This window comes from Streptomyces humidus, assembly GCF_014649655.1.
In the GTDB taxonomy this organism is placed as follows: Bacteria; Actinomycetota; Actinomycetes; order Streptomycetales; family Streptomycetaceae; genus Streptomyces; species Streptomyces humidus.
Genome location: NZ_BMTL01000010.1, coordinates 171,831 through 228,799, shown reverse-complemented (window position 1 = coordinate 228,799; position 56,969 = coordinate 171,831). Strand labels below are relative to the sequence as shown.

51 protein-coding genes, 1 tRNA gene and 1 riboswitch (2 of these 53 cut by a window edge) are annotated in these 56,969 nt (G+C 72.3%); of the genes, 16 read left to right on the top strand and 36 right to left on the bottom strand.

Annotated features, from left to right (window positions below):
* The 3 genes in view from IE239_RS14480 to IE239_RS14470 are tightly spaced (at most 7 nt apart) and all read right to left on the bottom strand, a layout consistent with a single transcriptional unit that may run on beyond the window.
* Positions 1-468, bottom strand: partial view of a dipeptidase gene (locus IE239_RS14480; RefSeq protein ID WP_190149687.1) — the start only. Its footprint begins 720 nt before the window's first position; only the first 468 of its 1,188 coding nucleotides appear in the window; the start codon lies at positions 466-468; the stop codon falls past the left edge of the window.
* Positions 469-475: 7 nt separating this feature from the next.
* A complete protein-coding gene (gene purE, locus IE239_RS14475; protein WP_190149686.1) occupies positions 476-997 on the bottom strand; it encodes a 5-(carboxyamino)imidazole ribonucleotide mutase in 522 nt (173 codons plus the stop codon).
* Positions 994-2,154: a 5-(carboxyamino)imidazole ribonucleotide synthase gene (locus IE239_RS14470; protein WP_190149685.1), complete on the bottom strand. Its 1,161-nt coding sequence runs from the start codon at positions 2,152-2,154 to the stop codon at positions 994-996. The genes purE and IE239_RS14470 overlap by 4 nt, the downstream gene beginning before the upstream one ends.
* A gap of 199 nt (positions 2,155-2,353) precedes the next feature.
* Here IE239_RS14470 and IE239_RS14465 point away from each other — a divergent pair, with 199 nt between their 5' ends.
* Positions 2,354-2,869 (top strand): GtrA family protein, encoded by a 516-nt coding sequence (locus IE239_RS14465; RefSeq protein WP_190149684.1) that lies wholly within the window; start codon positions 2,354-2,356, stop codon positions 2,867-2,869.
* 26 nt (positions 2,870-2,895) lie between these two features.
* On the opposite strand, the gene IE239_RS14460 is transcribed toward IE239_RS14465, so the two are convergent.
* Entirely contained in the window at positions 2,896-4,170 is a 1,275-nt protein-coding gene (locus IE239_RS14460; protein ID WP_190149683.1) for a sensor histidine kinase, read from the bottom strand.
* Between the two features lie 159 nt (positions 4,171-4,329).
* Positions 4,330-5,007: a response regulator transcription factor gene (locus IE239_RS14455; RefSeq protein ID WP_069768534.1), complete on the bottom strand. Its 678-nt coding sequence runs from the start codon at positions 5,005-5,007 to the stop codon at positions 4,330-4,332.
* 522 nt (positions 5,008-5,529) lie between these two features.
* On the opposite strand from IE239_RS14455, the gene IE239_RS14450 reads away from it, so the two are divergent.
* A complete protein-coding gene (locus IE239_RS14450; RefSeq protein ID WP_190149682.1) occupies positions 5,530-7,026 on the top strand; it encodes an oligopeptide:H+ symporter in 1,497 nt (498 codons plus the stop codon).
* A 67-nt stretch (positions 7,027-7,093) separates the two neighbouring features.
* Here IE239_RS14450 and IE239_RS14445 read toward each other — a convergent pair whose 3' ends face one another.
* The 6 genes from IE239_RS14445 to IE239_RS14420 form a co-directional block, all read right to left on the bottom strand.
* The gene (locus tag IE239_RS14445; protein ID WP_190149740.1) at positions 7,094-8,341 is read right to left on the bottom strand and encodes a hypothetical protein; all 1,248 of its coding nucleotides are present in this window, start codon (positions 8,339-8,341) and stop codon (positions 7,094-7,096) included.
* Between the two features lie 68 nt (positions 8,342-8,409).
* Positions 8,410-9,720: a hypothetical protein gene (locus tag IE239_RS14440; RefSeq protein ID WP_373308098.1), complete on the bottom strand. Its 1,311-nt coding sequence runs from the start codon at positions 9,718-9,720 to the stop codon at positions 8,410-8,412.
* Positions 9,717-10,574: a COG1361 family protein gene (locus tag IE239_RS14435; protein WP_190149681.1), complete on the bottom strand. Its 858-nt coding sequence runs from the start codon at positions 10,572-10,574 to the stop codon at positions 9,717-9,719. The genes IE239_RS14440 and IE239_RS14435 overlap by 4 nt, the downstream gene beginning before the upstream one ends.
* Before the next feature lie 28 nt (positions 10,575-10,602).
* Positions 10,603-11,340 (bottom strand): LPXTG cell wall anchor domain-containing protein, encoded by a 738-nt coding sequence (locus IE239_RS14430; RefSeq protein ID WP_190149680.1) that lies wholly within the window; start codon positions 11,338-11,340, stop codon positions 10,603-10,605.
* A gap of 694 nt (positions 11,341-12,034) precedes the next feature.
* Complete coding sequence (locus tag IE239_RS14425; RefSeq protein WP_190149679.1) at positions 12,035-12,595, bottom strand: ATP-binding protein; 561 nt, start codon at positions 12,593-12,595, stop codon at positions 12,035-12,037.
* A 203-nt stretch (positions 12,596-12,798) separates the two neighbouring features.
* A complete protein-coding gene (locus tag IE239_RS14420) occupies positions 12,799-13,206 on the bottom strand; it encodes an STAS domain-containing protein (RefSeq protein ID WP_190149678.1) in 408 nt (135 codons plus the stop codon).
* 240 nt (positions 13,207-13,446) lie between these two features.
* On the opposite strand from IE239_RS14420, the gene IE239_RS14415 reads away from it, so the two are divergent.
* Complete coding sequence (locus IE239_RS14415; RefSeq protein ID WP_190149677.1) at positions 13,447-14,382, top strand: RNA polymerase sigma factor SigF; 936 nt, start codon at positions 13,447-13,449, stop codon at positions 14,380-14,382.
* 321 nt (positions 14,383-14,703) lie between these two features.
* Here the strand turns inward: IE239_RS14415 and hutI are convergent, their stop codons facing one another.
* The 4 genes from hutI to hutU all read right to left on the bottom strand — a co-directional run bounded on the left by hutI (position 14,704) and on the right by hutU (position 20,343).
* Complete coding sequence (hutI, locus tag IE239_RS14410; RefSeq protein WP_190149676.1) at positions 14,704-15,912, bottom strand: imidazolonepropionase; 1,209 nt, start codon at positions 15,910-15,912, stop codon at positions 14,704-14,706.
* A gap of 35 nt (positions 15,913-15,947) precedes the next feature.
* A complete protein-coding gene (locus tag IE239_RS14405) occupies positions 15,948-17,294 on the bottom strand; it encodes a formimidoylglutamate deiminase (RefSeq protein ID WP_190149675.1) in 1,347 nt (448 codons plus the stop codon).
* Positions 17,291-18,526, bottom strand: coding sequence for an allantoate amidohydrolase (locus IE239_RS14400; RefSeq protein WP_190149739.1), 1,236 nt, complete (start codon positions 18,524-18,526; stop codon positions 17,291-17,293). Before IE239_RS14400 ends, IE239_RS14405 begins: the two co-directional genes overlap by 4 nt.
* Before the next feature lie 152 nt (positions 18,527-18,678).
* Entirely contained in the window at positions 18,679-20,343 is a 1,665-nt protein-coding gene (gene hutU / locus IE239_RS14395; RefSeq protein ID WP_190149674.1) for a urocanate hydratase, read from the bottom strand.
* Between the two features lie 429 nt (positions 20,344-20,772).
* Between hutU and IE239_RS14390 the strand changes: the two genes are divergently transcribed.
* From IE239_RS14390 to IE239_RS14375, 4 genes are read left to right on the top strand one after another with little or no spacing between them, the layout of a single operon-like run.
* Positions 20,773-21,216 carry a hypothetical protein gene (locus IE239_RS14390; protein ID WP_190149673.1) on the top strand — a complete coding sequence of 148 codons (444 nt, stop codon included), beginning with the start codon at positions 20,773-20,775 and terminating at the stop codon, positions 21,214-21,216.
* Complete coding sequence (locus IE239_RS14385; protein WP_190149672.1) at positions 21,213-22,121, top strand: transcriptional regulator; 909 nt, start codon at positions 21,213-21,215, stop codon at positions 22,119-22,121. The genes IE239_RS14390 and IE239_RS14385 overlap by 4 nt, the downstream gene beginning before the upstream one ends.
* Before the next feature lie 34 nt (positions 22,122-22,155).
* The gene (locus tag IE239_RS14380) at positions 22,156-22,683 is read left to right on the top strand and encodes a roadblock/LC7 domain-containing protein (protein WP_190149671.1); all 528 of its coding nucleotides are present in this window, start codon (positions 22,156-22,158) and stop codon (positions 22,681-22,683) included.
* A 22-nt stretch (positions 22,684-22,705) separates the two neighbouring features.
* Positions 22,706-23,080 carry a roadblock/LC7 domain-containing protein gene (locus IE239_RS14375; RefSeq protein WP_190149670.1) on the top strand — a complete coding sequence of 125 codons (375 nt, stop codon included), beginning with the start codon at positions 22,706-22,708 and terminating at the stop codon, positions 23,078-23,080.
* A 121-nt stretch (positions 23,081-23,201) separates the two neighbouring features.
* On the opposite strand, the gene IE239_RS14370 is transcribed toward IE239_RS14375, so the two are convergent.
* The 4 genes from IE239_RS14370 to IE239_RS14355 form a co-directional block, all read right to left on the bottom strand.
* Positions 23,202-23,786, bottom strand: a complete 585-nt coding sequence (locus IE239_RS14370; RefSeq protein ID WP_190149669.1) for a hypothetical protein — start codon at positions 23,784-23,786, stop codon at positions 23,202-23,204.
* A 95-nt stretch (positions 23,787-23,881) separates the two neighbouring features.
* On the bottom strand, positions 23,882-24,763 hold the full coding sequence (locus IE239_RS14365; protein WP_190149668.1) for a MurR/RpiR family transcriptional regulator: 882 nt from the start codon (positions 24,761-24,763) through the stop codon (positions 23,882-23,884).
* Between the two features lie 533 nt (positions 24,764-25,296).
* Positions 25,297-28,266: an aminotransferase gene (locus IE239_RS14360; RefSeq protein ID WP_190149667.1), complete on the bottom strand. Its 2,970-nt coding sequence runs from the start codon at positions 28,264-28,266 to the stop codon at positions 25,297-25,299.
* A 51-nt stretch (positions 28,267-28,317) separates the two neighbouring features.
* Complete coding sequence (locus IE239_RS14355; RefSeq protein WP_190149666.1) at positions 28,318-28,758, bottom strand: Lrp/AsnC family transcriptional regulator; 441 nt, start codon at positions 28,756-28,758, stop codon at positions 28,318-28,320.
* Positions 28,759-29,175: 417 nt separating this feature from the next.
* Here IE239_RS14355 and IE239_RS14350 point away from each other — a divergent pair, with 417 nt between their 5' ends.
* Positions 29,176-29,607: a hypothetical protein gene (locus tag IE239_RS14350; RefSeq protein ID WP_190149738.1), complete on the top strand. Its 432-nt coding sequence runs from the start codon at positions 29,176-29,178 to the stop codon at positions 29,605-29,607.
* A gap of 482 nt (positions 29,608-30,089) precedes the next feature.
* Here the strand turns inward: IE239_RS14350 and IE239_RS14345 are convergent, their stop codons facing one another.
* Positions 30,090-31,478 (bottom strand): cystathionine beta-synthase, encoded by a 1,389-nt coding sequence (locus tag IE239_RS14345; RefSeq protein WP_190149665.1) that lies wholly within the window; start codon positions 31,476-31,478, stop codon positions 30,090-30,092.
* A gap of 174 nt (positions 31,479-31,652) precedes the next feature.
* Between IE239_RS14345 and IE239_RS14340 the strand changes: the two genes are divergently transcribed.
* The 3 genes from IE239_RS14340 (at position 31,653) to IE239_RS14330 (ending at position 35,213) form a co-directional block, all read left to right on the top strand.
* Positions 31,653-32,699, top strand: coding sequence for an SGNH/GDSL hydrolase family protein (locus IE239_RS14340; RefSeq protein WP_190149664.1), 1,047 nt, complete (start codon positions 31,653-31,655; stop codon positions 32,697-32,699).
* A gap of 196 nt (positions 32,700-32,895) precedes the next feature.
* The gene (locus tag IE239_RS14335; protein WP_190149663.1) at positions 32,896-34,116 is read left to right on the top strand and encodes an acetyl-CoA C-acetyltransferase; all 1,221 of its coding nucleotides are present in this window, start codon (positions 32,896-32,898) and stop codon (positions 34,114-34,116) included.
* 296 nt (positions 34,117-34,412) lie between these two features.
* Complete coding sequence (locus IE239_RS14330; RefSeq protein ID WP_190149662.1) at positions 34,413-35,213, top strand: hypothetical protein; 801 nt, start codon at positions 34,413-34,415, stop codon at positions 35,211-35,213.
* A gap of 3 nt (positions 35,214-35,216) precedes the next feature.
* On the opposite strand, the gene IE239_RS14325 is transcribed toward IE239_RS14330, so the two are convergent.
* The gene (locus tag IE239_RS14325; RefSeq protein WP_229878089.1) at positions 35,217-35,528 is read right to left on the bottom strand and encodes a hypothetical protein; all 312 of its coding nucleotides are present in this window, start codon (positions 35,526-35,528) and stop codon (positions 35,217-35,219) included.
* Positions 35,529-35,632: 104 nt separating this feature from the next.
* On the opposite strand from IE239_RS14325, the gene IE239_RS14320 reads away from it, so the two are divergent.
* On the top strand, positions 35,633-35,860 hold the full coding sequence (locus IE239_RS14320; protein ID WP_109005477.1) for a DUF4287 domain-containing protein: 228 nt from the start codon (positions 35,633-35,635) through the stop codon (positions 35,858-35,860).
* 94 nt (positions 35,861-35,954) lie between these two features.
* Here the strand turns inward: IE239_RS14320 and IE239_RS14315 are convergent, their stop codons facing one another.
* The 3 genes from IE239_RS14315 to IE239_RS14305 all read right to left on the bottom strand — a co-directional run bounded on the left by IE239_RS14315 (position 35,955) and on the right by IE239_RS14305 (position 38,831).
* Positions 35,955-36,848: a Bax inhibitor-1/YccA family protein gene (locus IE239_RS14315; RefSeq protein WP_190149661.1), complete on the bottom strand. Its 894-nt coding sequence runs from the start codon at positions 36,846-36,848 to the stop codon at positions 35,955-35,957.
* A 211-nt stretch (positions 36,849-37,059) separates the two neighbouring features.
* Positions 37,060-38,235: a 4-hydroxybenzoate 3-monooxygenase gene (locus tag IE239_RS14310; protein WP_190149660.1), complete on the bottom strand. Its 1,176-nt coding sequence runs from the start codon at positions 38,233-38,235 to the stop codon at positions 37,060-37,062.
* Between the two features lie 512 nt (positions 38,236-38,747).
* Positions 38,748-38,831 (bottom strand) — tRNA-Leu (locus IE239_RS14305).
* Positions 38,832-39,247: 416 nt separating this feature from the next.
* Here IE239_RS14305 and IE239_RS14300 point away from each other — a divergent pair.
* Together IE239_RS14300 and IE239_RS14295 are read left to right on the top strand one after the other, a co-directional pair.
* On the top strand, positions 39,248-40,018 hold the full coding sequence (locus IE239_RS14300; protein ID WP_190149659.1) for an ABC transporter ATP-binding protein: 771 nt from the start codon (positions 39,248-39,250) through the stop codon (positions 40,016-40,018).
* Between the two features lie 54 nt (positions 40,019-40,072).
* Positions 40,073-42,601 carry an ABC transporter permease gene (locus tag IE239_RS14295; protein WP_190149658.1) on the top strand — a complete coding sequence of 843 codons (2,529 nt, stop codon included), beginning with the start codon at positions 40,073-40,075 and terminating at the stop codon, positions 42,599-42,601.
* 73 nt (positions 42,602-42,674) lie between these two features.
* Here the strand turns inward: IE239_RS14295 and IE239_RS14290 are convergent, their stop codons facing one another.
* Entirely contained in the window at positions 42,675-43,964 is a 1,290-nt protein-coding gene (locus IE239_RS14290; RefSeq protein ID WP_190149657.1) for a class I SAM-dependent methyltransferase, read from the bottom strand.
* 260 nt (positions 43,965-44,224) lie between these two features.
* Positions 44,225-45,619 carry an NAD(P)/FAD-dependent oxidoreductase gene (locus tag IE239_RS14285; protein ID WP_190149656.1) on the bottom strand — a complete coding sequence of 465 codons (1,395 nt, stop codon included), beginning with the start codon at positions 45,617-45,619 and terminating at the stop codon, positions 44,225-44,227.
* Positions 45,620-46,170: 551 nt separating this feature from the next.
* Here IE239_RS14285 and IE239_RS14280 point away from each other — a divergent pair.
* A complete protein-coding gene (locus tag IE239_RS14280) occupies positions 46,171-46,443 on the top strand; it encodes a type II toxin-antitoxin system Phd/YefM family antitoxin (RefSeq protein WP_190149655.1) in 273 nt (90 codons plus the stop codon).
* Positions 46,440-46,709, top strand: a complete 270-nt coding sequence (locus tag IE239_RS14275; RefSeq protein ID WP_190149654.1) for a type II toxin-antitoxin system RelE family toxin — start codon at positions 46,440-46,442, stop codon at positions 46,707-46,709. Before IE239_RS14280 ends, IE239_RS14275 begins: the two co-directional genes overlap by 4 nt.
* Before the next feature lie 4 nt (positions 46,710-46,713).
* Here IE239_RS14275 and IE239_RS14270 read toward each other — a convergent pair whose 3' ends face one another.
* The 10 genes from IE239_RS14270 to IE239_RS14225 form a co-directional block, all read right to left on the bottom strand.
* Positions 46,714-47,655, bottom strand: coding sequence for a Ppx/GppA phosphatase family protein (locus tag IE239_RS14270; RefSeq protein ID WP_190149653.1), 942 nt, complete (start codon positions 47,653-47,655; stop codon positions 46,714-46,716).
* A complete protein-coding gene (locus IE239_RS14265; protein ID WP_229878088.1) occupies positions 47,652-48,242 on the bottom strand; it encodes a DUF501 domain-containing protein in 591 nt (196 codons plus the stop codon). Before IE239_RS14265 ends, IE239_RS14270 begins: the two co-directional genes overlap by 4 nt.
* A gap of 21 nt (positions 48,243-48,263) precedes the next feature.
* Positions 48,264-48,734, bottom strand: a complete 471-nt coding sequence (locus IE239_RS14260) for an FtsB family cell division protein (RefSeq protein WP_190149652.1) — start codon at positions 48,732-48,734, stop codon at positions 48,264-48,266.
* A gap of 204 nt (positions 48,735-48,938) precedes the next feature.
* Positions 48,939-50,234, bottom strand: a complete 1,296-nt coding sequence (gene eno, locus IE239_RS14255; protein ID WP_190149651.1) for a phosphopyruvate hydratase — start codon at positions 50,232-50,234, stop codon at positions 48,939-48,941.
* A gap of 406 nt (positions 50,235-50,640) precedes the next feature.
* Complete coding sequence (locus IE239_RS14250; protein WP_190149650.1) at positions 50,641-51,351, bottom strand: LysM peptidoglycan-binding domain-containing protein; 711 nt, start codon at positions 51,349-51,351, stop codon at positions 50,641-50,643.
* A gap of 3 nt (positions 51,352-51,354) precedes the next feature.
* Positions 51,355-51,539, bottom strand: a riboswitch (cyclic di-AMP (ydaO/yuaA leader).
* A gap of 205 nt (positions 51,540-51,744) precedes the next feature.
* Positions 51,745-52,812, bottom strand: a complete 1,068-nt coding sequence (locus IE239_RS14245; protein ID WP_190149649.1) for a LysM peptidoglycan-binding domain-containing protein — start codon at positions 52,810-52,812, stop codon at positions 51,745-51,747.
* A 189-nt stretch (positions 52,813-53,001) separates the two neighbouring features.
* Positions 53,002-54,312: a cytochrome P450 family protein gene (locus IE239_RS14240; protein ID WP_190149648.1), complete on the bottom strand. Its 1,311-nt coding sequence runs from the start codon at positions 54,310-54,312 to the stop codon at positions 53,002-53,004.
* Positions 54,313-54,564: 252 nt separating this feature from the next.
* Positions 54,565-55,590: a nucleoside triphosphate pyrophosphohydrolase gene (locus tag IE239_RS14235; RefSeq protein WP_190149736.1), complete on the bottom strand. Its 1,026-nt coding sequence runs from the start codon at positions 55,588-55,590 to the stop codon at positions 54,565-54,567.
* Between the two features lie 172 nt (positions 55,591-55,762).
* A complete protein-coding gene (locus IE239_RS14230) occupies positions 55,763-56,407 on the bottom strand; it encodes a SurA N-terminal domain-containing protein (RefSeq protein ID WP_190149647.1) in 645 nt (214 codons plus the stop codon).
* Positions 56,408-56,640: 233 nt separating this feature from the next.
* Positions 56,641-56,969, bottom strand: partial view of a glycoside hydrolase domain-containing protein gene (locus IE239_RS14225; protein WP_190149646.1) — the final stretch only. Its footprint extends 502 nt past the window's final position; the window shows 329 of its 831 coding nt (coding positions 503-831); its start codon lies beyond the right edge, outside the window; the stop codon is at positions 56,641-56,643.

Here is a 56,969-nt window from a genome sequence, read left to right as displayed (position 1 = left end):
GTTGTCGTTGTGGGTGAGCGTCATGTACCGCACGCCGAGCCCGCACAGACCGCGCAGCACGCCGAGAGAGTTGGCGATGGAGTGGCCGCCCTCCGCGCCCATGAGCGAGGCGATACGGCCCTGCGCACGGGCCTCCTCCATGTCCGCGGCCGTCAGCGCCGCGTGCAGGTCGCGCGGATGGCGGGCGATGAGCCGCCGGACGCAGTCGATCTGCTCCAGCGTCGCCGGGACCGCGTCGGGCAGGTCCGCGCGCACGTACACGGACCAGTACTGCGCGCCGACGCCGCCCGCGCGCAGCCGGGGGATGTCGGTGTGCAGGTGGGCGTGCTGGTCCTGGGCGACGTCACGGGCGTCGAGGTCGTAGCGGACCTGTTCGCGCAGCGCCCAGGGGAGGTCGTTGTGGCCGTCGACGACCGGGAACTCGCGCAGGAGTCCGCGGGCCGCGTCCAGCGAGGCCGGCTCTGTCACGTCGCCGTCACTTCCCGAAGCCGAAGCCGTTCGAGCCCTCGGCCTTGGCGCGCAGGCGCTTGCCCTTCTCGGTGGCCTGGTCGTTCAGCTCCTGCTGGAAGTCGCGCATCCGGGCGAGGAGGTCCTCGTCGTGGGCGGCGAGGATCCGGGCGGCCAGCAGACCGGCGTTGCGCGCGCCGCCGACCGAGACCGTGGCGACGGGAACGCCGGCCGGCATCTGCACGATGGACAGCAGGCTGTCCATGCCGTCCAGGTACTTCAGCGGGACGGGCACGCCGATCACCGGCAGCGGCGTCACGGAGGCGAGCATGCCGGGCAGGTGGGCCGCGCCGCCGGCGCCCGCGATGATCGCCTTGAGCCCGCGCCCGGCCGCCTGCTCGCCGTACGCGATCATCTCGCGCGGCATGCGGTGCGCCGAGACGACGTCGACCTCGTACGCGATCTCGAACTCGTCGAGGGCCTGGGCGGCGGCCTCCATGACGGGCCAGTCGGAGTCCGACCCCATGACGATGCCTACAACGGGGCTCATTCGGTGATCGTGCCTCTCAGGTATCCGGCTGCGTGACGTGCGCGTTCGAGGGCGTCGTCCAGATCGTCGCCGTAGGTGTTGACGTGGCCCACCTTGCGGCCGGGCTTCACGTCCTTGCCGTACATGTGGATCTTCAGCTGGGGGTCGCGGGCCATGCAGTGCAGGTACGCCGAGTACATGTCCGGGTAGTCGCCGCCGAGGACGTTGACCATGACCGTCCAGGGGGCGCGCGGACGCGGGTCGCCGAGCGGGAGGTCCAGGACCGCGCGGACGTGGTTGGCGAACTGCGAGGTGATCGCGCCGTCCATCGACCAGTGGCCCGAGTTGTGCGGGCGCATCGCCAGCTCGTTGACGAGGACGCGGCCGTCGCGGGTCTGGAACAGCTCGACCGCGAGGTGGCCCACGACGCCGAGTTCCTTGGCGATGCTCAGGGCCATCTGCTCGGCCTCGAGCGCCAGCCTCTCGTCCAGGCCCGGGGCGGGCGCGATCACCGTGTCGCAGACGCCGCCCACCTGCTGCGACTCGACCACCGGGTAGGCGACCGCCTGGCCGTGCGGGGAGCGCACGACGTTGGCGGCGAGCTCGCGGACGTAGTCGACCTTCTCCTCGGCGAGGACGGGGACGCCCGCGCGGAAGGGGTCCTCGGCCTCCTCGACGGAGCCGACGACCCACACGCCCTTGCCGTCGTAGCCGCCGCGGACGGTCTTGAGGACGACCGGGAAGCCGTCGCCCTCCGCGCCCTCCGCCAGGCCTTCGGCGGCGAACGCGGCGACGTCCGCCGGGTCGCTCACGATCCGGTGCCGTGGGCACGGCACGCCGAGCGCGTCGAGCCGGGCCCGCATCACGCCCTTGTCCTGGGCGTGCTCGAGCGCGTCCGGGCCGGGGCGCACGGGGATGCCGTCCGCCTCCAGCGCCCGGAGGAGCTCGGTGGGCACGTGTTCGTGATCGAAGGTGATCACGTCGCACCCGCGCGCGAACTCGCGCAGCGTGTCGAGATCGCGGTAGTCGCCGATGACGACATCGCTCACGACCTGCGCCGCGGAATCCTGTGGGGTGTCACTGAGGAGCTTGAACCTGATGCCGAGCGGGATGCCCGCCTCGTGTGTCATACGAGCGAGCTGCCCCCCGCCGACCATGCCGACTACCGGGAACGTCACGCCCCCAGGGTATCGGGCACGCCACCCCGGCCGGATCCCGCGCCTCTCACCGTCGGCCTTCCGGCCCCATACCTGCCGTTTTCCCCCATCTCGCGCGTCGGTCACCGGCTCGTGGGCCGGACAACAGGAAACCGGGAAGAGTGGTGGTTAGCATGGCCGGGTTGACGTAACCGAGTCCCGGACGGGGGCCTGTACGACCATGGCGCATGGTTCCTCGGGGCTGAAGAGGCTCATCCGTGAGCTGGCGAAGTTCGGAGCCGTGGGCGGAGCGGGCCTGCTGGTGAACCTCGGCGTCTTCAACGCCGTCCGGCATGTGACCGACCTGCAGGTGGTGCGGGCCAGCGTCATCGCGACGGTCGTGGCGATCGCCTTCAACTACGTCGGGTTCCGCTACTTCACCTACCGTGACCGCGAGAAGAACGGCCGCACCAGGGAACTCACGCTGTTCCTGCTGTTCAGCGTGGTGGGCCTGGTGATCGAGAACGGGCTGCTGTACGCGGCGACCTACTGGTTCGGCTGGGACAGCCCGCTGCAGAGCAACGTGTTCAAGTTCCTCGGCATCGGCATCGCGACCCTGTTCCGGTTCTGGTCGTACCGGACGTGGGTGTTCCGGACGCTGCCCGCGAAGGAGGCCGTGGCCGACGCGGAGAGCTTTCTGACGGTGGCGGAGCAGTCCCGGCGGCCGGAGCCCAGGACCACGGAGCGCGTGAGCTGAGACCCGTCGGCGCCGCCCGTCCGGACTCAGCGGACCGTGGGACCCTCGTCCGGCGTCGTGCGCTTCTGCGGCGCCGTGCGGGACAGGAACAGACCGAAGACCGGGGGCTGGGCCTGGAGCATCTCGAGCCGGCCGCCGTCTGCCTCGGCCAGGTCCCGGGCGACCGCCAGGCCGATGCCCGTGGAGTTGCGGCCGCTGATCGTCCGCTCGAAGATGCGCGCTCCCAGGTCGGCGGGGACGCCGGGGCCCTCGTCCGTCACCTCGACCACGGCCTGGTTGCCGGTGACCCGGGTGCGCAGCGCGACCGTGCCGCCGCCGTGCATCAGCGAGTTCTCGATCAGGGCGGCCAGCACCTGGGCGACCGCGCCGGGGGTGCCCACCGCGCGCAGATGGCGTTTGCCGGAGCTGACGATGGCCCGGCCCACGCCCCGGTAGGCGGGGCGCCACTCGGCGAGCTGCTGCTGGATGACCTCGTCGAGGTCGAAGGTGACCGCGGAGCCGGTGCGCGGGTCGCGGGCGTTGGTCAGGAGGCGTTCCACGACGTCCGTCAGCCGCTCCACCTGCGTCAGCGCGATCGTGGCCTCCTCCTTCACGGTGTCCGGGTCGTCGGTGAGGGTGATCTCCTCCAGCCGCATGGACAGGGCCGTCAGGGGGGTGCGCAGCTGGTGGGAGGCGTCCGCCGCGAGACGGCGTTCGGCGGTGAGCATGCGCGCGATGCGCTCCGCGGAGGCGTCGAGGACGTCGGCCACCCGGTCCAGCTCGGGGACGGCGTACCGCTTGTGGCGGGGGCGCGGGTCGCCCGAGCCCAGGCGTTCGGCGGTCTCCGCGAGGTCGGTGAGGGGTGAGGCGAGGCGGTTCGCCTGGCGGATGGCCAGCAGCACGGCCGCGATCACCGCGAGCAGCGCGACCAGGGCGATGATCAGCAGGGTGCGGCCGACCTCCCGGGTCACCGTGGAGCGCGGTTCCTGGACCAGGACGGTCTCGCCCTCCTCCCCCTGCGCCGTCGACCTGATGACGTCGCCCTCGGGCCGGACGCCGACCTCGATGACGGGCCGGCCGGGGATCCTGATCTCGGCGTAACGGTCCTGGGTGACCTGGTCGCGCAGTATCGCGGAGGTGACGTCCTCCGCGCCCACCAGGCGGCTGTCCACGATGCTGGCCAGCCGCAGGGCCTCGGAGTCCACCCGTTCCTGGGCGCTGTTGCTGATCGTGCGGGTCTCGACGATGACGAGGGACACCCCGAACACGGCGATGACGACGAGCACGACGGCGAGCGTGGACTGGATCAGACGGCGACGCACGGTGCCCTCCGGGGCGGTGACGTGTCGAGAGCGGTTTGCACAGCGCCCTCAGGGGGCGCGGGGAACTGCGCGACCGGCCCCCACCGGCCCGGGGACGCGCATCCCGCACAAGCCGGGTCGACGGTGACGCGCGTCGTCCGGCCGAGCCCTGCGGAGCAGTCAGCTCTTCTCGAAGCGGAAGCCCACTCCACGCACCGTGGCGATGTAGCGGGGGTTGGCCGCGTCGTCGCCGAGCTTCTTGCGCAGCCAGGAGATGTGCATGTCCAGGGTCTTGGTCGACGACCACCAGGTGGTGTCCCAGACCTCGCGCATCAGCTGGTCGCGGGTGACGACCCGGCCCGCGTCGCGCACCAGGACCCGCAGCAGGTCGAACTCCTTGGCGGTGAGCTGGAGTTCCTCGTCGCCCATCCAGGCGCGGTGCGACTCGACGTCGATGCGCACGCCGTGCGTGGCGGGCGGCTGCTGGGGCTCGGACGCGCCGCGCCGCAGCAGGGCCCGGACCCGGGCGAGCAGTTCGGCCAGCCGGAAGGGCTTGGTGACGTAGTCGTCGGCGCCCGCGTCCAGGCCGACGACGGTGTCCACTTCGTCGGCGCGCGCGGTCAGGATGAGGATCGGGATGGCGTGGCCCTCGGAGCGCAGCCGGCGCGCCACCTCCAGGCCGTCCATGCCGGGCAGACCGAGGTCCAGGACGACCAGGTCGACACCGCCCTGCATTCCGGCGTCGAGTGCGGTGGGGCCGTCCTCGCGCACCTCGACCTCGTAGCCTTCCCGGCGCAGGGCGCGGGCCAGCGGCTCCGAGATGGACGCGTCGTCCTCGGCGAGCAGTACACGGGTCATGAGCTGATGGTAGTCCGCGCGAGCAGGGGTCGAAGTGTGATCGACGACGCTGTTTCTTACCCAGGGACATGCCGGACAGTCGGGGCGCCGGGCGGGGACCGGGCCGTCGTCGATCCTGGTACGGACCTGTGGTCGAGGGATGACAGGATGGTATGGACCTTCGGAACGCCGCCAGGGTTCCATGATCACCTGTGATTCGCGTCTCAAGTCCTTCCATATCAGGCATTGTGCTGCCGTATGGTGAAAGAACGCCTGTAGTACACAGGGACCTTTGGCGGTCGGCTTGACGCCGAGGGTCTCTTTTGTGTGCGGGCCGGTTCCCGCCGGCCCCGGAAGGAATGACCTGTGGCCGGGCCCCCGACGCGAGGGGGCGTGGATCCCGGCGACCGCCGTCCACCGCTTCGCGACCCGGAGCGGACTCCCCCGGGCGTAGGGGTGGACGAGGCGGTCCGCCGGTGCCGGCCGCCCCCCACCGGGCGCGCACCGCGCAAGTGCAGCGCGTCCCGAGCAGCAAGGAACGACATGGCGTCCAGCCTGACGAAGGACCCGGTCCGCCCGGACACCCCCGGCTCCGGGAAGACCTTCTTCGGCCACCCCCGCGGACTGGCCACTCTCTTCATGACCGAGATGTGGGAGCGGTTCTCCTACTACGGCATGAGGGCCCTGCTCCCGCTGTACCTGGTCGCCCCCGGCGGCCTGCACCTCAGCGCCGCGACGGCGACCGCGATCTACTCGGTCTACCTGTCGCTCGTGTACCTGCTCGCCCTCCCGGGCGGCTGGTTCGCGGACCGCGTGCTCGGCCCCCGCAGGACCGTCGCCGTCGCCGGCGCGATCATCATGCTCGGCCACCTGACCCTCGCGCTGCCGTACGCCGGCACCTTCTTCGCGGGCCTCGGTCTGGTCGCCGTCGGCTCCGGTCTGCTGAAGGCCAACATCTCCACGATGGTCGGCCACCTCTACGACGGTCCCGACGACCCGCGCCGTGACGGCGGCTTCACGCTGTTCTACATCGGCATCAACCTGGGCGCGTTCGCCGCTCCGCTGGTCATCGGCACCCTCGGCGAGAACGTCGACTGGCACCTGGGCTTCGCGCTCGCGGCGCTCGGCATGGGTCTGGGCCTGGTCCAGTTCCTGCTCGGCGGCCGTCACCTGAGCCCGCGCTCGGACGTGGTCCCCACGCCGCTGTCCGCGCGGGAGAAGGCGGCCACGCTGCGCAAGGCCGCGTTCTGGGCGGCCGTCGCCCTCGTCTTCTACGCCGTCGTGGGCGTCTCCGGCGTCTACACGCTGAACTGGCTGCTGGTCCCGATCACCGTGGCCGGCCTGGTCATCCCGGTTCTCGTCATCGCCCGGATGAAGCGGGACCGGGAGCTGGACCGGGCCGAGCAGTCCAAGCTGACGGCGTACATCTGGTTCTTCGTCGCCGCGGCCGTGTTCTGGATGATCTACGACCAGGGCGGTTCGACGCTCTCCCTGTTCGCGGAGTCCTCGGCGAAGAACAGCGTCCTCGGCTGGAACTTCCCGGTCTCCTGGTACCAGTCGGTCAACCCGGTCCTGATCATGGCGCTGGCCCCGCTCTTCGCCTGGGCCTGGCTCGCGCTGGCCCGGCGCGGCAAGGAGCCGAGCACCGCGGTGAAGTTCGCGACGGGCCTCGTGCTGGTCGGCGCGTCCTTCTTCCTCTTCCTCGCCCCGCTGTCGATCGCCGAGGGCGGTCACAAGGCGGCCGCGCTGTGGCTGGCGGCGATCTACTTCGTGCAGACCGTGGGCGAGCTGACCCTCTCCCCGGTCGGCCTGTCGGTCACCACGAAGATGGCTCCCGCCAAGTACGCCTCGCAGATGATGGGCGTCTGGTTCCTGGCCGTCACCGCCGGTGACGCCACGACCGGGCTGCTCTCCATCGCCGGCGTCGACCTCAACAAGACGGGGATCGTGGCTCTGGAGGCCGTGCTCGCCGTCGCCGCCGGCGGCGCGGTGTGGATGTACCGCAGGAAGGTCAAGGAACTGATGGGCGACGTCAACTGACGTCTGCTCACGACGGGGGAGGGGCGGCGCACCCAGCGGGTGCGCCGCCCCTCCCCCGTCCCGGGACTCAGCGGGTCCTTCTGCCCGGCAGGAACGTGAACACCGCTCCGCCCAGCAGCACCGCCGTGCCCGCGACCAGGCCCAGGGCCTTCAGCGCGCCGTGGTCGCCGGAGCCCGTCTCCGCGAGCCCGCCGCCCCCGGTGGCCGCCGCGCCGCCGGAGGACGAGGACGACGAGCCGCCGCCCGACGCGCCGCCGGCCTGCTCCTCGGTGTTCAGCGTCAGGGAGACCGCCGTGCTGTCCGGGGTGCACGTGGTGGTCGTGCCCAGGGCCTCGATGACGAGGACCCCCGGCGAGAGCGTCGACTCACCGGTCGCGCCGGGCTTGTACGTGCCGGTCAGGTCGGGGATCTCGATCGGGGCCCCCTGTTTGACGGGGGCCGGGTTGGTCGGGCCCGTCACCTTCACCGAGCCCTTGTCCGAGCCGCCCAGGGTGATCTGCATCGACGGCTTCACGGAGTTGGCCGGGATGTCGACCGGGCTGTTCATGACCGACTTCTTGAACTGCACGGTCAGGCCGTAACTCCCGCCGTTCTTCCGGGCGTTGATCTGCACAGGCGAGGTGGCCCGCTTCTCGCCGATGGGCGACTGGCAGGTGTAGGGGATGTCGACGGTCTTGCCGGTGAAGTCCGTCTGCCCGGAGCCGCCGCCCGGCGACGAGGCGGACGACGAAGGCGTCCCGGACCCGCCGGGCGGCGAGGGCGTCGACGACCCGCTCTGCGAGGGGCTGCCGCTCGGCGAACCCGGACTCCCCCCGCCGGCCGTCACCGTGATGGTCGCCGACGGCTGGACGGCCTGCGTCGGCGCGCACTCGGTGTCCGTCGACAGCGCGTTGACGACGTACGCGTCCGGCGTCAGCGTCACCTGTCCGGCCGCCGTCAGCTTCAGCGAGCCCTTCATGTCGGACAGCGTCATCGCGCCGCCCTTGGGGATCGCCGGGTTCTCGCGCGGCCCCTGCATCGCGATGTCGGCGGTCTGCGCGCCCGCCGCCTTGAGGGTGCCGGACGGCTGAACGGAGTTCGCCGGCAGGTCGATGATGTCGGGGTTCCTGGACGCGGCCTGCGTGAACTTCCAGACGACGTCGACGGTGTCGCCGACCTTCGCCGTGGCCGGCGCGCTGATCTCGACCTTCGTGGTGCCCTCGACGTCGGGCAGGCCGATGCCCGAGGGCGGCACGCACTTGGTGGCGTAGGCCACCTCGGCCGCCTGCGCCTGACCGGCGGTCACGCCCAGCAGGACGGCCGCCCCGGTGAGCATGACGGCGGCGCCCGCGGCCGCCGCCCGCCTGCGCGCGGGGGCCCGCTCGGGTGGCATGGCTCTCTCACTCACGTGGATCCCTTCCTGCCGGAGTCGTGGGGTCGAGGGGGAGTCGTCGGACTCGTCGGACCCGTGGGAGCGGTCCAGGTCGTCGAAGCCGCCGGGCCCGTCGGAGTGGTCGGGCTCACGGAATCCGTCGCGCCCGTGGGATCCGGCCCGCCCGCGGAATCCGTCGAAGTCGTGGGGGGCGCAGGGCCCGTGAGAGCCGTCGGCGTCGTCGGAGCCGTGGGACCGGGGGCCGTCGGCCGGTCCTCCCGTGGTGCGGAGAGGAGCCGTGCCGCGGGGCCCGCACCGGTGTCCGGACCGGTGTCCGGGGTGAACCACGGCAGCGTCGTGTTCGGCGCGGGTGCCCCGGCCTGCGGGGTCCGCGCCCCCGTGCTCCGCCTGCGCCCGAGCACCGGGGCGGAGGCGGCGGCACGGGAGGGCCGGCGGGCCGGACGGCGCGGGCGCACCCGGTCCACCACCGCCAGCCCGGCGCGGAACACCGCCGCCGGGACGACCAGGCAGAGCAGGATCCAGAACAGGGTCACGCCCCACGGCCGGCCCACGCCCCACGGCTGCTCGGCGAGGACCTTCCCGCCGTACTTCAGGGAGACCGTGTAGTCGCCGTGCGCGCCCGCGGCCAGTTCGACGGGCAGTTCGACGCGGGCCTTCCCGCCGGGGGCGATCGTGCCGCGCCACCGCCGTTCGTCCCACTGCGGGGCGAACACCCCGTGCGCGGCGCCGACCTGGAACACGGGGTCCTTCACGGCGCCGGTGCCGACGTTGCCGACGGTGAAGGTCAGCGTGCGCGCGGGCGGCGCCCCGAACCAGGTCAGCAGGCCCGAGGAGCCGTCCAGCCGGGTGTCGGTGAGCACGGACAGACGTCCGCCGCCCGTCTGCGCCGGCAGCGGTCGGACCGGGTGCCCGGCCACCTGGAACGCCGCGTCGGCCTGCGCCTTCGCACCGGTGGCGGCGGCCACGTGCACCACACAGGGGCAGGGCGCGGGCGGCTCGGTCACCGGCAGCGCCCGGCTGAAGCGGCCGTCGGCGTCGGTGGTGACGGCTCGCCCGTCCGCGTTGGCACAGGAGTTGGTGCCGCCGATCACACCCCGGCCCGGCGTCGCCTGACCGCAGACCAGCAGCATCAGCAACGTGCGCGGCCGCCAGCCGGTGCCGCTCACGGTGATCGAGCCGCCCGTGCCCGCCTGCGCCGCCGACACCTTCACCGCCGGCCGGTCGGCGGCCGCGGCCGGAGCCGGGGCGGCCGACAAGACCAGCGACAGCAGCAGGAGGAGCAGGACCGGCGCCGGCGCCGTGATCCGCAACTCGCCTCTCACGTCAGCGCTCCCCTCGGCTCGGCTTCGGTGACGGCCGGACCGCGCCGGCGTCGTCGTACGGACACGGCGGCGGCCGCGGCCGCGGCCGCGGCCGACAGCAGGCCGCCCGCCGCGCCCGCCGCCGCGCCCCGGGACACGAACCGCGCGGACGCCCGCCCGGTGGCCTGCGCCGCGCCGGGCGCGGTGACCGTCAGCCGCACGGTGACGGCGTCCAGAGCCGGGCGGTCGGGCCACGGCTCGTACAGCGCGAGGCGACGGCCCGGCGGCAGGCGCACGGGCAGGACGCGCGGGGCGCGGTCCAGGACGGCGCCCAGGACGCCGTCCGCGTGCACGGCGAGCCGCGGGACGAGCGCGGTGGTGCCCCGGTTGACCAGCTCGTAGGTGATGCGGTCGCCGCGCACGGCCACGTGCTCGACGGTCAGCGCGGCCAGCCGGGGGCCGCCGACCCGGATCAGCACCCTCACCTCGCTCTCCCGTCCGGCGGAGTCCCGTACGACGATCCGGCCGGCGCGGTCGCCGGGGCGGGCGTCCGCCGGAACCGTCACCGTGAACGGCACCTCGGCCCGGGTGCGGGCGGGGACGTCGAGGGCGGCCTCGGCGAACGCGACCCGCAGGCCGGGACCGGCGCCGCGCAGGCTCACGGCCAGCGGCCCGGTCCCCCGGTTGGTCACGGCGACCGTGTCGCGCAGCACCGTCCCGGCCGTGCCCTCGGCGTAGAACGACGGCCGTCCTGCGCCGGAGGGCGACGCCGACCAGTCGGCCGGGCGGGCTGCCGGACCGCCTGCCGGCGACGCGGGCAGCATCGGCAGGAGCGGCAGGAACAGCAGCAGGACGCGGGCGGTGGCGTACGGCATCGGCGGCTCCTGCACTCCTCCGGGGGGGTCAGCGGCGGGCTCGGGCCGGCTGGTCGCGCCTGGTCAGCCACAGGGCGCCCGCCGCGCCCGCGAGCAGCACGGTGCCGCCGAGGGTGCCGAGGGCGATCGCGGAGTCCTCGGGGCCGGTCTGCGGGAGCTGCCCGCCGGAGCCGCCGTCGCTGGTTCCGCCGTCCGAGGCCCCGGCCGTACCGCCGCCCGTCGTGCCCCCGCCCGAGCTACCGCCCGAGCCCCCGCCCGACGCGGTCACGTCGAGGGTCAGGGAGGGGCCGGGGGTGTTGCTCGGGGTGCAGGTGGTGGTCGTGCCGAGCGCCCTGATGGTCAGCACGCCCGCCGTGAAGGTGACCTTGCCGCTCTTCTTCGGGGTGTACGTGCCGCTCAGATCGCTGATCTTGATGGGGGTGTTCTCGGGGATCGCGGCCTGGTTGGCCGGTCCCGTGACGTTCAGGGTGCCGCTGTCCGCGCCTCCCAGCCTGATGGTGGCGCTCGGCTTCATGGAGCCCGCGCCGAGTTCGACCGGGCTCGAGGAGACACCCTTCTGCCAGGACATCGTGATCCGGTATCCGTCGCCGCTCTTGACGCCCTTGATGTCGATCGGCGAGACGGCGCTCTTGTCTCCGATGGGCGTCTTGCAGCCGTAGTTGACGTTGACGACCTCGGCCATGGCCGCCGGGGCGGCCGTCAGCACCGCCGAGCCGGCCAGGGCCGCGGCAGTCGCGAGCACGGCGGTTCGCTTCCGGTTCGACACGGTCCCGTCCCCTCACTCCCACCGCCCCGCCTTACTGACGAGGCATCAGATTGAGCCGTCAAGGTACGCCCGGGGCGATGAGGAGGGAAGAGAAGGCACGGACCGGAGTTGTGACGATCCGACACCCGGACCCAAGCCATGAGAAGGCCCCGCGTGTGCGCGCGAGGGGGGTGCGGATCCGGCGAGGGCCGGAGCCGCGAAGGCGGAGGCCGGCGGAACCGGGGCGCGGGGAGGGGCGCGGCCACCGGGACGCGGGACGCGGGACGCGGGACGCGGGACGCGGGACGCGGGACGCGGGAAGACCGAAGGCGCGGGACCGCGGGGGCCGAGCACGCGCAGGTGTCGCAACCGAGCGTGCAGGCCTGCGAGGGGTGAGCGCGCAGGCCTGCGGGGAGGGGCGAGCGCGGGGACCCACGGGGGCCGCGCGGGTGCAGCGGCGCAGGCCTGCGGGGAGGGGCGAGCGCGGGGACCCACGGGGGCCGCGCGGGTGCAGCGGCGGGGCCGCGCGGGTGCAGGGGCGGAGCCGGGCGGGCGGGGCCGGAAGCCGGTTCGGCGACCGGGCCGGCGACCGGCGGTCGGCGACCCACGGGCCGGACGCCGAGAGCGTGCGCACCCCGGCCGTGCGCGCCCCGCGTTCCGGTCACCGCGTTCCGGTGACCGGACGGGAGCGCGGCGGGGGCCGGGGCCGGGGCCGTCAGGCGGGGGCGCCCAGCTCCGCCCAGACCGTCTTGCCGGCGACGCCCTGTGCTCGCATGACGCCCCAGTCCAGACAGAGGCGCTGGACGATGAACATGCCGTGCCCGCCGGGGCGGCCCGCGCGGTGCGGGGTGCGCGGGGCCGGCTGGCCCGTGCCGCGGTCGGAGACCTCGACGCGGATCACCTTGTTGTCGCAGCCCAGGACCATCGCGTCGGGCCCTTCGGCGTGCAGGCACGCGTTGGTGACCAGCTCGGAGACGACGAGCAGCACGTCCTCGGCGGCGGCCCGCCGGTCGGCGGTGGCGGCCGGCAGCCAGCCCCACGCGTACAGCGCCTGGCGGGCGAAGTCACGGGCGAGCGGAACGACGCCGCTGGCGTCGTCGAAGCTCAGCCGGCGTACCTGACGGCCGCCCGGCGACCCGGGCGCCGCGGCAGCCGTGCGCCCGTCGGACGCCCCAGCCCCCCGTGCGTCCCCGTGGGACACCCCGGAAGCGCCGCTGGGCTCCGGGCTGGGCTCCGGGCCGCGGTCGCCCGGCGAGTAAGGCCGGGTGGTGCTCATCAGCGCTTCACCTCACCGATTCCCCGATTGACCGGTTCACCATTCAAGAGTCGGATCTCTGCAGAGTCGTACGTGGCCGGACGTCGTTCGTGTCGGCGCCCGCCGCCGACATGTGCGGGTTCAGGATGTCTCCTGCCCTGCGTGACGGGCGGGACACCCCCGTTCTCGCCCGTGTCGTGTCGACTCCGGGCGGACGGCGCGAATCAGCCGTCCTTGTCCTCGTCCTCGGGCTGTGCGTCGGGTTCGTCGGCCAGCGCCGCCTCGACCGTGGCGTGCACGGTGAACACGGCGTCCGCCCCGGTGATCTCGAAGACCCGGGCCACCACGGGAAGCATTCCCGCCAGATGGACTCCACCACCGGCCGCCTCCGCCTTGAGGCGGGCTCCGAGCAGCACGTTGAGCCCGGTGGAGTCACAGAACTCCAGGCGCGTGCAGTCGACCACCAGGCGACTGCGACCTCTGGCGAGGCAGGCTTCGAGTGGCTCGCGCAACAAATCGGCGGTGTGGTGATCCAACTCACCCGCCGGGGTCACGACGGCACTGGGGCCCTCTTCCCGCACCTCGACCAGAAGCCGGCCCGACTGTGCGCTGCCGACCGTCCCGCGGTCCATGCCGTCTCTTCTCCTGGGGTCGTGAACTGCTTTCTGACGCCCTCGAACACTACGCCCTCGACCCGCACCTCAACACCCGAACAATCGCACACAAACGTACACAACTGGACAAAGCGCACTTGCGATCGGTCAAGTGAAGCAGGTAGGCCTAGTAGCAACACGCAGACCGACACGGCCGGCTTTGGAGGCGCCGCACACCGTAGTGCGCTCACTGGCTTCGGCAGCCATACGCCGAGAACGATGGAGGACATCATGTCACCCCGGCTCGACGCACCGCATACCCACGGAGCGACGTCGACACCCCCTCCGGATCAAGAACATCTGGAACCCATCGCACAGAACGCGGTGCCGGACGTCGACCCCACCGACGCCCTCGCCGGACTCCCGGAGATCCCCCCGTTCGACGAGGTCGGATCCGTCGACGCACGGGCCCTGTCCAAGACCCTGTTCGCACGGCTCGAATCCCTCGAAGAGGGCACGCACGACTACGCGTACGTGCGCAACACCCTGGTCGAACTGAACCTCGCGCTGGTCAAGTTCGCCGCCTCCCGGTTCCGCTCCCGCAGCGAGCCCATGGAGGACATCATCCAGGTCGGCACCATCGGCCTGATCAAGGCGATCGACCGCTTCGAGCTCTCGCGCGGGGTCGAGTTCCCGACCTTCGCGATGCCCACCGTCATCGGCGAGATCAAGCGCTTCTTCCGCGACACGTCGTGGTCGGTGCGCGTCCCGCGCCGGCTCCAGGAGCTCCGGCTCGACCTGGCCAGGGCGGGCGACGAACTGGCCCAGAAGCTCGACCGTGCGCCCACGGTCGCCGAGCTGGCCGAGCGTCTCGGCCTGTCCGACGACGAGGTCGTCGAGGGCATGGCCGCGTCCAACGCCTACACGGCGGCCTCGCTGGACGCGCAGCAGCAGGACGACGACTCGGAAGGCGCCCTCGCCCATCGCATCGGTTACGAGGACAACGGCCTCGAAGGCATCGAGTACATCGAGTCGCTGAAGCCCCTGATCGCCGAACTCGCGCCCCGCGACCGGCAGATCCTCTCCCTCCGCTTCGTCGCCGGTCTGACCCAGTCGGAGATCGGCGAGGAACTCGGCATCTCGCAGATGCACGTGTCGCGGCTGCTGTCGCGCACCCTGACGCGGCTGCGCAAGGCGCTGACGGTCGAGGAGTAGGGCCGGCGCACCGGTATCGGCCGATATCCGGCCGCGGACACCAGTGCCGTCCGCGGCCGGGCGAACGGGCGGCTCGGGCGGTCGGCTGCCGGACGAGCGCCCGGGCGCGGCCGTCGGCGCGACGACGGCCGCGCCCGGTTCTCCCGCGCGGACTCGCGGGCTTTCAGGCTTGCGGCTCCCGGCTCCCGGGCTTCCCGTTTCCGGGCTTCCCGTTTCCGGGCTTTCGGCGACTGCTCGCCGAGTCCGTGCGGGGCGCGGCCCCTCAGCCCAGGGCTTCCCAGCCCGGGGTTTCCCCGCTAGGGGCCTCCCCGCCCGCGCCCCTCAGACCACGCGCACGCCCCTGCGCCATACCCCGGACACCAGCGGGACGCCCGGCCGGTAGGCCAGGTGGACGTGGCTGGGGGCGTCCAGCAGGACCAGGTCGGCGTAGGCGCCGGGCGTCAGCCGGCCCACGTCCGTGCGGCGCAGGGCCGCGGCCCCGCCCGCCGTGGCCGACCACACCGCCTCGTCCGGGGTCATCCCCATGTCCCGCACGGCGAGCGCGACGCAGAACGGCACGGACGACGTGAAGGACGAGCCCGGGTTGCAGTCCGTGGAGAGGGCGACCGTGACGCCCGCGTCCAGCAGCCGACGGGCGTCCGGCCACTCGGCGCGGGTGGAGAACTCGGCGCCGGGCAGCAGCGTGGCGACCGTGTCGCCGCTCGCGAGGGCGTCGACGTCCGCGTCCGTCAGGTGGGTGCAGTGGTCGGCGCTGGCCGCGTCCAGCTCGACCGCCAGCTGAACGCCGGGGCCGTAGGAGAGCTGGTTGGCGTGGATGCGGGGGTGCAGTCCCCTCGCCCGCCCGGCGGTGAGGACGGCGCGTGCCTGGTCGCCGTCGAACGCGCCCTTCTCGCAGAAGACGTCGATCCAGCGGGCGTGCGGGGCGCAGGCGTCGAGCATCTCGCCGGTGACCAGGGTGACGTAGGCGGCCGGGTCGTCGGCGAGGTCCGGCGGAACGATGTGGGCTCCGAGGTAGGTGACCTCGTCGGTGTGCCGGGCCGCGAGGCGCAGGGCGCGCGCCTCGTCGGCGACCGTCAGGCCGTAGCCGGACTTGGTCTCCATCGTGGTGGTGCCCTGGCTGAGGGCCTCGCTCAGATAACGGGTGAGGTTCGCCTCGAGTTCCTCGTCGCTCGCCGCCCGGGTGGCCGCCACGGTCGTGCGGATGCCGCCCGCCGTGTAACCGCGGCCCGACATCCGGGCGTTGAACTCCTCGGTGCGGTCGCCCGCGAACACCAGGTGGGAGTGCGAGTCGACGAAGCCGGGGAGCACCGAGCGGCCGCCGGCGTCGACCCGGTTGTCAGTGGCGGGTGCTTTGCTTGCTTCACCGGTCCATGCGATGCGGTCGCCGTCGACGACGACGGCCGCGTCCCGGACCAGACCGAGAGGTGAACCTCCCCCGCCCTCGGACGTGCCCGACCGGGAGGACACCCGTCCGAGGGAGGGATCGTTGGTGACCAGCGTGGCGATGTTGGTGATGACGGTGCTGCTCATGGCGTCCTCATGGGTGGCCGGGCGGGGGGCGGTGGTCAGCCGCGCAGGGCGTCGACGGCCTGCGCGAGGGCCTGCGGCACGTCCGGCACGAGCACGTGCGACCCGTCGCGTACGACATGCCGTCCGCCCACGACCGTGTGCCGGACGTCCGCCGCGCTCGCCGCGAATACGGCCGTCTCGGCGCCGAGCCGGGGCAGCGGGCCCGCTGTCCTGACCGAGTCGAGCGCGATGGTCGTGAGGTCGGCGAGCGCGTTCTCCTCGATCCTTCCGGCCTCCTGCCAGCCGAGTGCCGCGTGACCGTCGGCGGATGCGGCGCGCAGCAGCGCGGCCGCGGTCCAGTGACCGCGGGTGCGGGTGCGCAGCCGTTCGTCGAGCTCCATCGCCCGCGCCTCTTCGAGCAGGTCGATCACGGCGTGGCTGTCGGAGCCGAGGCAGAGCGGGGAGCCCTCGTTCTGCAGGGCCACCGCGGGTCCGATGCCGTCCGCCAGGTCGCGTTCGGTGGTGGGGCACATGCAGGTGCCGGTTCCGCTGCCGCCGATGAGGGAGACGTCCTCGGCGGTGAGGTGGGTGTTGTGGACACCGGTGGTGCGCGGCCCGAGCACTCCGTGCAGGGCGAGCAGCTGGGTCGGGGTGCACCCGTGGGCTTCCCGGCAGGCGTCGTTCTCGGCGGTCTGCTCGGACAGGTGCACATGGAGCGGGGCACGCCGCTCCTCGGCCCATCGTGCGACGGTCGCCAGCTGGTCGGCGGGCACGGCCCGCACGGAGTGGATCGCCGCCCCGATCCGCGCGTGATCCCGTTCCTTGAGAACTGAACAGCGTTCGGCCCAGGCCTCGGCGGTCCCGTCGGAGAACCGCAGCTGGTGGGCGGTGGGCGGCCGGCCGAAGCCCGAGGACAGATACGCGGTGTCGAGGAGGGTGATGCGGATGCCGGCGTCGGCGGCCGCCGCGATCAGGGCCTCGCCCATGGCGTTGGGGTCGGCGTATCGCGCGCCGCCGGGGGCGTGGTGCACGTAGTGGAACTCGCCGACGGAGGTGACGCCCGCCAGCGCCATCTCTGCGTACACGGCGCGGGCCAGCGCGTGGTACGTCTCCGGGGTCAGTTTCTCGGCGACCGAGTACATGACCTCGCGCCAGGTCCAGAAGGTGCCGGAGCCGACCTGGACGGTTCCGCGCAGGGCGCGGTGGAAGGCGTGCGAGTGGGCGTTCGCCAGTCCCGGCAGGGTCAGACCGCGCAGGATCTCGGCACCGGGGGGCGGGGCGGGCACGTCCGTGCGGACGGCCTTGATGCGGCCGTCCGCGGCCTCGACGACGACTCCCGGTCCGACATGGGTGCCGAGCCAGGCGTGCTCCAGCCAGTACGTCCGCGTGCGGGGGTGCGTCACCTGCAGGCCAGCCCTTCCAGTGCGTCGGCGAGTGCGAGTACCCCGGCCACGCAGTCGTCCTCGGCGGCGAATTCGGCCGGGGAGTGCGAGACGCCCGTGGGGTTGCGCACGAACAGCATGGCGGTCGGGATGCTCGAGGAGAGGATGCCGGCGTCGTGTCCGGCGCCCGTGCCGAGCACGGGGACCCTGAGGCCGCCGTCGTCCCCTCCCGCGCCGTCGCCCCCGGCCGCGGCGGCGCCCAGGATGCGGGTCAGTTCGTCGCGCAGGGCGTGGTCGAACTCGACGACGGGCGTGAACGACTCGCGCACGACGTCGAGGTCGATGCCGTGGGCCTCGGCGTAGGCGCGGGCCGCCTTCTCGACGCCCCCCACCACCTGGTCGAGGGTGACCTGGTCGGCGGCGCGGGAGTCGAGCCAGCCGCGCACCAGCGAGGGGATGGCGTTGACGCCGTTCGGCTCGACGGAGATCTTGCCGAAGGTCGCGACGGCGCCGGCGAGTTCGGCCTCGCGGCGGGCGGCGAGGACCGTTTCGGCGTACGACAGCATGGGGTCGCGCCGGTCCTCGAGGCGGGTGGTGCCGGCGTGGTTGGCCTCGCCGCGGAAGTCGAACCGCCAGCGCCCGTGCGGCCAGATGGCGCTCGCGAGGCCGACCCGGTCGCCGCTGAGGTCCAGGGCGCGGCCCTGTTCGACGTGCAGTTCCACGAACGCGCCGATGCGGCCGAGCCGTTCCGGGTCCGCGCCGAGGGCGTCAGGGTCGTACCCGGCGGCCTCCATGGCCCGCGGCAGGGTGATCCCCTCGGCGTCGGTGAGCCGGTGCGCCTGCTCGACGGTGAGCTGTCCGGAGGTGAGCCGCGACCCGACGCAGGCGAGCCCGAACCGGGCGCCCTCCTCGTCCCCGAAGTTGACGAGGGCGAGTGGCCTGGCGAACCTCGCTCCCCGGGCGAGCAGTTCGTCCAGGGCGGCGAAGGAGGACACGACGCCGAGGGGACCGTCGAAGGCGCCGCCGTCGGGCACGGAGTCGAGATGCGACCCGGTGACGACGGCGTCCCCGGCGGTCGGATCCCCGAGCCAGGCCCACTGGTTGCCGTTGCGGTCGGCCTCGTACGTCAGTCCCCGTGCCTCGGCCTGCTGCCGGAACCAGGCCCGGCAGTCGGCGTCGGCGGGGGTCCAGGCGTAACGGCGGTAGCCGCCGGTCTCGCGGTGGCGTCCGACGGGCGCCAGCTCACGCCACATCTCCTGGAAGGAGGCGCCGCCCGACACGGGCCCCGGCACCCGCGACAGCTGCTCCCGCGGCTGCGGCTCCCGGGACCGCGGGCGCTCGTCGCGCCGGTCGGAGAGGGCCGGGGACGAGCCCTCGGCCTCTCCCGGACGGCCGCCGTCGGTCGTCACTGCGCATCACCCTCGCGCATCGGCACCCGCACGCCCCGCTCGTCGGCGACCGACTCCGCGATGTCGTACCCGGCGTCCACGTGCCGGATGACGCCCATGCCGGGGTCGTTGGTCAGCACGCGGCGGATCTTCTCGCCGGCCAGCTTCGTGCCGTCCGCCACCGAGACCTGACCGGCGTGGATGGAGCGGCCCATGCCGACGCCGCCGCCGTGGTGGAGGGAGACCCAGGAGGCGCCCGAGGCCACGTTGACCATGGCGTTCAGCAGCGGCCAGTCGGCGATCGCGTCGGAGCCGTCGAGCATGGCCTCGGTCTCCCGGTACGGGGAGGCGACGGAACCGCAGTCGAGGTGGTCGCGGCCGATGGCGAGGGGGGCCGCCAGCTCGCCCGAGGCCACCATGTCGTTGAAACGCTCGCCGGCCTTGTCGCGCTCGCCGTAGCCGAGCCAGCAGATACGGGCGGGCAGGCCCTGGAAGTGGACGCGCTCACCGGCCAGCTTGATCCAGCGGGCCAGGGACTCGTTCTCCGGGAAGAGGTCGAGGATCGCCTTGTCGGTCTTGGCGATGTCGGCCGGGTCACCGGACAGGGCCGCCCAGCGGAAGGGGCCCTTGCCCTCGCAGAACAGCGGGCGGATATAGGCGGGGACGAAGCCGGGGAAGGCGAACGCCCGCTCGAATCCGGCGAGTCGGGCCTCACCGCGAATGGAGTTGCCGTAGTCGAAGACCTCGGCGCCGGCGTCCATGAAGCCGACCATCGCCTCGACGTGCCGTGCCATCGACTCGCGGGCCCGGGTGGTGAAGCCGGCCGGGTCCTTCTCGGCGGCGTCGGCCATGTCCTCGAAGGCGATCCCGGTCGGCAGGTAGGCCAGCGGGTCGTGGGCGGAGGTCTGGTCGGTGACGATGTCGACGGGCGCGCCCATCGCCAGCAGCTGCGGGACGACCTCGGCGGCGTTGCCGAGGACGCCGATGGAGAGCGGCCTGCGCTGGTCCCGGGCCTCGACGGCGAGGCGGAGGGCGTGGTCCAGGTCGTCGGCCCTGACGTCCAGGTAGCGGTGCTCGATGCGGCGGTCGATGGCCCGCGGGTCGCAGTCGACGCAGATCGCGACGCCGTCGTTCATCGTCACGGCGAGCGGCTGGGCGCCGCCCATGCCGCCGAGGCCGGCCGTGAGGGTGATGGTCCCGGCGAGGGTGCCGCCGAACTTCTTCGCGGCGACGGCGGCGAAGGTCTCGTAGGTGCCCTGGAGGATGCCCTGGGTGCCGATGTAGATCCAGGACCCGGCCGTCATCTGGCCGTACATGGTCAGCCCCAGCTGTTCCAGCCGGCGGAACTCCTCCCAGTTGGCCCAGTCGCCGACGAGGTTGGAGTTGGCGATGAGGACGCGCGGGGCCCACTCGTGGGTCTGCATGACCCCGACCGGGCGGCCGGACTGGACGAGCATGGTCTCGTCCTGCTTGAGGGTCCGCAGGGTGCGGACCATCGCGTCGAAGGAGCGCCAGTCGCGGGCGGCCTTGCCGGTGCCGCCGTAGACGACGAGCTTGTCGGGGTGCTCGGCGACCTCGGGGTCGAGGTTGTTCTGCAGCATCCGCAGCGCGGCCTCCTGCTGCCATCCCAGGGCGCTCAGTTCCGTACCGCGCGGCGCTCGTACGGGGCGGGGTCCTGACATGGTCGGCCTCCTTGCGGATGGGTGATCCCGGCGGATTTTGCTGTTGTTATTCACATCCTGGCGCGCTGAATAGAGCTAGTCAATACATGGGCGCGACGAGCCGCGCCCCGAGACGGGCCGGGGAGGGGCGGGCAGGAGCAGAGAACAGCCCGGGGGCAGGAGGGGCACAGGGGAGCACGGAGGGACACGGGGGGGCGCGTGTCGCCGCGCTCACCACCCTGCCGGGGTGCGCACGCCGTTGACGTACGCCGCTGGTCAGGTGTTGAAGAGACGCAGGGGACGACGACCGGGCGAATCGAGGTCAGTCGACCCACGTTAGTCACCCGGCCGCATGTTCCGCCGGAAAATGCCAGAAGACTCACCCCTCGCGCCTACGTTGCGTAGCTTCTTCATCACTCAGCCGAACCGCAGGCGGGAGGGGAGCCAACGGTGCCCGGAATCGACGAGTGTCTACTGGAGGCCATGCGGCTGCCCGGCGCACGGGGCGCCGCGTTGGTCGACTGGACGAGCGGGCTGGCCCTGGGCGCGGTCGGGGAGTTCCCCGGCGGCGACCACGAGGCGGCCGCGGCCGAGGCGGCCGAGGTCGCCCGGCTCACGGCCGAACAGCGGGCGTTCACGCCCGACGGCTACGACCGTCACCAGAGCCCGGGCGGACCGGCCGGACCGGACGAACCGGGCGGGGCGGCCGGCGTCGATCCCCCTGTCGAGGACCTGATCATCAGCAACCGGGACAGCTATCACGTGCTGCGCTTCGTGCCGACGTCCTTCGACAGCAGCGTGTTCCTGCACGTGTGGCTGGGCCGGCCGGACGGCAACCTGGCGCTGGCCCGGATCCGGCTGGGCGAGATGGCCGGACGGCTGGTGCTGGGGTGACGGCGGTGAGAACGCACCCGCAGGGGACGACCCCGCCGCCCCGGCTGCCCGTGCGGGAGAAGTCCGGGGCGCGGGAGCACGGCGGCGCGCTGTCGCCGATGCTGACCAGGCTCGCGGCCGAGCGGGCGACGGGCGTCCTGGAGCGCGAGCGCGGCTCGCTCTACCTCGCCGAGGGCCGCGTGGTGCACGCCGAGAGCCCGCTCGCCCCGGGCCTCGACGTGCTCCTCCTGGCCCACGGCACCCTCGCCCCCGCCGTCTGGCAGGACGCGGTGGGCCGGGCCGACGAGGAGTACGGCGCCGCCCGTCTGCTGCTCGACGCCGGCCGTGTCCCGCGCGGCGCGCTGGAACTGTGCCATCTCCAGACGGTGTACGACGCGGCCTACTTCGCGCTCGCCCCCAGCAGCTCCCCGGGACACTTCCACTACGGCGCCGGACACTGGCTGGGCGCCCTGCGGCCGGTCCCCGTCGACGTGGTCGAGCGCGAGACGCTGCGCCGGCGCGAGCTGCTGGACCGCCTGTGGCCGGACCCGCTGACCGACGGGGCGCCGCTGCGCCGGTCCGACGCGGTCGCCGCGCCGACGCCGACCGCCCGGCAGAGCGCGGTACTGGCTCTGGCGGACGGCGTGCGCACCGCGCCGGACATCGCGCGCGAGCTGGGCCGGCAGGCCTTCCACACCCTGGTGGACGCCCGGCGGCTGGCCGCGGCGGGGCTGCTGACGGCCCTCTTCCCGCCGCCGCGCACCGACCGCGCCGCGGCCGTGCCCGGGCTCCCGCCCCGCCACGCGTTCGCGAGGAGCACCGGGACGGCCGCGGCCGAACCGTCGCCGGGCATCACCCTGCCCCGCGTCAACGACCCCGACATCACCCTGCTGAAGAGGCTCAGGGATGCGCTGGAGGCCCTTTGAACGGCAGCGACCGCGTGCCGAGAGGAGCGAGCTGATGGCCTCGGCGCCCGAGATACTCGACGAACTGCGGCGGCTGCGGGCCCGGGTGCCCCAGCTGACCGGCGCGCTCGCGGCGGGCGTGGACGGCCTCGTCCTCGCTCACGACACGCCCGGCGTGGAGCCGGAGGTGGTGGCCGCGCTGACCGCCGCCGCCCTCGGCGTCGCGGTGCGGATGGCGGACACCACCGGCCAGGGCGACTTCCGGGAGCTGCTCGTGCGCGGCCGGTACGGCTACGTCGCGACGTACGCGGCCGGCGAGTCCGCCGTGCTGACCCTGCTCGCGCAGGACCGCGTCAACGTCGGCCGGCTGCACCTGGAGGGCCGCCGTGCCGGGACCCGCGTCGGCGAGCTCGTGGACGCCCGGGAGGCGGCGGCGCGGCAGTCGCGGGCCGCGCCCGCCGAGGCGCCGCCGAAGCCCCCCGCCAAGCCGCCGGTGCGCACACCGGCAAAGCCCCCCACCGTACGGACCAGAACGGCGCGCGGCCCGGCCACGGCCAACGCGCGCACCACCACGGAAAGCTGACAGGAACCGAGGAGCACACGTCATGGCCAACACCGAAACCACGCTGAAAGAGTGCCTCTCCTCCATCGAGGGGGCGACCGGAGTCGCACTCGTCGACTACACCAGCGGCATGGCGCTCGGCACGATGGGCGGCAGCAAGACGTTCGACCTGAACGTCGCCGCCGCGGGCAACACCGACGTGGTGCGCGCCAAGATGCGCACCATGGAACACCTGGGGCTCAAGGGCCAGATCGAGGACATCCTGATCACGCTGAACGACCAGTACCACCTGATCCGGCTGATCAGCGGGCGCGGCGGCAACGGACTCTTCATGTACCTCGTCCTGGACGCCAAGCGGGCCAACCTGGCGATGGCGCGCCACCAGCTGAAGAAGATCGAGGAGGACCTGGAGGTCTGAGGCCCCTCGTCGGCTCCTCTTACCGGCTCCTGCCGGGCGGGCGCGGACCATGGCCCACGCCCGCCCGGCCCGCGGCGGCCCGACGCCCCGCCCGCGCCCGCCCTGCGCCTGGTCCTTCGGGCTAGACCAGCGCCGGGGTGCGGCGGCGGGCCCCGCCCGGCGCCGCGTCGCCCGCCGCGACGCCGGTGCTGCGGTACGCCTTGACGGCCTTGCCGGCCGGGCGTCCGCCGCGCCGGTCCAGCCAGTCGACGCGCACCCACAGCAGCGCGTCGTCGTCCCGCTCGCGCCGCCCGAGCCAGGCGGCCTTCCAGCGCAGCCCGGTCCCGCAGCCGGCGAGCAGCATCCCGCCGGCCGCGGGCGCCGCGAGGGAAGCGCCCAGCGCGGCCAGGAAGGCGAGCAGCAGCCACCAGCGGTGACCGTGCCGCCAGGTGCGGACGGTCACCGCCCGGTCCTGCAGCACGTCGTGCTTGCCGGCCCGGGCGGCTGCGCGGCCCAGCGCGGTGTACCGGCGCCGGCCGAGCAGCCCCGTGGCCGCCGCGGCCACGATGAACAGCGCGGCCCCGGCCAGCACCCCGATCCGCCGTCCCGTGAGGCCCGGCGCGAGGACGCCGACCCCCGCCGCGAACACCCCGCACCACCACAACGGCGCGGCTCCGGCCCGTACGACGACGGCCACCCGAGCCAACCCCTGTCCTCCGCGTGCCACGTCCGTCTCCTCCTCACTCAAGGCACAGTTCCGTGACCGCGCAGACTAGTGAGCGAACGTGAGACGAGTCTGAGAGCGCGCCCCCACGGGCGGGATCACTCCACGAAAAGCCCGCGCGACGCCGCCCGCGCGTCGAACTCCTCCAGCCGGGCCTGCGCGTCGGGCAGGTCGTCGCACATCGCCTCCAGCAGCACTCGTCCGAGCAGCATCGGCGCACAGGCCGTGTCGAAGGCGAGCCCGGTGCCGACGGCGGCCGGCAGCAGCAGGTCGGAGACCTTGGCGACCGGCGCGAACGCGGAGTCGGCGACCGTGATCACGCTCAGCCCGGCCTCCCTGGCGTAACCGAGGGTGTCGACGACCTCGCGCGGGTGCCGGGGCAGCGCGAAGCAGAGCAGGGCCGAGGCGCCGGCCCGGACGGCGGCGTCGATCCGGTCGTGGATCATCGTGCCGCCCTCGTTCAGCAGCCGTACGTCCGGATGGACCTTGGCGGCGAAGTACGCGAAACCGTACGCCTGGGAGGCGGCGGCCCGCAGGCCGAGGACGGGCAGCGGGCGGGAGGCTGCCAGCAGCCGGCCTGCCCGCCGCACCGGACGGGGGTCGGCCAGCACCTCGGCGAGGTGCCGCAGGTTCTCGATCTCGGCCTCGACGGCCTGCTGGTACTCGTTGTACGAGGCGGTGTCCGCGGCCTGTTCGGCGGGGGCGACCTCGCGCAGATGCCTGCGCAGGGCGGGGTAGCCGTCGAAGCCGAGGGCGACCGCGAAGCGGGTGACGGACGGCTGGCTGACCCCGGCGAGCTCGGCCAGCTCCACACTGGACAGGAACGGCACGTCGGCGGCGCGCCGCACCATGCTGTGCGCGATGCGCCGCTGGGTGGGCGTCAGCCGGTGCCCCTCGAAGAGCGTCTGCAGCCGGGCGGCGGGGCTGTCCGCCGCCGTCGGCGCCGGCCCGCCCTCACCGAACTCCGTCTCCGCGCTCATGCCCCGCTCCCCCTTCGGTTGTCCTTGGACGGCCCCGGCCGCGCGCCGGCGGCCGTGCGGCGGCGGCTTCGGCGCCGACACGAGACGGTACGCGGCCCGGACTGCGCACCGCGGCGACCACGTCCGGCCGGCCGGACCGCAGCGCGTCGCAGCGCCTCACAGCACACCGCAGCGTCGACCATCCATTCACACACCGAGAACTCTGCATGACGTCATACAGCCGGGCAAGGGGCTCCCGGAGATCGGGCCCGGCGGCTTCCACTCCCGCGACGCCGCCGGATCGCGCACCGTTCCGATCCCGAGAGCCATCGCCCTGCTCCTGGACGCCGTCCGCCAGGTGACCGACCGGGAGCGCCGGGCGTTCCGGCCGGACTCGTCGGCCCGCGACAGCGACCGACGGGGCCGTACGGCGTCGGTGCGCGAGGTCGGCGGCGGTGGACGGCGGACGGCGGTGCCCGGGGCCGGATTCGACCCACGCACTTTGTTCAGTGCATGCGACGCGCCGCCGGGCACCGGGCTTTCGACGTGCGGCGTCAGCGGGAGTGGCCGAGCTGGGTGAGAGCCAGGTCGATCATGTCGGCGAAGAAGTCGACCGCGGTGGCGTCGATGCACAGCGGCGGCTTGATCTTGAGGATGTTGAGGTGGTCCCCGGTCGGCTGGACGATCACGCCGAGGTCGAGCATGCGGTCGCAGAGTTCGGCGGTCTCCTCCGTGGCGGGTTCCAGGCCCGCGCGGTCCCGGACGAGTTCGAGGCCGAGGTAGAGGCCCGAGCCGTGGACGGCGCCGATGATGCCGTGGCGGTCGGCCAGCGCCTCGAGCCGGCTCTTCAGACGGCCGCCGACGCGCACGGCGTTGCCCTGGAGGTCCTCGTCGCGCAGAGTGTCCAGGACGGTGAGGCCCACGACGCTGGAGACGGGGCTGCCGCCGGTGGAGGAGAAGAAGTAGCCCTGGTCGCGGTACCGGTCCGCGACCGCCTTGGACGTGATGACGGCGCCGAGGGGGTGTCCGTTGCCCATGGCCTTGGCGACACAGACGATGTCGGGGACGACCCGCTGCTGCTCGAAGCCCCAGAACCAGTGCCCCAGGCGGCCGTAGCCGACCTGGACCTCGTCGGCGACGGCCAGACCGCCGTGTCGCCGTACCGCCGCGTACACCTCGGCGAGATAGCCGTCGGGCAGGGCGACTCCTCCGGCGTTGCCGTAGAAGGTCTCGCCGATGAAGGCTCCCGCCGGGCGGCCGGCAGCGGCCAGTTCGTCGATCACCGCGACGGCCTCGGGTGCGTAGCGCACGGCGTCCGGGCCGCGGTGGCGGCCGCGGTAGGAGTTGGGCGAGTCCACGGTGTGCACCCAACTCGGGCGGGTGGCCAGGGCGTTCGGGTTGTCCTGGAGCGAGGTGGAGACCGCGTCGGAGGCGTACGTCCAGCCGTGGTACGCCTCGCTCAGCGCGACGACGTCGTGCCTGCCGGAGGCCCCGATGGCCAGGCGCAGGCCCAGATCCACCGCTTCCGAACCGGAGTTGACGAGGAACACCGTGTCCAGGGGGTCGGGGAGGAGGGCGGCGAGGCGCTCGGTGAACTCCACCACGGACGCGTAGTGGAAGCGCGAGTTGGTGTTGAGCCGCCGCAACTGCCGGGAGACCGCCTGCTCGACGCGGGGGTGGGCGTGGCCCAGCGGGGTGACGTTGTTGACGATGTCGAGGTACGACCGGCCGTCGGTGGACAGCAGATGGTGGCGCCAGCCGCGTTCGATGCGCGGCGGGTCGGCGTAGTAGTGCTCCTGCACGGTGGCGAACGCGGCGTCACGCCGGTCGAGCAGGTCCCTCTCGCGCGTGCGGCCGGAGTCGGCCGGGAGGCCGAGGAGCGGGGCGGGATCGGCGGTGAGCGCGAGCCAGCCGGCGGCGTACTCGGGACGCACCAGGCGCGGGGCCTCGGGGCCGTCGGCGTCGCGCAGCGCGACGTGGACCGGGGCGCCGGAGCCGAGGTGGGCGATGTCCTCGCCCGCCCGCACCGTCGCACCGGTGGCGACCACGGGCTGGACCGCGTGGGGGAAGGACAGCGACAGCGTCTGCGCGCCGTAGGTGAGTTCCACGTGTCCCGACGCCGCGGCGAGGACCTTCCCCGCGGCGGGCGCCTGCAGCACGGCATCCCGGCCGAGCCAGAGGTCGATCCCGGTGGGCACCGTGGCGGTGGACACCGCCGACAGCGCCGGTATGCCGGTGAGTCGCGCACGGGCGTACCGGGTGGCGACGGCGGCCGCTCCGTCCGCGAGCGCCGAGGCCGCCAGCCGGGCCTCGGCGCCGGCGTCCGTCCAGGCTCCGTGGTCCATGGAATCGGCGTCGGTGGACAGGTCGAGGAGGGTGATGTCCTCGGCGGCGAGGTCCCGCAGCAGGGGGCGCACCGGCGCACCGGCCCGCGCGGTACGGGCAGACACGTCGGCCGTGCCGGCCGCGTCCATGACGAGGCGGATCATCACCGGCAGGGGCAGCAGGGCGGCCTGTTCGAAGATGCGCCATTCGCGGTCGAGAGCGGTCTTGGCGTAGACGTTGTCCTCGTCGACGGCGGCCTGCTGCCGCCCGCTGGCCACCAGGACGGCGCCGCGCAGCACCACGAGCGGCCACACCGCCTCGGCCTCCTCGGGGGAGAGCGGCCGAACGGCGTGGAAGGCGCGGACGGCCGGCAGCACGTGGTGGGGCTCGACACCGTCGTGGTGGAGCATCGAGGACAGTGACACGGCGAGTTCGCCGACCGCCCAGCTCATGGTCACGTCACCGAAGTCGATGATTCCGTCCGGCACGGGCGGACGGCTGTCGGGACGGCGGATCAGGTTGTCGTCGGTGAGGTCCAGGTGCACGGCCTGCAACGGCAGACTGTCGGCGAGCTTTCGGACATGGGCCCAGGCCTCGGCTGTCGCGGTCCGGACGGCGGCGCGCCGGTCGGGTTCCTCGATGTGCCCGGCGAGCTTGGCGACGACGCGATCGGCGTGCTGCGGGTCCCACTGGAGCACGCGGTCGAGGCCCGGGTGCCGGAAGTCGCGCAGGGCGGTGCTGACCTTCGCGGCGATCGTGCCCATGTCGGCCACGGTGCCGGCGGACAGGTGCCGTGGCCCCGACAGCGTGCCGCCGGGCAGATGGCGCAGCAGGCGGGCGATGGCCGGACCGTTCCCGGTGTCGACCGTCGTGCGCCGCGGGGAGCCGTCGGGGCGGCGCAGGACCGTGGCGATGCGCAGTTCCGGGCAGGCCGAGGCGATCAGGTCGGCTGCCGCGTCCTGGGCCTCGATCTCCACCGTGCCGAAGGCGGGGTTGGCGATCTTCAGCACCGCCGCGGGCGTCCCGTCGTCGGCGTGCAGCAGGAAGTTGGCGTCCTGCTGGCTGCCCAGCTCCTGCGCGCGAGCGGTGATGCCGAGGTGTTCGGCAGCGATGAGCTCGGCCTCGGCCGGCGCCATGGAGGGCACGGGAAGGGCGTCCTCGGTGAAGAAGTCGATCGTGCGGTGCTCGTCGGACGGCATGCGGGGTTCCTCGGCTGGTGTGGGCGAACAGGGCTCGGGCGCTCGGACGCCTCAGTCGACGTGCCACAGGAAGCGGTGCGTGTGGATCCCGAAGTAGGGGAAGTTCTCCACGGACGCGACGCCCTCGAGGGGCCGCACGACGTCGTTGATGAAGTCCAGAAGATCCCGGGGCTGAGGGCACACCACCTCCGCGAAGAGGTCGAAGCCGCCGGCTGTCAGGACCGTGTACACGACTTCGTCGTGCCGGGACAGTTCGTCGGCGACCGCCCGGGGATCGCCGTCGACGCGCAGGCCGAGGAGTGCCATCGTCTGCTGGCCCATGGTCATCGGGTCGGTCACCCCGACGACCTGGACCGCCTTGGCGTCGATCAGCCGCTGCAGCCGGAGCCTCGCGGCCGAGGGCGACAACCCCACCTTCGGACCCAGATCGGCGTAAGGGATCCGGCCGTCTACCTGCAACTCCCGCAGGATGGCCCGGTCGATGTCGTCCATGCGGCACCTCTCTCCTGCGTGAACGGCAGGCATGCGCTCGTTTCAAGCACTATGCCCCATTAACACGCTCGATTCAATTGCGGCGACGATCGAATCGAGCGAATCGGCTGCCCGGCCGGTGCGCGATGACGGGCCGGTCCGCTTCGGGTGTCGCCGGCCGGGCGACGACGGCGACGGGCCGGTCGCAGTGCGGGCAGTCCCTGACGGCCGTGGGGGCCAGGGCCAGGAAGTCCATGGACCGCCGGCTCCCGTCCCCGCCCGTGCGCGGGCGTTCTCGAGGGGTACCCGGGTGGGTCGGACGCCTCGCCGGCTCCCGTTCCCGGCGGCGGTCCCCCACCCCGACAGGGGGGCTACCCCCAGTGCGGCGGGGGCCCCGGCTCCCTAGCCTTGTCGGTCATGACGGGATGGGAGACGGCCATGGACGCGCGGGACACGGACCTGAAGAAGGAACTCGACGCCACTCTGCAGACGCGCAGGGAGCTGGGCGAGGAGTACGAGTCCGCGCTGGTGGACTCGTTCCTGGAGAAGGTCGACCAGCGCATCGACGGCGCGGTGGAGCGGCGGGTGCGACGGCAGCTCGCGGAGCAGCAGATGGTCGCGGCCCGGGGCTCCCGCGCGACGAGGCCCACCGACTCCTGGGGCGACCGCTTCGGCTTCGCCATCGTCTCGCTGATCCTGGCGATCCCGCTGTCGGCGATCGGCGGCGCCTTCGGCCACCTGCCCGGTGTGATCGCGACCTGGGTCGGCGTCGTCGGCGTGAACTTCGTCCAGGCCGCCCGCGTCAACCCCGAGCTGCTCGGTGGCCGGCGGCGCCGCACCAGCCCCGAGAGCGACGGCTGGCAGGACTGAGCCGGCCGCGCGGGCTCAGTCCTGCCGGGTCGGCAGCACCATGATCTGCCGCAGCGGCTGCGGCCGCTGGGCAGCGGGGGTGCCACGCAGGTGCGGGCGTCGTCCCAGGGACGGCCGGCGCGCGGGAAAGCTTGCGCGGGGACCGCCGCACCCCCGTCACCGGGGGGCGGGACGACGGCGGTCCCCGCGAGGGACGCGTGCCGGGTCAGGCCGGGCTTGCGCGTCCGTGGCGTCGGTGGAGGTCCGGGAGCCGCTCCGGAGGTCCGTGACGCCGTTTCGGTGCCGTCGGGGCGGGGAGCCGCTCCCGCCCTCCCGACAACCACGAATATGCCGGACGCGTGTTAACCGGGTGCTGCGTGCACGTGACACGCTCGTACCACTTCCACGAAGTCCACCCCTTCCGCGGGGGACCGGAAGTTCAGCGCCCGAGGGGCCCGTTCACCGCAGGTTTCCCCGTGGTCGCGGCCCCCGCGCCCGGGATGTCACTTCCCGCCCTTGGCCAGGAAGGCCAGCAGGTCCTGGCGGCTGACGACCCCGGTGGGCTTGCCCTCGACGAGGACGATCGCCGCGTCCGCCGTGCCGAGCACGGACATCAGGTCGCCGACCGGCTCGCCGGAGCCGACCTGCGGCAAGGGTGCGGACATGTGCTTCTCCAGCGGGTCGCCGAGGGAGGCGCGCTGGGTGAACAGGGCGTCCAGCAGCTCCCGCTCCACGACCGACCCGACGACCTCGGCGGCCATGACGTCGGGGTGCCCGGCGCCCGGCTTCACGATCGGCATCTGCGAGACGCCGTACTCGCGGAGCACCTCGATGGCCTGGCCCACGGTCTCGTCGGGGTGCATGTGGACGAGGGAGGGGATGGCCCCGTGCACCTTGTCGTTGAGGACGTCGGCGACGCGCGCGCTGGGACCCTCGTCCTCGAGGAAGCCGTAGTCCGCCATCCACTCGTCGTTGAAGATCTTCGAGAGGTACCCGCGTCCGCTGTCGGGCAGGAGGACGACGACCACGTCGTCCGGGCCGAGCCGCTCGGCGACGCGCAGGGCGGCGACCACGGCCATCCCGCACGAGCCGCCCACCAGCAGGCCCTCCTCCTTGGCCAGCCGCCGGGTCATCTGGAAGGAGTCCTTGTCGGACACGGCGACGATCTCGTCGGCGACGGTCCGGTCGTAGGCGGTCGGCCAGAAGTCCTCACCGACGCCCTCGACCAGGTACGGCCGCCCGGACCCGCCGGAGTACACGGACCCCTCGGGGTCGGCGCCGACGACCTGCACCCGGCCCTCGCTGGCGTCCTTCAGGTACCGGCCGGTCCCCGAGATGGTGCCGCCGGTGCCGACGCCGGCGACGAAATGGGTGATCTTCCCCTCGGTCTGCTCCCACAGCTCGGGGCCGGTCGAGTGATAGTGGGAGAGCGGGTTGTTCGGGTTGGAGTACTGGTCGGGCTTCCACGCGCCCGGCGTCTCCCGCACCAGCCGGTCGGAGACGTTGTAATAGGAGTCCGGGTGCTCGGGGTCCACGGCGGTCGGGCAGACGACGACCTCGGCGCCGTACGCCCGCAGCACGTTGATCTTGTCGGTGCTCACCTTGTCGGGGCACACGAAGATGCACTTGTACCCCTTCTGCTGCGCCACGATGGCCAGCCCGACGCCCGTGTTGCCGCTGGTCGGCTCGACGATCGTGCCCCCCGGCTTCAGCTCTCCGCTCTTCTCGGCGGCCTCGATCATGCGCAGGGCGATGCGGTCCTTCACGGAGCCGCCCGGGTTGAAGTACTCCACCTTGGCCAGGACGGTCGCCCGGATGCCCTTGGTCACGCTGTTGAGCTTCACCAGCGGGGTGTTGCCGACGAGGCTGATCATCGAGTCGTGGAATTGCACCGTTGTCTCCGGTTGCTTGCAAAAACTGTGGTCGTAGTGGTCCCGCCAGGGTACGGGCCCGCCGCTGACCGGGACGGCGTCCCCGTCGGCAGGTTCACTCCTCGTCGAGATTGGGCGACGGTGCGTACGGGGCAAGGAGTGGGTGTACGGAACACGAGGAGGTGGCGTCGAGGCATGACGAGCATGTCGAGGGCGAGAGTGGCCCGGCGCATCGCGGCCGGCGCGGCCTACGGCGGCGGCGGCATCGGACTGGCCGGAGCGGCGATGGCGGGGCTGGTGGTGGCCGAGGTGCATCTGGCCCGCCGCCAGGTGAACAACGGGGCACACCCGCACGTCCCGCAGGCGGACGGCCGCTACGGCATCGCGTACGACGCCCCCGGGCCGGGCAAGGAGCCGCTGCGGCTGACGATGCTGGGCGACTCCACGGCGGCGGGCCAGGGGGTCCACCGCTCCGGGCAGACCCCGGGGGCCCTGCTGGCCTCGGGGCTGGCGGCGGTCGCGGAGCGGCCCGTGGAACTGCGCAACGTGGCCCTTCCCGGCGCCCGGTCCGACGACCTCGACCGGCAGGTCGCGCTGGTGCTGCGGGACGGCGACCGGGCGCCGGACGTCTGCGTGATCATGATCGGCGCGAACGACGTGACGCACCGCATGCCGCCCACCCGCTCGGTGCGGCACCTGGCGGCGGCGGTGCGGCGGCTGCGCACGGCGGGCGCCGAGGTCGTCGTCGGCACCTGCCCGGACCTGGGCACGATCGAGCCGGTCCAGCAGCCGCTGCGCTGGCTGGCCCGCCGGGCCTCGCGCCAGCTGGCGGCGGCCCAGACGATCGGCGCCGTCGAGCAGGGCGGCCGCACGGTGTCCCTGGGCGACCTGCTGGGCCCCGAGTTCGAGGCGAACCCGCGCGAGCTGTTCGGCCCCGACCACTACCACCCGTCGGCGGAGGGCTATGCGACGGCGGCGATGGCGGTCCTGCCCACGGTCTGCGCGGCCCTCGGCCTCTGGCCGGCGGAGGAGGAGCGGCCGGACGCCACCCGCCACGAGGGCTTCCTGCCGGTGGCCCGAGCGGCGGCGGAGGCGGCCTCGGAGCCCGGCACGGAGGTGACGGCGGCGATGCCGACCGGCCCCCGCGGCCCCTGGGCCCTGCTGAAGCGGCGCCGGCGCCGGCGGGTCGCGGAGCCCGAGCGGGCGCCCGCCGCCCCTCCCTCCGAGCGACAGGCGACCTGAGCGACAGGCGACCTGCGCGACAGGAGAGGCAAGCAAGCGCTTAGTAAATTGCGGCCAGGGTCACATCGCCATCCCCGTGACCCAGGCCATACGGACGGGTAACTTCCCAAGCAGCCGTGCCCTTACGGACCCTGCCCGCCCCGACCACGTCCCACAACGAGGCGCTACGCGCCACCCCCTCCCGCCTGGAGCCGTGATGCCCGAAGCAGTCATCGTCTCGACCGCCCGCTCGCCCATCGGCCGCGCCTTCAAGGGCTCGCTGAAGGACCTGCGCCCGGACGACCTCACCGCCACGATCATCCAGGCGGCCCTCGCCAAGGTCCCCGGGCTGGACCCGAGGGACATCGACGACCTGATGCTCGGCTGCGGCCTGCCCGGCGGCGAGCAGGGCAACAACCTGGGCCGCATCGTGGCCGTGCAGATGGGGATGGACCACCTGCCCGGCTGCACGATCACCCGCTACTGCTCCTCGTCTTTGCAGACCAGCCGCATGGCCCTGCACGCCATCAAGGCGGGCGAGGGTGACGTCTTCATCTCGGCGGGCGTGGAGATGGTCTCCCGGTTCGCCAAGGGCAACTCCGACAGCCTGCCGGACACGCACAACCCGTTCTTCGCCGAGGCGGAGGCCCGCACCGCGGCCGTCGCCGAGCAGGAGGGCACCACCTGGCACGACCCGCGCGAGGACGGCCTCGTCCCCGACGCCTACATCGCCATGGGCCAGACCGCCGAGAACCTCGCCCGCGCCAAGGGCGTGACCCGGCAGGACATGGACGAGTTCGGCGTCCGCTCGCAGAACCTCGCCGAGGAAGCCATCAAGAACGGTTTCTGGGAGCGCGAGATCACCCCGGTGACGCTTCCCGACGGCACGGTCGTCAGCAAGGACGACGGCCCGCGCGCCGGCGTCACGATGGAGGGCGTCCAGGGACTGAAGCCGGTCTTCCGCCCCGACGGCCTGGTCACCGCCGGCAACTGCTGCCCGCTGAACGACGGCGCGGCCGCGGTGATCGTCATGAGCGACACCAAGGCTCGCGAGCTCGGCCTCACCCCGCTCGCCCGCATCGTGTCGACCGGCGTCTCGGGCCTGTCCCCCGAGATCATGGGCCTCGGCCCGGTCGAGGCGAGCAACCAGGCCCTGCGCCGGGCCGGCCTCACCATCGACGACATCGACCTGGTCGAGATCAACGAGGCGTTCGCCGCCCAGGTGATCCCCTCCTACCGCGACCTGAACATCCCGCTGGAGAAGCTGAACGTCAACGGCGGCGCCATCGCCGTCGGCCACCCCTTCGGCATGACCGGCGCCCGCATCACCGGCACGCTGATCAACTCCCTCCAGTTCCACGACAAGCAGTTCGGTCTGGAGACCATGTGCGTGGGCGGTGGCCAGGGCATGGCGATGGTCATCGAGCGCCTGAGCTGACCGCGTGACGCCGCGATCTGACGGGGCCTCTGCGTAACCGTCCCGGCACCCCCCGTCACGTTTCGGCCCGGAGTCCGGAAAGCGTCCGGACTCCGGGCCTTTCTGTGATCCAATCTCCCCCAGGATGTGACCTATCTCCCTCCCCGGAGGGATTTACCCAGCTCAGCGCCCTTCGGCAATAAACCCCAGACCCAAAGTCCTGTCCGTTTCGTGACGTTACGCACTGACAGCTGGATAGTCCACCCTTCAAGCTGAGGTAGGAAGTCGGGGGTCGACTTTGAACCGGGAGTACGTCAGTGAGCGCCATGCCGATCGCCTTGCTGGTCACCACGGCCGCCACGGGCGCCGTGGGCGTCGCCGTCCTGCGCACCCTCTTGCAGTTGCGCCGGCAGGTGGCCGCCCTGCACCTCGAGCTCGCCAGGAACGCCGAGAGCGCCGAGAGCGCGGCCGCGCACCTGCGCGGCTTCGTCCCGGCGGCCCGCACCACCGCCGACGCGGCCGAGATACGCGCGGCGGTCGCCGAGGCGCTCGCGGAGGAGCGGGAGCGGGAACTGGCCGAGGCGCGCGCCTTCTGGGCAGCACAGGAGACCCGTGACGCCTCCGACGCCCCCTCCCTGCTGGGGCTGCCGGACAGCGAGCTGTTCCTGCCCCGGCAGACGGACTTCGTGGGGCTGGAGCCGGTGGCCGAGCCGGCCTCCGACGGCGACGACTTCAGCGGCGAGTCCGCGGAGCTGGCGGCGGCCCGCCGACGCCACCCCTCGCACCCCGACTTCGTGCCGGTACAGTCGCCCGTCGCCAACGACCACGAGCGCACGGTGGCCGCTCTGGAGGAACTCGCGGCGTCCCAGGTCGAACTGACCGATGTACGGCCGGGCCCGCTGGGCACCCTCGACGTCTACGTCTTCGCCGACGGCACCACGCTGTGCATGACTCCGGGCCACCGTGAGACGGCGGAACGCCTGGCCGCGGCCCTCACCGCGGGCGAGACCCCGTTCCTGCTGGGCGGTTCGGGCGTCTCCGGCGCGTACACGCTGACGTTCCAGTGCGGCGCGGACAACGTCTACATCCTGGCGGACCGGGTCATAGCGAGCCTGTGACGCTCACACGCCGGCCCGTTTCTGCGCCTGCGCCACCAGTTCCACCGCTTCCTCGATCTGGCCCTCGTCCGTGAGGACGAGGGCCAGATCGTGTGCGGCGACGGTGATCTGGTCGGCGGCGGCGAACATCCCGGCGTCGGGCATCTCCCGCGGCGGCGTGCCGGGCTCCTCGACGAGCTGCGCCCGCCGGGCCAACTCCCTGGCCAGCGCGAGCGCCTCGGCGGCGGCGCCTCTCTGCAGCCGGCTCTGCGGGGCGGCACGCAGACGGTCGGCGAAGTGATCCACCGCACGGGTCAGGGACGTCGTATCAGCCACGCCGCGAGACTACGCGTCGCACCGGGACTGTTGCCAACGGGCGAACACTCAGGCACGGTGACCTGAAGGACCGGCTTACATCCCCTTTGCTACCGGAGGCGCCGATGTCCCATGTCCTCTCCGAGGAGACCCACCGCAACATACTGGCCCGCATCCCCCATTGCACCGGTCGTGAAGTCTCCGACTGGCTGCGCACCGTCGACGAAGGCCCCGCTCTCCGCTTCGAGGAGAAGGTCAGCTGGCTGCGCGCCGAGCACGACCTCGCGTACGGCCATGCCAAGGCGATCATCCACGAGTACGACCTGAGGAGGGCCGCGCGCAAACTGCTCTAGCGCGCTCGCGACACACCCCGCGCGGTGACAGCACGAAGGGCCCCGGGACGGATGTCCCGGGGCCCTTCGTGCTGTTTACGCCGTGCGCGGCGCGTCAGTCGCTGTTCAGGATCGACAGGAGTCGCAGGAACTCCATGTAGATCCACACCAGCGTCATCGTGAGGCCGAAGGCGGCGAGCCAGGCCTCCTCGCGCGGGGCGCCGTAGGCCACGCCGTCCTCGACCTGCTTGAAGTCCAGGGCGAGGAAGCAGGCGCCGAGAATGATGCCGATGATGCCGAACACGATGCCCAGGCCACCGCTGCGGAAGCCGAGGCCGTCACCGCCGCCGAAGACCGCGAACAGCAGGTTCACCGCCATCAGCAGCACGAACCCGATGGCGGCGGCCATCACGAAGCCGTAGAAGCGGCGGTTGACGCGGATCCAGCCCGCCTTGTACGCCACGAGCACGCCGGCGAAGACCGCCATGGTGCCGAGCACCGCCTGGGCGACGACGCCGTCCGCGATGTAGGTGGACACCGCGCTGGAGATCACGCCGAGGAAAACGCCCTCGAGAGCGGCGTACGACAGGATCAGCGCGGGAACCGGGCGTCGCTTGAAGGACTGGACCAGCGCCAGCACCATGGCGACCAGACCGGCGCCGACGGCGATGCCGTACGACTTGTTGATGTTGGCCGGGTCGACCGGCAGCAGCAGCCACGACAGGATCGCCGTGACGACCACGGCGCCGAGCGTGGTCGCGGTGCGCGCGACGACGTCGTCCATGGTCATCCGGCCGGTGGCGGCCGGGGCCTGCGGCGGGGCGCCGTACTGCAGGTCCTGCTGGGCGTAGGGGTTCTGCGCGTACGGGTTGCCGGCCGGCTGGGCGTACGGGTTGCCCTGCTGCGTGCCGACTGCGGGTCCCCCGGCCTGCGGCGCGGCGTTGAAGCCCGCGTAGCCGTTGTCGCGGCTGAACCCCCGTCGCGAGAAGACCGGGTTTCTGCTCCTCATTGCACTCCTCCGTGGCCGCACTGCGCGGCCTTGGGCTCAAGGGTAATGGGTAGGCAAAGGATTGACCCTAGTGCTTGGGGAGGATCTTTCCCTCATCCTGTCGCCCGACACGCTACGCCGCGTAGCGATTCCCCAGGGGAGTCGCCCCTGATCATGACCAAGCCGCGACAAGGCCGGTATCCCACGGAGACCGGACGAACCCACCGTTCGGTCACTCGAACGCGAACCCGGTGTACCCCTCGGCCAGGTCGGTCTCGGCGGCCCGCGAGGAGGCGATCCGCTCCAGCCGGGCGAGCTGGATCCGCTCGTCGAAGGGGGTGGCGTCGGGGGCCGGGTGCAGCATGGTCGTCATGTCGTACGAGAAGCGCTCCGCCTGCCACACCCGCCGCAGGCAGGTCTCGGAGTAGGCGCCCAGGAGCTCGGACGACCCCGTCTCCCGCTGGTGCGTCAGGGCCCGCGCGAAGGTGACGACGTCCCCGACGGCGAGGTTCAGTCCCTTCGCCCCGGTCGGCGGCACGATGTGGGCCGCGTCCCCGGCCAGGAAGACCCGGCCGTGCCGCATGGGCTCGTGGACGTAGGAGCGCATGGGGGTGACCGACTTCTGGGTGATCGGCCCGCGCTCCAGTCGCCAGTCGTCGTCGGTCTCGAAGCGGCGGGCCAGCTCGTCCCAGATCTCCTCGTCGTCCCACGCCTGCGCGTCCGTGCCCTGGGGCACCTGGAGGTAGAGCCGGGAGACGGACGGCGAGCGCATGGAGAGCAGCGCGAAGCCGCGCTCGTGGCGGGCGTAGACGAGTTCGTCGTGCGAGGGCGGCACGTCGGCGAGGATCCCGAGCCAGCCGAACGGGTACGTCCGTTCGTGGACCCGGGACAGTTCGGCCGGGACCGCCTTGCGGGCGACGCCCCAGAAGCCGTCGCAGCCCACGACGTAGTCGCACTCCAGGACGTCCTCCACGCCCTCACGGCGGAAGCGCACGCGCGGGCGGTCGGTCAGGGCGTCCTCCACGGCCAGCGCCTCCGTCTCGAAGAGCAGCGGGCCGCCTTCCGCGAGCTGGAGGGCGATGAGGTCCTTGCACACCTCGGTCTGGGCGTAGACCATCACCGACCGGCCGCCGGTGAGGGCGGGGAAGTCGACGCGATGGCGCCGCCTGGCGAAGCGCAGCTCGATGCCGTCGTGGCGCAGCCCCTCCCGGTCCATGCGCTCGCCGGCCCCGGCCGCGCGCAGCACGTCCACCGTGCCCTGCTCCAGGATCCCGGCGCGCTGGCGGTGCTCTACGTAGGCCCGGTCGCGGCTCTCCAGCACGACGGAGTCGATGCCGGCGACGTGGAGCAGGCGGGCGAGGAGGAGGCCGGCGGGGCCGGCGCCGACGATGCCGACAGTGGTGCGCATCGGGCGTCCCTTCAGACGGTTCGGACGGTGTTCGCGCAGTGGGGCTCGCTCCCACGCGGCTGCGGTGTTCGCGTAGTGAAATTTTCTTCACTCTTGCTCCGTGAGTCTGCGCTCGCGTGCAGCCGGTGTCAACGGTCGGGACGGCGGGGACGGCGATCGACGGGCGGCAGGCGGCAGGCGGCAGGCGGCAGGCGGCACGGACGGGTCAGACATCCCCGTGGTTCACGGACCCGGGTGACGTCAGCCCCTCGCCCGCGCACAGGCGGCCGGACGCGCAGTCCGCCTCGGTCCGGGTCCGCACGGTCGGGAAACTCCTCGAGCCGGCCCCGTGGACACCGTCACGCGGTACGGCGGGCGCTCCTCGGAGGGCTGGATCGACGGGTTCCGACGCCGAAGCGGCGAACCGTCGGCCGAGACCGTTCAGCCGGCGTGGGAGATCCCGTCAGCCCCGCCCCTGCGCCGGCCGGCCGTGCCCACGGGTCGGAGGCCGCCTCCACAGCGGAACGAGCGAGTGCCCAGAGCCGGACTTGAACCGGCACGCCCGCGAAGGGGCAGCGAGGTTTAAGCTCGCCGTGTCTGCATTCCACCATCTGGGCAGGCCTTTGGGCTCCGCTTGAGCTACTGACCCTATCGGGATCCGTCCCTCGATCAGCGGACGATCAGACCCGATGTTGTCTTATTTTATTGACGTCTGAGGGTGCATCAGCACCGTGAACCGGCCATTGGCACTTGCCAGTAGCCTCGCGTGCGGCCACCGCTCGCGTATGCGGAATGACGGAATTTCACCGTCCGAACGAGGTTGCTCCACCGGTTCTTGACGAACGTCCAGCAAACGGACGGGCGTGGGAGCAGCGAGAGGCGGGTCATCCCCAGGTATGACCCGGCGGCCCGCGGTCCGTCCGAAGGCTGCCTTCAGAACCGGAACAGGGGCTGACTACACGGCGGCGGGCGGCCGGGACGATGGTTGACGTCCCCCAGCGAACCCACGTCGTCCCGACAGGAGCACCACTCCGTGACCACCAGCTCTCTCGCCGACCGGACCACCACAGCGGCCGCACGTGCCACGGACCTGTCGAAGATCTACGGACAGGGCGAGACCCAGGTGGTCGCCCTGGACCGGGTCTCGGTCGACTTCCGGCAGGCCGAGTTCACCGCGATCATGGGCCCCTCCGGCTCGGGCAAGTCCACGCTGATGCACTGCGTGGCGGGCCTGGACAACTTCTCCTCCGGCTCCGTGCGCATCGGCGACACCGAACTCGGCTCCCTGAAGGACAAGCAGCTCACCAGGTTGCGCCGGGACAAGATCGGGTTCATCTTCCAGGCGTTCAACCTGCTGCCGACGCTGACGGCCCTCGAGAACATCACCCTCCCGATGGACATCGCGGGCCGCAAGCCGGACAAGGAGTGGCTGGAAAAGGTCATCCGGATGGTGGGGCTCGCCGACCGGCTGACCCACCGGCCCTCGCAGCTGTCCGGCGGTCAGCAGCAGCGGGTCGCCGTCGCCCGCGCCCTGGCCTCGCGGCCGGACATCATCTTCGGCGACGAGCCGACCGGCAACCTCGACTCGCGCTCCGGCGCCGAGGTGCTGGGATTCCTGCGCAACTCCGTGCGGGAACTGGGGCAGACGGTGGTGATGGTGACCCACGACCCGGTGGCCGCGGCCTACGCGGACCGGGTGGTCTTCCTCGCGGACGGGCGGATCGTCGACGAGGTGCACGGGCCGACGGCCGAATCGGTGCTGGACCGCATGAAGCGGTTCGACGCCAAGGGCCGCACCAGCTGATCCCGCACCGGGACCTACCGCTCGCCGACGAGCAGGACTGAGAAGACACCACCCATGTTCCGTACCGCCTTGCGCAACGTGCTCGCGCACAAGGCCCGGCTCCTGATGACCGTGCTCGCCGTGATGCTCGGCGTGGCCTTCGTGTCGGGGACCCTGGTCTTCACCAACACCCTCTCCGACGCCCTGCAGAAGAGCTCCGCCAAGGGCTTCGACCAGGTCGACGTGGCCGTCACCGCCGAGCCCCAGCCGGACGTCGGCGACCGCATCGTCAAGACCCCCGAACTGACCCAGGACCTGCTGGAGCGCAGCGCGAGGACGCCGGGCGCGGCGGCCGCCGTCGGCGTCGTGAACGGCTTCACGGCCATCGCCGACAAGGACGGCAAGCTCATCGGCGGCGGCTTCCGGTCGCAGGGCGGCAACTACTGGGGGACGAAGGACGTCCGGTACCCGCTCGTCTCCGGGCGCGCCCCGAAGGGCGTGAACGAGGTCGCCGTCGACGCGAAGACGGCCGAGCGGGCGGGATACAAGGTCGGCGACACGGTGCGGATCTCCGTCGACGGCCCCGTCCTCACCCCGCGGATCACCGGAGTGTTCAGCACCGACGACGGCAACGTCGCGGCAGGCGGCAGCCTCGCCCTGTTCGACACGGCGAGCGCGCAGAAGCTCTTCGGCAAGCCCGGCGTCTACGACGAGATCGACGTGAAGGCGGCCCCCGGGACCTCGCAGAGCGCGTTGAAGTCCGCCCTGGACGCCGCCCTGCCGAAGGGCCAGGTCGAGACCACCACCGGCAGGCAGCTCGCCGACGACCAGGCGGAGACGATCTCCGCGTCGATGAGCGGGCTGAAGCAGGGACTGCTGGTGTTCGCCGGCATCGCGCTGTTCGTGGGCACCTTCATCATCGCCAACACCTTCACCATGCTGGTCGCCCAGCGCACCAAGGAGCTCGCGCTGCTGCGGGCCGTGGGCGCCTCGCGCCGGCAGGTGACCCGCTCGGTGCTGATCGAGGCGTTCGTGGTCGGCGCGGTCGCCGGGGTGACGGGCCTGGTCGCCGGCATCGGCATCGGGGCCGGACTGCGCTCCCTGATGGGAACGCTGGGGGCGACCGTCCCCGACGGGCCGCTCGTCGTCTCCCCGGACACGGTCGCCGCGGCCCTCGTCGTCGGCGTCGTCATCACCATGCTGGCGGCCTGGCTGCCCGGCCGCCGCGCCGCGAAGATCCCCCCGGTCGCCGCGATGAGCAGCGTGCACGCGACGGCGTCCGCCAGGTCGCTGGTGCTGCGCAACACGCTGGGCGCGCTGTTCTCGGCGGCGGGCGTCGCGGTGGTCCTGGCCGCGACGACGATGGACGGCTCCGACGGCCAGGCCCCCATGGGCCTCGGCGCGGTGCTGCTGATCCTCGGCGTGTTCGTCCTGACCCCGCTGCTGTCGCGCCCGCTGATCGCGGCCGCGGCGCCCCTGCTGCGCGTCTTCGGGGTGTCCGGCAAGCTGGCCCGCCAGAACTCGGTGCGCAACCCGCGCCGCACGGCCGCGACCGCGTCGGCGCTGATGATCGGGCTGACCCTGATCACCGGCATGACCGTGATGGCGGGCAGCCTGCAGAAATCCATCGACAGGATGGCGTCCTCCGCGATCAGGGCCGACTACGTCGTGTCGATGGCCAACGGCAACGCACTCTCCCCGGACGTCGACGGCGAACTCCGGTCCGTCGCCGGGGTGACCGCCACCAGCCCGATGCGCAACGCGCCCGCCCGCGTCGATGGCACGACCGAGTACCTCACCGGCGTCACCGGCTCCGCCTTCGGCGAGCTCACCGACCTCAAGGTCGACGACGGCGCCTTCACGGTGGGCGGCGCGCGGGTCGTCGTCGACGAGGACACCGCCAAGTCCCATGGCTGGAAGGCGGGTTCCGCCTTCACGGTGCACTACGAGGACGGCAAGCAGCAGCGGCTGACGGTCGCCGGGGTCTACGAGGGCAACCAGCTGATCCGGGGCATCATCGTCGACAACGCGGCCCTCACCCCGCATGTGACGGACCCGGCCGACATGCAGGTCATGGTCAAGACGTCGGGCGGGGCCTCGGGAGGCACGACGGACCGGCTGGAGAAGGCCCTCGGCTCCAACCCCGCCATCAAGGTGCAGAGCAAGAAGGACCTCTCCCAGGAGATCGCGAAGACCTTCACGCTGGTGCTGAACATGCTCTACGGGCTGCTCGCGATGGCCGTGATCGTCGCGGTCCTCGGCGTCGTCAACACCCTGGCGATGTCCGTCTTCGAGCGTTCCCAGGAGATCGGCATGCTGCGCGCCATCGGTCTGGACCGACGCTCGGTGAAGCGGATGGTCCGGCTGGAGTCCCTGGTGATCTCGCTCTTCGGCGGGGTGCTCGGCATCGGACTGGGCGTGTTCTTCGGCTGGGCGGCCGGCGAACTGCTCGGCACGAAGATGCCCACCTACGAACTCGTCCTGCCCTGGGGCCGGATGGCGCTCTTCCTGACCCTGGCCGCCGCCGTGGGCATCCTGGCGGCGCTGTGGCCGGCCCGCCGGGCCTCGCGCCTGAACATGCTGACGGCGATCAAGTCCGAGTAGCGAGGCGGGCGAACGGCATGAGCGAGGGGTCCCGCGCCGGGAGGACGGCGCGCGGGCCCCTCGCTCGTGCCGGTCAGTTCCAGGTTCGGGCGCGCAACGGCATCCCGGAGTCGCCCGACTCGGGGGTCCGGACGGCCAGGACCTGGTTGACGCCGATGTGGTTGCGTTCGAAGGCGACGGCGGAGGCGGCCATGTAGAGCAGCCAGACCCGCGCGCGGCCGGGGCCGGTCAGACGGACGGCCCGGTCCCAGCCCGCCTCCAGACGGTCCACCCAGCGACGCAGGGTGAGGACGTAGTGCTCACGGATCGACTCCAGGTCGCGGACTTCGAAGCCGGCGCGTTCGAGGTGGCCGATCGTGGTGCCGACGGGGGCGAGTTCGCCGTCGGGGAAGACGTAGGCGTCGATGAAGGCGTCCACGTCGTAGGCGTTCTCGTCGTGCTGCGGGCGGCGGGCGATCTGGTGGTTGAGCAGCCGGCCGCCCGGTTTCAGAAGCGCGTACAGGACGTGGGCGTACTCCAGGTACCTGTCGGAGCCGACGTGCTCCGCCATGCCGATGGAGGAGATCGCGTCGAACGGGCCGTCGGAGACGTCCCGGTAGTCCTGGACGCGGATCTCGACCCGGTCGGTGAGCCCGGCCTCGGCGACGCGCTTGCGGGCGTGGGCGGCCTGCTCCTGGGAGAGGGTGATCCCGACGACGCGCACGCCGTGTTCACGGGCCGCGTGGATCGCCGTCGCGCCCCAGCCGCAGCCGACGTCCAGCAGGCGCTGCCCGGAGCTCAGGTCCAGTTTGCGGCAGACGAGTTCGAGTTTGTCGCGCTGGGCGTCCTCCAGGCTGCCGTCCGCGGACTCCCAGTAGGCGCAGGAGTACACCATGGACGGGCCGAGGACGAGTGCGTAGAAGTCGTTGCCGACGTCGTAGTGGTGGCTGATGGCGCGTCTGTCGGTGCGGCGGGTGTGCAGGTGCCCGGTCCGGCGGATCTCCTCGCGGGGCGGGGCGGGCGGCAGCGGGGGGCCGGCGAGCCGCAGCAGGCCGCGGACCGCGGTGCGGAACTCGGGGTCGCGCAGGGCCCGGGCGAGGGTGCGGGCGTTCTCACCGCGCTCCCACAGGACCCCGGAGAGCAGGTCGAGCGCGGTGTACAGGTCTCCCTCGACGTCCAGGTCGCCGGCCACCCAGGCGCGGGCCAGGCCGAGTTCGCCGGGCTTGAACAGCAGACGGCGCAGGGCCCTGCGGTTGCGTACGACCAGGGCGGGCGCGCCGGGCGGGCCCGCCTGCGAACCGTCCCACGCGCGGACGCGCACCGGGAACGGGGCTCCCAGCATCTGTTCGACGAGCTCATGGAGCCGCGACGCGGCGTCGGCCATGATGCACACCTCCGTGACGGTGATCCCGGAATGTCCTGTCACCACGTAAACACGAGAGGGCTCGGTGTCCAGTCCCGCGACGCCGTCACGGCTGGGCAAAATACCTGCGTACGGCACAGTCCCGCGCCGTCGGCAGGGCATGGAGGGGGTTGCCCTGCCGGCGCACGCCGAAGGGGCCGTCCGCACCACGGATGGCGGACGGCCCCTTCGGGGCGTTCAGTGGCTTCGGGCCCGCGGGCCCGAAGCCGGGTGACGCGAGGTCAGGAGGCGTTGGCCTTCTCGCTCTCGGCCTTCTCGGCGACCGGCTTCGCGGCGACCGGGGCCGGCTTGGCGGCCTCGTAGAACTCCTCGCGCGGGGACTCCAGCGCGCCCAGCGCCACGACCTCGCGCTTGAGGAACATGCCGAGGGTCCAGTCGGCGAAGACGCGGATCTTGCGGTTCCAGGTCGGCATCGCCATGCCGTGGTAGCCACGGTGCATGTACCAGGCGAGACGGCCCTTGAGCTTGATCTTCACCTTGCCCATGACGATCATCGCGACGCCCTTGTGGAGGCCGAGGCCCGCCACCGCACCCTTGTTGGAGTGCGCGTACTCCTTCTGCGGGAAGCCCCGCATGCCGGAGATGACGTTGTCGCCGAGGACCCTGGCCTGACGCAGCGCGTGCTGGGCGTTCGGCGGGCACCAGGCGTTCTCGACGCCGGCCTTGCGGGCGGCGACGTCGGGGACCTGGGCGTTGTCGCCGGCGGCCCAGATGTAGTCGGTGCCCTGGACCTGGAGGGTCGGGGCGGTGTCCACGTGACCGCGGGGGCCGAGCGGGAGGCCGTAGCGGGCGAGGACCGGGTTGGGCTTGACGCCGGCGGTCCAGACGATCGTGTTGGAGTCGACCTCCAGCCCGTTCTTCAGCACCACGTGGCCGTCGACGCAGGAGTCCATGGAGGTGGAGAGGTAGATCTCCACGCCCCGGCTCTCCAGGTGCTCCTTGCCGTAGGCGCCCAGCTTCGGGCCGACCTCGGGAAGGATCTTGTCGGCGGCGTCGACCAGGATGAAGCGCATGTCCTCACGGGACACCGTCTTGTAGTACTTGGCCGCGTCGCGGGCCAGGTCCTCGACCTCTCCGATGGTCTCCGCACCGGCGAAGCCGCCGCCGATGAAGACGAAGGTGAGCGCCTTGCGGCGGATGTCCTCGTCGGTGGTGGAGTCGGCCTTGTCCAGCTGCTCGAGGACGTGGTTGCGCAGGCCGATGGCCTCCTCGACGCCCTTCATGCCGATGCCCTGCTCGGCGAGGCCGGGGATCGGGAAGGTGCGGGAGACCGCGCCGAGCGCGATCACCAGGTAGTCGAAAGGCAGCTCGTACGCCTCGCCCACGAGCGGGGCGATCGTGGCGACCTTGCGGTCCTGGTCGATGGTGGTGACCCGGCCGGTGAGAACCTCCGCCTTGGGCAGCACGCGTCGCAGGGGGACGACGACGTGACGCGGGGAGATGTTGCCGGCGGCGGTTTCGGGGAGGAAGGGCTGGTAGGTCATGTACGACCGGGGGTCGACGACCGTGACGGTCGCCTCGCCGTAGCGCATCTTCTTGAGGATGCGCCGAGCTGCGTACAGGCCTACGTACCCACCGCCTACTACGAGGATCCTGGGACGCTCCGTGGTGCTCATGCCATCGAGTATCCACCCGGTTCAGGGGGGTCGCTCGTGCGCCCCTTCACAAGCTTCTCCGGGGTGTGTGCTATCCTCCGCGACCCGCGTGATCCATGTCATGGCACGGAACGGGAACCGGCGTGTAGGGCATGGCGTTGTCAATGCCGCGTGAGCTGCTCCTCCAGGTCCCGGAGGGCACCCCGAGGGTGACGGCCCACCCCCTTCCGAACTCCTCGCGATACGTCCGTGCGCGCCTGTTTTGAACACGTTCACACGGCACTTCGGCCCCCGGAAGGGCCAACCGGGCCACCTTCGTCCTCCGACAGGGCCGAATTCCTTGTGAAGAACTTCACGAACTTTCCCGACGGGGTGCCGCGAGAGCGTGCCCGAGGGGCCGCGAAGGGCCCCTCAGCTGCGCTCATCCGGGCATCCCGCCCGCTCGACAGAGTGCGGGCGGCGCGGCCGGACCCCCGTCACGCGACCGACCACGCGATGCCGTCGAGCGCCGCCCACGAACGCAACCCGCATGGATCTGATCCCGTGTACACGCAGATGCGTACACTGACCTCATGACTGAGAACACCGTGACCGTACGGGAAGCCCGCGCGCACCTCGCCGACCACATCAACAAGGCTGAGGAAGGCGTTCCGACCGTCATCACGCGCAACGGCGCTCCAGTGGCCGCCGTGGTCCCGATCGCGGACTTCGAAGCGCTGGAGGAAGCGGCCGACGTCATGCTGGCGCGCGAAGCCGAAGCGGTCCTGGCCGAGGGCGGTCCCACCGTGACGATGGCAGAGCTGCTGGCGGACCTGTTCACCGAGCAGGACGGCGAGACGGCGTGAAGTACGCGCTCAGGTTCACCGCAGCGGCACAGCGGCAGCTCCGGGCCATCACCCGCCCCGACGCCATGCGCATCCTGACCGCGCTGACCGCACTCGGTGACGACCCGTACCGCCAGGACGCCGACGTCAAGAAGCTCACCGGCCCGTCCGGGCTCTACCGGCTCCGGGTCGGAAGCTACCGGGTCGCCTACCAGGTCGACGATGGCGAACTCGTCGTTCTCGTCGTCAAGGTGGGCGACCGGCGGGACGTGTACCGCAACCTGTAGGCGGTCAGGCCAAAGACCAGCCGATGCCGTCGAGGATGTCGTGCTCGCTCACGACGACCTCCTGGGCGTCGGTCCGTTCCATGATCGCCAGCAGCACGAGAGCGCCCGCCGCGATCACGTCGACCCGGCCCGGGTGCATCGCGCCGATCGCCGCGCGTTCGGCGTGCGTGGAACGCAGCAGCCGCTCGGTGATCTCGCGGACCTCGTCGTGCGAGACGCGCGAGTGGTGGATGGCCGCGGAGTCGTACTCCGGCAGCCCCTGGGCGATCGCCGAGATCGTGGTGACCGAGCCGGCCAGGCCGACCAGGGTGTGCGCCTCGCGCAGCGGGACCGTCCGCTCGGCGAGGTCGAGAGCGGCCTCGACGTCGGCGCGTACGGCCGCGATCTGGCGCTCGGTCGGCGGGTCGGTGACCTTCCCGTCCACGACCAGGTGCCGCTCGGTCATCCGCACGCAGCCCACGTCGACGGAACGGGCGGCGCGCACCCGGTCGTCGCCGACGACGAACTCGGTCGAGCCGCCGCCGATGTCGACCACCAGGTAGGGCCCGGTGAGCCCTTCGCGGCCGATGAGCTCCTTCGTGGCCCCGGTGAAGGAGAACACCGCCTCCTGCTCGCCGGTGACGACCTCGGGCTCGACGCCCAGGATGTCCAGCACGCCGCGCACGAACTCGTCCCGGTTCTCCGCGTCCCGGGAGGCGGAGGTGGCGACGAAGCGGAGCCGCTGCGCGCCGAGTTCCTTGACCACGGCCGCGTACTCGCGGCAGGCGGCGAAGGTGCGCTCGAGGGCCTCGGGGGCGAGCCGGCCGGTGCGGTCGACGCCCTGGCCGAGCCGGACGATCGTCATCCGGCGGTCCAGTTCGACGAGTTCGCCGGTGCGCGGGTCGGCGTCGGCCACGAGCAGCCGGATGGAGTTCGTGCCGCAGTCGACGGCGGCGACCCGCGTCACCGCGCCTCCCCCGTCGCCGAGTCCGAGGCGGAGTCCGTCGCGGAGCCCGTGGCAGTGCCCGTCGCGGAGTCCGTCGCGACGGTCACGCACGCGCCCTTGCGCCACCACTGCGGGAGCATCGCCAAGGCCTCGTCGCCGAGCGGGTTCACGCCCGGGCCCGCCGCCAGGGAGTGCGCCACCAGCACGTGCAGGCACTTCACCCGGTCCGGCATGCCGCCCGCGCTGGGGAAGTTCTTCAGCTCCTCGATCTCGTCCCGGCGCCGGACGTAGTCCTCGTGCGCGGCGCGGTAGGAGGCGGCGAGCTCCGGGTCGCTCTGCAGCCGCTCCGTCATCTCCTTCATCACGCCGTTCGCCTCCAGCGTGCCGATCGCCGAGTTGGCCTTCGGGCACGTCAGGTAGTACAGCGTCGGGAAGGGCGTGCCGTCGGGCAGCCGCGGGGCCGTCTCGACGACGTCCGGCTGTCCGCACGGGCAGCGGTGCGCGATCGCGCGCAGACCGCGCGGCGGGCGTCCGAGCTGCTGCCTGAATGCCTCGACGTCCGCGTCCGTGGGCTCGGTGCGCGCGGTGGTCGGCGGGGGTGTTTCCATGCCTGTCTTTCTATCGGTCGGTCACTGGTCGGCGGCGTCCGACGAGTCGACCCTGTCCCAGACGTTCGAGTACCAGGGGCGGTCCGCCGCACCGAGGTCGGCCCGGGACTGCCGGGCCGCGTCCGGGTCGACGACGATGTAGCCGGTCTCCCCCGGCAGCACGTAGTGCAGCCGCTGCCGGATCTGCTGCTCGGCGTACGCGTCGTCCTGCCAGCGCGCCTTCAGGTCGCGCAGCTGCTGCACGCGCTCGCCTGCCTGCCGCTTCTCGCGCTCCAGGTCGGCGACCTCGGCGCGCTGGGAGACGTACTGGCGCATGGGGTAGGCCAGGGCGACGATCAGCGTGCACAGGACGAGGGCCAGCAGGGCCGCGCGCCCGGTGAGCCGGGAGCGGCGCGCCTGGCGCTTCGTCTGGGAGCGGTAGACCCGGGCCGCGGTCTGCTCGCCGAGCAGCTTGATCCTGGTCGCGGTGGAGAACCGGTCCCGGCCGGTCATGACAGCTCACCTCGCATCAGTACTTCCGGCGCCTGCTGGTCGGCCGGGGGTCCGGGGGCCGTCCCCCGGGGCAGCACGGCACGGGCCATGGGCTGCGCCTCCCCGTCACGTGCGTACGTCCCCGCACACGGTACGGGACCGGGTACGGGGACGTACGTACGACTGGCTGAGCTCTGCCCCTGGCGGGGCCGGCCCCTGCCGCGCCTACTGGTTCGCGGAGCGGAACCGCGGGAAGGCGCTGCGGCCGGCGTACACCGCGGCGTCGTCGAGGATCTCCTCGATGCGCAGCAGCTGGTTGTACTTGGCGACGCGGTCCGAGCGGGCCGGGGCGCCGGTCTTGATCTGACCGCAGTTCACCGCGACGGCCAGGTCGGCGATGGTGACGTCCTCGGTCTCGCCGGAGCGGTGGGACATCATGCACTTGAAGCCGTTGCGCTGGGCCATCTCGACGGCGTCCAGAGTCTCGGTCAGCGAGCCGATCTGGTTCACCTTGACGAGCAGGGCGTTCGCGGAGCCCTCCTCGATACCGCGGGCCAGACGCTCGGGGTTGGTGACGAAGAGGTCGTCGCCGACGATCTGGACCTTGTCGCCCAGCCTGTCGGTGATGACCTTCCAGCCGGCCCAGTCGTCCTCGTACAGCGGGTCCTCGATGGAGACCAGCGGGTACGCGGAGACGAGCTCCTCGTAGTACTCGGTCATCTCGGCGGCCGAGCGGGACTTGCCCTCGAACTCGTAGCTGCCGTCCTTGTAGAACTCGGACGCGGCGACGTCGAGCGCGAGCGCGATCTGCTCGCCGGGGATGTAACCGGCCTGCTTGATGGCCTCGATGATGAGGTCGAGCGCGGCGCGGTTGGACTCCAGGTTCGGGGCGAAGCCGCCCTCGTCGCCGAGGCCGGTGGACAGGCCCTTGGTCTTCAGCACCTTCTTGAGGGTGTGGTAGACCTCGGCGCCCCAGCGCAGCGCCTCGGAGAAGGACTCCGCGCCGATCGGGGCGATCATGAACTCCTGGATGTCCACGTTGGAGTCGGCGTGCGAGCCGCCGTTCAGGATGTTCATCATCGGAACGGGCAGCAGGTGCGCGTTGGGGCCGCCCAGGTAGCGGAACAGCGGCAGGTCGCTGGCCTCGGAGGCGGCGTGGGCGACGGCGAGGGAGACGCCGAGGATGGCGTTGGCGCCGAGCGAGCCCTTGTTGTCGGTGGCGTCCAGGTCGAACATGGCCTGGTCGATCAGGCGCTGCTCGGTGGCGTCGTAGCCGACGAGCTCCGGGCCGATCTGCTCGATGACGGCGAGGACGGCCTTCTCGACACCCTTGCCGTGGTAGCGGTTGGGGTCGCCGTCGCGGAGCTCGATGGCCTCGAAGGCGCCGGTGGAAGCGCCGGACGGAACGGCGGCACGACCCGTGCTGCCGTCGTCGAGGCCGACCTCGACCTCGACCGTGGGGTTGCCTCGGGAGTCCAGGATTTCCCGGGCTACGACGACGTCGATGGACGGCACGAGCATCTCCTTCTTGGGATGTGACGCTGGTTGTGCGGGGTCCGCGGGCCATGACGGCCTTAGGCGGGCCTTGCGACTAGAGCCTAACCGCCCCCGGGCCGTCGGCAGCCGACCGACCGTCCCGTGGACAGACAGACCGTACCTATTGTTCACGCCCGGAACAAAGGGGGTGGCCGAGAAAGGTTGCCGGGAGACGGCGAACGGGCGAACGAGCGAAGGAACGGGCGACGGAATGAGGGGCTAAGGGGCGGGCGAAGGGGCGAAGGGGCGGGCAAAGAGAAAACCCGCTCCGGTGCATACGGGGGAAAATGCACCGGAGCGGGGGCCCGTGGGGACGGGCGCGGCCGTCACGAGGTCTTCGGCGTGCCGGCCTCGACGACGGGGACGCCGTGGCCTCTCAGGGAGGCGGGGGTCACTTCAGGTGCAGCTGCTGGCCCGGGAAGATGAGGTTCGCGTCCTCGACGATGTCCTTGTTCAGCTCGAACAGCTTGTGCCAGCCGCCCTTGACCTTGTGCTTCTCGGCGATGGAGCTGAGGGTGTCGCCCTTGACGACCTTGTACTCGCCGTCGCCCTTCTTGACCTTCTTGCCGGTCGGGGTGGTGACCGTCCTGGACTTTCCGGCGGCGGCCGCCGGGCGGTCGGTGGAGCGGGAGGCGCTCTGCTTCTCGGTCGAGCGCGTGCTGGCGCTGCCGCTGTTCGAGGAGCCGGAGGAGGCGGAGGAGCCGGAGGAGTCCGTGCCGCCGTTGTAGGAGGCGCCGGACAGGCCCGTGCCGCAGACCGGCCAGGCGCCCTTGCCCTGGGAGGCGAGGACCTTCTCGGCGACGGAGATCTGCTGCGACTTGGAGGCCTGGTTCGCCTGCGCGGCGTACTGCGTGCCGCCGTACGCGGCCCAGGTGGAGGCGGAGAACTGCAGGCCGCCGTAGTAGCCGTTGCCGGTGTTGATGGACCAGTTGCCGCCGGACTCGCACTGGGCGACCGCGTCCCACTCGGAGGCGGTGGCGGCGGAGGCGTTGCCGGCCGCCATCAGCGGAGCGGCGATGGCGACACCGGTGACGCCGGCCAGAGCGGCGGCGCGGGTGGCCTTGGACGGACGACGGTGCTTGCCCTTGGCGGAAAACAGCATGGTGGATCCCCTCACCGACGCCTGCGAGGTGAGCTGTCGGGTTCGGGCCGTGTGAGTTGCCCGGCCACTCCTCCGGGGAAGCACTGCTCCCTGGAGGGGTGACTTCACCCCGAGCCGGATCCAGCCTCAACAGCTGTTCCCGGCGCCTACCTTGGGTCCCCCGCTCCTGCCTACGGCGCTTGACGCGACGACTGTTCCCGGGCTGCCGCTGGCAGGATTCGGCGTTGCGACGGCCGGGGCTCGGGTTGCCGAGCGGCCTCGACCGTAGACACGTGATCCGCCGAATTTCAAAGACGATCAGGGCTTCTGAGACTCATCCCACACTTTCACCAAACCGGACATTCAACGCGAAACATGACGTGAACTCCCGCTGTTTTTACCGGGTTTTGCGCCCTATTGGACCCCTGTGTCGAGGGTCTGACCGGGGGCGATGTCGCCCGGGTCGGCGCCGATGAGCTCCCTGTTCTCGGCGTACAGCGCGCGCCATCCGCCGTCGAGCCCAAGGGAGTCGGCGATGGAGACGAGCGAGTCCCCCTCCTGGACGACATAGGTGGCCGCGGCGTGCCGCCCCGCCGAGGCGGGGGCGGCGTCGTTCGTCGCGACGTCCGCGGCGCTCTTGGCCGCGTCCTCGTCGGCGGTGGCCCCGCGATGCCGGCCGGAGCCGAGGGATCCGGTGTCGACGAGGCTCCAGGAACCCACTTCCTGGACCGACTTGTCGGACTCGTCCGCTTCCGGGGTGATCGTGGGCGAGCCGTCGGCCCCCAGTGCGTCACCCGCACCGGCCGAACCCTTGCCCCCGGCGGAACCGGTGGAGCTACCCACGGCGGGGGAGGAAGGCGACGAAGAGGAGGAAGAAGACGAAGGGGAGGAAGGGGATCCCGAGGGGGAACTGGAGGGATCTGCTGACGAGTCGGACGAACCCGTCGCACCGGAGGAACTGTCACCCGAGGCGTCGGAGGAGCCCGGCGAACCCGAGGAACCCGACGAGCCCGAGGATCCGGACAAGCCCTTGGACAGATCGGACAATCCGGAGGAGGGCGAACCGGAGTCGCCCGCCACGCCCGTGTCCACGGACAGCGCGCCGTTCGCCTTGGTGAGGCCGGAGGTCAGCCCGCAGGTCCCCCACGCGCCGACGCCCTGGGCCGCGAGCACCTTCTGCGCCACCGCGATCTGCTGGTTGCGGCTGGCCAGATCGGGATGGGTCGCGTAGTCGAGCCCGCCGTACGCCTCCCAGTCCTTCTGGCTGAGGCTCAGGCCGCCGAACTCGCCGTCGCCCTTGTCGGCGCTCCACGAGCCACCGGTCTCGCACTGCGCCACCTTGTCCCACACCGTGCCGTCGGCGGCGCTGGCGCCGGAGGCGGCGAGCAGCGGGATGGCGATGGCCGAGCCGGTCACCCCGGCTGCGACGAGGAGGGCCGGAGCCTGACGGGGGCGACGGTGTCGACCGTTCCCGGAAAGCATGCGAGGGGCCTTTCTCTGGACAGCAGTACCGGCGCGGCGTCCGAGACCGGCTCGTCGCGCTGACGAGTGAACGTATCGGCACACGATCACTTGTCACAAGTTCATGCCGCGCAGATCACGTGAAGATCACAGAGTTGAGGACTGGTCACCTTTGCTCCGCCGCATGGTCACACTCCGGCCGGCATGCGGTCAGATCCGGCCCGGACGTGCGCCGGAACGCTCCGGAGCGAACTGCACCGGCAACGTCCGCAGTCCGCGCATGATGAGGCCGCCGCGCCACCTCAACTCGGCTGGATTCGCCGCCAGTCGGAGGTCGGGCAGACGGGTGAGGAGGGTGGCCAGCGCGGTCCGGCCCTCCAGCCGGGCCAGCGGTGCGCCGAGGCAGTAGTGGATGCCGTGGCCGTAGCCGAGGTGCTGGTTGTCACGGCGGGAGAGGTCGAGCGCGTCGGGATCCGTGAAACGCGCCGGGTCACGGTCGGCTGCGGCGAGGACGACGAGGACGGGGTCCCCGGGCGCGATGTCCTGTCCGCCGATACGGAGCGGCTCGGTCGCGTACCGCCAGGTCGCCAGCTCCACGGGGCCGTCGTAGCGCAGGAGTTCCTCGATCCCGGTCTCCAGGAGGGAGTGGTCGCCGCCGTCCTCGGTGAGCGACCTCTGGAGACGGGCGCGCTGCTCGGGATGGGTGAGGAGGGCGTAGGCCCCGTTGCCGATGAGGTTGACCGTCGTCTCGAAGCCCGCGAACAACAGGATGAAGGCCATGGCGGCGGCCTCGTTCTCGGTGAGGTGCTCGCCGTGGTCGGAGGCGCGGATGAGGCCGGAGATGAGGTCCTCGCCGGGAGCCGGCCGAGCGGGCAGCTCCGCGCGTTTGCGGTGGATGAGCTCCAGCAGATAGCCGCGCATCTTCTTCACCGACCGCGCGACGCCGCCGCGCGGGCCCCCGCCGTGCCGGATCATCATGCCCGCCCAGTCCCTGAAGTCGTCCTGGTCCTCGCGCGGGACGCCCAGGAGGTCGCAGATGGCGTAGATGGGCAGGGGGAAGGCGAAGTCGTGGATCAGGTCGGCCTCGCCCTCGCCCGCGAACCGGTCGAGGAGACGATCGGTCAGCTCCTGCACCCTGGGGGCGAACTCGGCGACCCGGCGGGGCGTGAACGCCTTGCTGACGAGCCGGCGCAGCCGGGTGTGGTCGGGCGGGTCGATGTTCAGCAGATGCGTCATCAGCTCGGCCTTGCGCTCACCGGGGATGCCGGTCTTCCCCCTGGCGTGGGCCGGCTCGTCGTGGTGCGCCGGGTTCTTGGACAGCCGCTGGTCGGCGAGGGCCTCTTTCGCGTCGGCGTACCGGGTGACCAGCCAGGCCTCGACCCCGCTGGGCAACTCGGTGCGGTGCACGGGGGCGTGCTCGCGCAGCCAGGCGTAGGCGGGGTAGGGGTCGGTGGCGAACTCCCAGGTGAACAGCTCGGGAGCGGGCGGGACGTCGGCCTGGGGGCGGGGCTGGTTGGTCACTCCTCGACGGTAGCCGGGTTCCCGGCGAGGACGACGCGAGCACCCGTTCGCCCCCGGTCGCCCTGGTCGCCGCAGTCGCCCTGCCCGCCCGGCTCATCCTGGTCGCCCTGCTCGCCCTGCTCGCCACGGTCGCGTTGGTCGCTCCGGTTGCCGTGCTCTCGTCGAACAGCGACGGGAGCACGCCCCTGGTGCGGGCGGGAGGCGGGGGGCGCGTGCCCGTGCCGCTGAAGCCACCCGTGGTGCTCCCCGGTCCTAACCCGCCACCCCTTCAGCGGCTCGGATCGCGTCCCGGTACGCCCGGGCCGCCGCTCGGAGCGCCGCCTCGGGGTCCACGCCCTCGGACTCGGCGCGGGCGGCGAGGGCCAGCAGTTCGTAGCCGATGCCCTCGGCTCCCGTGCCGTCCGTGCCCGCGCCCGCGCCCGCCGCGCCTGTGCCGTCGGCTGTCGGCAGCGGCACGTCCAGTCCCGCCGTCCGGGCCCGTGCCGCCAGCTTGGCGGCGAGGGCAAGTCCGGGCTGGTGGAGGGGGACGCCGTCCGTCACGGATTCGCGCCGCTTCTCGGCCGCCTTCGTGCGCAGCCAGTGCTCCTTGACCTCCTCGGGGGTCGTGGCCGTGGCGTCGCCGAAGACATGGGGGTGGCGATGGATGAGCTTGGCGACGATCGTGCCCGCGACGTCGTCGACGGAGAACGGGGACTCCTCGTCCTCCTCGGCTATACGGGCGTGGAAGACGACCTGGAGCAGGACGTCGCCCAGTTCCTCACGGAGCTCGTCACGGTCGCCGTCCTCGATCGCCTCGACCAGTTCGTACGACTCCTCGACCGCGTACTTCGCCAGGCCCCGGTGGGTCTGCCGGGAGGACCAGGGGCACTCGGCGCGGATGCGGTCCATGACCTGGACGAGGTCGAGGAGGCGTGCCCCGGGCAGGTCGTAGGAGGCGGGGAGCAGCTCCAGCTCGGGCATCGCCACCCGGCCGGAGCCCGCCATCCGGGCCAGCCCGTCCGTGAGCGCCGGCTCGCCCTCGCCGGTCGCCACGACCACGGCCGTGCGGCCGCCCGCGCAGTCGGCGACGAGGCCCTCGGCGGTCGGGGACGTCTCCTCGACCGTGAGCCCCGCGTCCCGCAGATAGGGCAGCTGGGGGTGCGCGCCGTCCGCGCACAGCACCCGGTCCGCCGTGCGCAGGGCCTGCCAGGCGGGCCAGGACAGCAGGCCGGGGGCGACGCGGTGACTCGTGGTGAGCAGGACGATACGGCCGGGGGCCGGGGAGTCTTCGGAGACCACGGCCGGACCGCCGGACGGGCTGCCGCTGGATGACCTGCCGCTGAAGGAGCTGCCGCTGGACGGGCTGGATGCGTTCACACCTCGAACGTAACCCACACCCGCCGACGGCCCCACGAGTTGTCCACAGGCCCGGCGGACAAGTCGCACCGGTGCTGTCCGCGGGGCGCCGTCGTCACGTCGGCTGCTGGGTTCCCGCCGTCGAGATCTCGCGTACCCAGGGGGTCTTCGCGTCGACGCGGGCCACCTTGCGGGCGTCCCAGCTGCCGTAGCGCGGATTGAGGTCGACGTCGAGGGTCTTGGACGCCTTGGACAGGGCGTTCCAGAAAGCGGGCTGGCTGGTGTTCGTGCCGAGCCGGGCGGCGAGTCTCTGGGCCTCCAGCTGGAGGCGGAGGTTCTCGTCGAGGCGCTGCGGCGGAATGCCGTACTGCTGGAGCCACGCCTTCTGGAGCCCCTCCGGGCCGCCGGCCTGCTGTTCCAGCCCGGCCCGCATCTGCTGCACGTCGCGGGGCGTGACGGTGACGCCCGCGTCCTCGGCGGCCCGTTGCAGCACCCGGTCGAGGACCATGCCGTGCAGGGTGTCGCGGGTGAGAGTGCCGGTCTGGGCGACGGCCTGCGCGTACTGCGCTTCGTCGGCGACGGCGGCGCGCTGGGCGGCGCGGACCTCCTTGACCCGGCTCTCCAGTTGCGCGACGGTGATCCGCTGCCCGCCGACGACGGCGGCCGCGCCGGGATGCGCGTCGTTCCCGCAGGCGGCCAGAAGAGGGGCCGCCGCGATCACGGCGGACAGCAGGAGCGCGGTGCGACGACGGCGGTGCAAGGAAACCTCCTGAGGAGATTGCAATAAACAGGTGCGCCGCGCAGCGCCTCCACCAGGGGTGGTGGCCGGGCGACGGGCGGGCGCACAAGGTCTTGCGATGATCGATGGTAGGCAGTGGCAGGCCTGGGGCCAACCCATTCGACCAACGATTCACCAGGACTTCGGGCACCGCCGCGCCCGCTCGCCGCCCGCTCGTCGGTGCGAGCGCCCAGCCCCGCCCGCGCGGGCCGCGCTCAGCCGACCAGGGCGACCGGCGCGTCCCACGTGTCGCGGTCCACGGTGATCGTGTAGCCGCCGCGGGTCTCCTTGCTGTTCACCTGGTACTGGTGGCCGCGGCTGTGGTCGGTGAACTGGGTCGCGCCCCAGGGCCAGTCCGTGGTCGTGGTGTCCTTCTTGTCCCACAGGGCGTACCAGAGGTTGCCCGGCAGGTCCGTCTTGTTCGTCGCGGTGGCGATCGCCTTCGCGCTGGAGCTGCTGAAGCCGTAGTAGCCCGCGCGGTAGGTCTTGGCGCGCAGCGTCTTGCTGAAGGAGCGCACGTAGGCCAGCACGGCATCGTTGCACG

Excerpts from the sequence above, each read along its gene's own strand:
- IE239_RS14295 (WP_190149658.1), top strand. The coding sequence starts at position 40,073 with ATGTTCCGTACCGCCTTGCGCAACGTGCTCGCGCACAAGGCCCGGCTC.
- IE239_RS14465 (WP_190149684.1), top strand. The coding sequence starts at position 2,354 with ATGGCGCATGGTTCCTCGGGGCTGAAGAGGCTCATCCGTGAGCTGGCG.
- IE239_RS14290 (WP_190149657.1), bottom strand. The coding sequence starts at position 43,964 with ATGGCCGACGCCGCGTCGCGGCTCCATGAGCTCGTCGAACAGATGCTG.
- IE239_RS14310 (WP_190149660.1), bottom strand. The coding sequence starts at position 38,235 with ATGCGCACCACTGTCGGCATCGTCGGCGCCGGCCCCGCCGGCCTCCTC.
- IE239_RS14355 (WP_190149666.1), bottom strand. The coding sequence starts at position 28,758 with ATGGACGACATCGACCGGGCCATCCTGCGGGAGTTGCAGGTAGACGGC.
- IE239_RS14260 (WP_190149652.1), bottom strand. The coding sequence starts at position 48,734 with ATGACCGGCCGGGACCGGTTCTCCACCGCGACCAGGATCAAGCTGCTC.
- purE (WP_190149686.1), bottom strand. The coding sequence starts at position 997 with ATGAGCCCCGTTGTAGGCATCGTCATGGGGTCGGACTCCGACTGGCCC.
- IE239_RS14350 (WP_190149738.1), top strand. The coding sequence starts at position 29,176 with ATGGACGCGCGGGACACGGACCTGAAGAAGGAACTCGACGCCACTCTG.
- IE239_RS14435 (WP_190149681.1), bottom strand. The coding sequence starts at position 10,574 with ATGCCGTACGCCACCGCCCGCGTCCTGCTGCTGTTCCTGCCGCTCCTG.
- IE239_RS14365 (WP_190149668.1), bottom strand. The coding sequence starts at position 24,763 with ATGAGCGCGGAGACGGAGTTCGGTGAGGGCGGGCCGGCGCCGACGGCG.
- IE239_RS14380 (WP_190149671.1), top strand. The coding sequence starts at position 22,156 with ATGGCCTCGGCGCCCGAGATACTCGACGAACTGCGGCGGCTGCGGGCC.
- IE239_RS14400 (WP_190149739.1), bottom strand. The coding sequence starts at position 18,526 with ATGTGGCGTGAGCTGGCGCCCGTCGGACGCCACCGCGAGACCGGCGGC.
- IE239_RS14245 (WP_190149649.1), bottom strand. The coding sequence starts at position 52,812 with ATGCTTTCCGGGAACGGTCGACACCGTCGCCCCCGTCAGGCTCCGGCC.
- IE239_RS14340 (WP_190149664.1), top strand. The coding sequence starts at position 31,653 with ATGACGAGCATGTCGAGGGCGAGAGTGGCCCGGCGCATCGCGGCCGGC.
- IE239_RS14320 (WP_109005477.1), top strand. The coding sequence starts at position 35,633 with ATGTCCCATGTCCTCTCCGAGGAGACCCACCGCAACATACTGGCCCGC.
- IE239_RS14280 (WP_190149655.1), top strand. The coding sequence starts at position 46,171 with ATGACTGAGAACACCGTGACCGTACGGGAAGCCCGCGCGCACCTCGCC.
- IE239_RS14360 (WP_190149667.1), bottom strand. The coding sequence starts at position 28,266 with ATGCCGTCCGACGAGCACCGCACGATCGACTTCTTCACCGAGGACGCC.
- IE239_RS14455 (WP_069768534.1), bottom strand. The coding sequence starts at position 5,007 with ATGACCCGTGTACTGCTCGCCGAGGACGACGCGTCCATCTCGGAGCCG.
- IE239_RS14250 (WP_190149650.1), bottom strand. The coding sequence starts at position 51,351 with ATGCTGTTTTCCGCCAAGGGCAAGCACCGTCGTCCGTCCAAGGCCACC.
- IE239_RS14415 (WP_190149677.1), top strand. The coding sequence starts at position 13,447 with ATGGAGGACATCATGTCACCCCGGCTCGACGCACCGCATACCCACGGA.
- IE239_RS14420 (WP_190149678.1), bottom strand. The coding sequence starts at position 13,206 with ATGGACCGCGGGACGGTCGGCAGCGCACAGTCGGGCCGGCTTCTGGTC.
- IE239_RS14265 (WP_229878088.1), bottom strand. The coding sequence starts at position 48,242 with ATGGAAACACCCCCGCCGACCACCGCGCGCACCGAGCCCACGGACGCG.
- IE239_RS14285 (WP_190149656.1), bottom strand. The coding sequence starts at position 45,619 with ATGAGCACCACGGAGCGTCCCAGGATCCTCGTAGTAGGCGGTGGGTAC.
- IE239_RS14445 (WP_190149740.1), bottom strand. The coding sequence starts at position 8,341 with ATGCTCACCGGGGCGGCCGTCCTGCTGGGCGTGACCGCCGGTCAGGCG.
- IE239_RS14315 (WP_190149661.1), bottom strand. The coding sequence starts at position 36,848 with ATGAGGAGCAGAAACCCGGTCTTCTCGCGACGGGGGTTCAGCCGCGAC.
- IE239_RS14335 (WP_190149663.1), top strand. The coding sequence starts at position 32,896 with ATGCCCGAAGCAGTCATCGTCTCGACCGCCCGCTCGCCCATCGGCCGC.
- eno (WP_190149651.1), bottom strand. The coding sequence starts at position 50,234 with ATGCTCGTGCCGTCCATCGACGTCGTCGTAGCCCGGGAAATCCTGGAC.
- IE239_RS14375 (WP_190149670.1), top strand. The coding sequence starts at position 22,706 with ATGGCCAACACCGAAACCACGCTGAAAGAGTGCCTCTCCTCCATCGAG.
- hutI (WP_190149676.1), bottom strand. The coding sequence starts at position 15,912 with ATGAGCAGCACCGTCATCACCAACATCGCCACGCTGGTCACCAACGAT.
- IE239_RS14450 (WP_190149682.1), top strand. The coding sequence starts at position 5,530 with ATGGCGTCCAGCCTGACGAAGGACCCGGTCCGCCCGGACACCCCCGGC.
- IE239_RS14425 (WP_190149679.1), bottom strand. The coding sequence starts at position 12,595 with ATGAGCACCACCCGGCCTTACTCGCCGGGCGACCGCGGCCCGGAGCCC.
- hutU (WP_190149674.1), bottom strand. The coding sequence starts at position 20,343 with ATGTCAGGACCCCGCCCCGTACGAGCGCCGCGCGGTACGGAACTGAGC.